The sequence below is a fragment of the Rudaea sp. genome (assembly GCF_036560865.1).
In the GTDB taxonomy this organism is placed as follows: Bacteria; Pseudomonadota; Gammaproteobacteria; order Xanthomonadales; family Rhodanobacteraceae; genus Rudaea.
Genome location: NZ_DATBQK010000031.1, coordinates 1 through 57,671, shown reverse-complemented (window position 1 = coordinate 57,671; position 57,671 = coordinate 1). Strand labels below are relative to the sequence as shown.

Genomic DNA, 57,671 nt, shown 5'->3' with positions numbered 1-57,671 from the left:
CACTTTCGCCATATTCGTCCTTGCCGATGAAATTCACGCAGGGCGCGCTGCAGCGCTTGATCTGGTATTGCAGACACGGCCGCGAGCGATTGCGGAAATAGCTGTCCTCGCACTGGCGCACGAGGAAGAGCTTCTGCATGTGGTTGAGACTCTCGCGCACCGCCCATGCGCTCGGAAACGGACCGAAATACGTGCCTTTGCCGCGTTTTGCACCGCGATGAAATGCCATGCGCGGAAAATCTTCGCCGGCCGAGAGATAGATGTACGGGTAGCTCTTGTCGTCGCGCAGCAGGATGTTATAGCGCGGCTTCAGCGACTTGATCAGCTGCGATTCCAGCAACAGCGCCTCGCCCTCGGTGCGCGTCAAGGTCGTTTCGATGCGCGCAATCTGCGCGACCATGGCCGCAATGCGTGGCTCCATGCGCGGCTTCAGGAAATAACTGCCGACACGTTTTTTCAGGTTGCCGGCCTTGCCGACATAGAGCAGCTCGCCCGCAGCATCGAACATGCGATAGACGCCCGGAGAATTCGCCAGCGTGCGCACGAATTCCTTGCCGTCGAATTGCGTTGTCGCCGTACTCATGTTTCAGGTCGTCTCGAACAGAGCTTACTGTAAAGCTAAAGATTCACCGCAAAGGACGCAAAGGAAAAGCCTTTTAATGTTAATTGTGTCCTTCGTGTCCTTCGTGTCCTTCGTGTCCTTCGTGTCCTTCGTGGTAAGTCTTTGAGCTCTGGACTATGGGTGCTTGAGCTTTGCGATCAAGCCATCGACACCGAGTTCGGCAAGCTCGATCACGCGTTCGAAATCGCGCGCGCTGCCGGAGTACGGATCGGGCACCTCGGCCGGCTTGCCGATATTCGCGAACGGCAGAAATAAATGTACGCGTTGTGTCTGTTCCGGCGAGAAATAATCGGCGAGCGCGCGGTGGTTGATCCGATCCATCGCCAGCAGGATATCGAAGTTGCGGAAGTCGGCGGCGACCACTTGGCGCCCGCGATGCGCGGAAGCGTCGTAGCCATGCGCCAGCGCACTCGCGAGCGCGCGCGAATCCGGACGCGCGCCGACGTGATAGGCCTCGGTGCCCGCCGAATCAACGGCGATATCAAGTCCGGCGCGCGCGAAACGCTGGCGCGCGACCGCCTCGACCACCGGCGAGCGGCAGATATTGCCCATACACACGAACAAAATCCGCATTTCTTCACTCGATCAAGCGTGGGAGAGAGCCGAATGGACCGCGGCTGCGCTGCGCTGGAGAAGGCTTTCGAAACGCCTAGCGCCTCGTCTTGCGCAAGCTGATCCAGGTGGCTTCCGCGTCGCGCAGTTTCGTGCCCGGACTTTGCAGGAAGTACACGAGCGATGTGCCGCTGACGAAGCAATACAACTTGCCGGTGTCCGGACTTACCCAATTCAGCGAGCAATCGGCGGGAATCATCGCACCGGCAGCGAGCCCCATCGGATCGAAATTGTCGAATTCGCCGTGCATCTTCCGCGCCGGCACGACGGCTTTCCAGATGCCGCCGGCGACCGGCGGCGGCGCGTGGTCCATCTGCGCCGCAGGATGGGCGTTTTGCGCCTGCGCCGTGAAAGCAATGCCGGCGACAAGAGCCAGAACCGTTACCATGTTGGTGAAACCGTGCATGCTATCGACGACCGACTGTGCTTGCCCTGATGCTGGATGCCGAACAGGTTAACGGAAACGCAGGTTCCGACACAATGTCCGATCCACATTCAGAGCCGGGGTCTTCGCTCATCGATTTGAATCTTATCGGCGGCTGGGCAGCATGCGCCGCAGCACGTTGTCCTTCAAGATGAAATGATGCGCCAGGCTCGCAGCGGCATGCAGCCCCGCGAGGATCAACAGAATGTTTGCGGAAAGACTGTGGAGGTCTTCCACCTGCGTGCGCAGGGCCTTGTTCCCCGGATCGAACTGCGGCAGCGTGAACAGGTTGAATAGCGTGTCGCCGCGCACCCATGCGTTGGCCACGCCGAGCAGCAGCGTCGCCGCGAGCACCGCATAAAGTGCGAAATGCACTAGGGTCGCCAAGGCTTGGATTGCACCAGTGCCCGTGGGCGGCAAATGACTGCCGCGGCCGATTCGCCACCAGATGCGGTAGCCAAGAATCAGGCCGAGGGTCACTCCGAAACAGATATGCAGGCTGCGCATAGCGACGCGCGGAGTGCCCTTGGGAAACCAGTCGATCGTTTGCCCCGCGCACCAAAGCGCGATCACCAGCACGGCGGTAATCCAGTGCAGCCAGATCGACCGGCGGTCATAGCTGAGTGGCATTGGTGCTGCGCTTGCGCCGGTCATGGCTTTCGCTTCCTGTTCGATTGCAAACGTATACTTTAAATAAAACTATACTTTTTTCGTCAGCAGACGCTCGGCTTGCGCCAGATCCGCGGCTGTATCGACGCCCGGCGGAAACGCCTCCGGGGCGATGCGCACGACAATGCGATAGCCGTGTTCGAGCGCGCGCAGTTGTTCCAGGGATTCCGTCCGTTCCAGCAGCGTCGGCGCCAGTTTCGCGAAGCGGCGCAGGAATCCCGCACGATAGGCGTAGATACCGATATGGCGCAGAAACGGCGTGTTCGTTGGCAGGGCATCGCGGCTTGCGGCAAATGCGTCGCGCGCCCACGGCAGCGGTGCGCGGCTGAAATACAGCGCCGATTCGTCGGCGGCGCGAACGACTTTCACACAGTTTGGATTGAACAATTCTTCCACCGTCTCGATCGGCGTCGCCAAGGTCGCCATCGGCGCATCGCTGCGCGCGAGCGCCTCGGCCACCGCGCGGATTCCACTGGCCGGCGCGAGCGGTTCATCGCCTTGCAGATTGACGACGATGGCGTCGTCGGACCAACCCAGCAATTCCGCACATTCGGCAAGGCGATCGCTGCCCGAAGCATGATCGGCGCGCGTCATCGCCATGGTCGCGCCGCTGCCTTCGAGCGCCGCCGCGATACGCGCATCGTCGGTGGCGACCACGACCTGCGCCGCGCCCGCTGCCTGTGCGCGGCGCACGACGTGGCGGATCATCGGCTCGCCCGCGAGCGGCAGCAGCGGCTTGCCGGGCAGGCGCGTCGAGGCATGGCGCGCGGGGATCGCAACGATAAAGCCGGTCATGGACATGGGTGCTGCTGGTCGTCGGCATCGAATGGCTCCATTGTAACCGCCGCAAGCGGCCAGTCGCCCGCCATATCGCTTCGACTAGAATTCGCGGATGCAGACCGTTCTCCCTGCGGATTCGAGCCCGGCTACGCCTTCGCCATCCTTGACAGCCGGCGCAACGCTGGTCCGATCGGCGTTCTACGCGCCCGCCCTGATGGCGACGAGCGCCGCGCTGTTCGCGCTTATGGCGATCACGCTGCGTCTAGCCACCGCGCACGTCAGCGCGTTCGAGGCCGGGTTTTTCCGCAGCCTGTTCGGCCTGGTTTTTTCCCTGCCGCTGCTGATCAAACCGGGCCTCGCGCTGCTGCACACCAGGCACTTCAGCCTGTATCTTCTGCGCAGCGTGTTCGGCACGCTGGCAATGCTCGGCAGTTTCTGGGCGCTCGCGCATCTGCCGCTGGCCCAGGCCGTGTCGATTTCCTATTCGACGCCGCTGTTCGTGACCATCGGCGCGGTGTTCCTGCTCGGCGAAGTCGTGCGCGCGCGGCGCTGGAGCGCGATCGCGATCGGCTTCATCGGCGTGATCATCATCATGCGTCCGGGTGCTACCACTGATTCAATCAAGCATGATTCGTTCGACATGCTCGTCGCGCTCGCCGCCGCGGCGATCGCCGCGGGTTCGTATATCAGCATCAAATTTCTCTCGCGCACCGAGCCTGCCGACGCGGTCGTGATCTACATGAGCCTGATCATGACGCCGCTGTCGCTGATTCCGGCCCTGTTTTTCTGGACCTGGCCCGGTGCGACCGGCTGGCTCTGGCTCGTGCTTACGGGCCTGCTCGCCACGGTCGCACAAACCTGCATGACGCGCGCCTATCAGGCGGGCGATGTGTCGGCGCTGATTCCGATCAATTTCATCCAGCTGCCGATCGTGGCGGTGTGCGCGTATTTCACGTTCGGCCAATCGCTGGATGCGGGCACGGTAATCGGCGCGGCGATCATCATTGCGGCGAACCTCTATATCGTGCACCGCGAGGCGCAGCTTGCGCGACGCACGGTTACCGATCCGGCGATTGCGCAGAGCGAATCGGGGCAAGCCTCCGCATGAAACGCGGCATGCTCAAGCGCGGGTGAACTTGCGCTCGATATAGTCCTCGACGACGCCGACGAATTCCTGCGCGATATTCTCGCCGCGCAGGGTCATCGCTTTCGCGCCATCGATAAATACCGGTGCAGCCGGCGCCTCGCCGGAGCCGGGCAGCGAAATGCCGATATTCGCGTGTTTGGACTCGCCGGGACCGTTGACGATGCAGCCCATGACCGCGAGGGTGAGGTTCTCGACGCCGTCGTACTTGATGCGCCACTCGGGCATCTTCGCGCGTACGTGTTCCTGCACGGTCTTGGCGAGTTCCTGGAAGAACACCGAGGTCGTGCGTCCGCAACCGGGGCACGCGGTCACCAGCGGCGTGAACGCGCGCAGGCCCATGGTCTGCAACAGTTCCTGCGCGACGATCACCTCGCGCGTGCGCGATTCGTTCGGCTCGGGCGTCAGCGAGATACGAATCGTGTCGCCGATGCCTTCCTGCAGGAGTACGGACAGCGCGGCGCTCGACGCGACGATGCCCTTGCTGCCCATGCCCGCTTCGGTCAGACCCAGGTGCAGCGCGTAGTCGCAGCGCGCGGCCAGATCGCGGTATACGGCGATCAGTTCCTGCACGCCGGAAACCTTGCACGACAGGACGATCCGGTCGCGCGTCATGCCCAGTTCCTCGGCGCGCGCGGCCGAGTCGAGCGCGGAACGGATCAGCGCCTCGCGCGCCACGTGCGCGGCATCCCAGGGTTCGGCGCGCGTGTGGTTCTCGTCCATCAGCGCGGTGACCATCGCCTGATCGAGCGAACCCCAGTTGGCGCCGATACGTACGGGCTTTGCATGCTTGAGCGCGAATTCTATAATTGTGGAAAATTGCGTATCACGTTTTTTGCCGAAGCCGACATTGCCCGGATTGATGCGGTATTTGGCCAAGGCTTCGGCGCAGGCCGGCTCGGCACTGAGCAATTGGTGACCGTTGTAGTGGAAATCGCCGATCAGCGGCACGCCGACGCCGATCATGTCGAGGCGCTCGCGAATCTTCGGCACCGCCGCCGCGGCCTCGGGCGTGTTCACCGTTATGCGCACGAGTTCGGATCCCGCACGCGCGAGCTCGGCCACCTGCTTCGCGGTCCCGGCGACATCGGCGGTATCGGTATTGGTCATCGACTGCACGACGACCGGCGCGCCGCCGCCAACGGCGACACTGCCCACGCGCACGCCTATCGATACGCGTCGCGGCCAGACACCCGGTTGGTCAAGCTTGCTCATGATCGCAGCCGCATCACTCGAATTGCATCGTTTGCTGGATGCGAAGTTTACCGGTTGTTGCTGCTAAACCTCGCATACCACCGATCAACCCGCTGCGAGCGCCGCAAGAACCATCCGCCGCGTCAGCCGCTCGCCCAAGTTGCGCGGCTGATGCAGATTCAGGCGTGCGAGTAAGGTCTCGGCATCGGCCGGCGGGGATTGGGGGAACAGGGATTTGAGCAGGAACGCCACCAGCCCCAGCTTGCTCGCGGAAACATTCTTCAGCTTGACCAACGCCGGCAGCAGGCGCAGCTCCTCCGCGCTGAAATCGCTGCCGAATGGAAAGGCCGGAAACAGCGGAGCAATTTGCGCGGAAGACAATGCCAGCGACAGTTTCTTGTTGGTATTTTCCCGCCACCTGGCCGGAGTCACGAAGTCGCGGCGCAGCTTGCCCGCGGCCTTCGCCTGCGCGGCGAGCTGATTCTGGAACCGCGCATCGGTGATCGCGAGCATCGCGATAATGCAGTCCTCATCGGACTTCCCGCGCAAATCGGCAATGCCGTATTCGGTCACGTAGATATCGCGCAGGTGACGCGGAATCGTGGTGTGGCCGTAGTTCCACAGGATATTGGATTCGAGCTTGCCCGCATGTGTACGCGTGCTGCGCAACATCAGCACCGAGCGGCCGCCTTCGAGCGCATGCGCCATCGCGACGAAGTTGTACTGGCCGCCGACGCCGCTGACCACCTGCCCGTTGTCGAGCGCATCGGACACCGCCGCGCCAAGCACGGTCGCCATCATGCAGGTGTTGAAGAAGCGCGCGCCGCGGCGCTGCAGCGCATCCAGCGCCTCGTGGCCGCCGTAAAGCTGATTGATATCGGAGACGCGCGTCATCGACAGGCCGTCGAAGTCGTCACCGGCGAGACCGCGCAACCAGGCGTAGAACTCGCTCGATCCAAGATAAAACGCGCCGCGCAGATAACGCCCGTCGCGCAATTTGCGTCCGGCCAGCGCGCGGTTCCATTGCTGACGCGCGTCGCTGCTGCTCAGGTCCGCGGTCAGGCTCGAACCGTCCGGCAGGCGCAGAGCCATTCCGTATAATTGTGTATTTTGCGGCAAAATCCCGAACTTCATCAGACGCGCAAGCTCGCGCTCGTCGACGCGATCGGGCAAGGCGCCGCTCGCGTGCAGCGCATCGGCCGCATGCTCGTGCAAGGTTTCCTCGATACGGCCGTCTTCGAGCGCCTGCTCGATGGCGAAATCGGCGTAGACGCGGCGCGCGAGAATGCCGGCCCGGGCCAGATGCATGAAACCGTCCATGACCATTTCGCTGGCGCCATACAGCCCGCGCGCAAACCCATCCACACCGCCGATGCGCGCACTCAGGCTGCCCTCGCCGGCGGCGTCTGCACCGAGCGCAGCCAAAGCATTGCGATAGTTCGCGTTGTCGCGCTGGCGCAGCAGCAACGCGTGCACCAGCGCATCGGACAGGGCGCCGATGCCGATCTGCAGGGTGCCGCCGTCGCGCACCAGAGTGCTCGCGTGCAGGCCGATCGCGTATTCGGCTGCATCGACCGGCTCGCGCGGCAACGCGAACAGCGTGTGACGGCAGGCTTGATCGAACAGCAGCGCGCTAAAGAATCCTGCATCGACCTCGGCTTCGTTGCCAACGAAGGGCAGGTCTGCGTGGACGACGCCGACCACGAATGGGCGCGCGATGCCGGCGGCCTGCATCTGCTCGAGCAGGTCGATGGTGACGTCAGGGTTGCAGGCGAGGCTGTAGCGCACTTGTCCCGCCTCCTGGCGCGCGGCTACCAATTGCACGATCACGTTGATCCTGCGCTCGACCAGATCGCGTGCGACGTGGGTGTAGTTCAGGCTCGCATAGTCGCGCTGCGCCGAGGCGATGCCGAGCATCGCACCGGATTGCAGATAGAACTCGCGGATGCGTACATTCGCCGGCAGCGTGCCGGCATGCTCGGCCGCGACATAGTCCAGATCGGGATAGTCCGCACCGAAATGCCTGACGAGGAACGGCTCCAGAAAACGCCGCTCCAGATCGGACTTGGGCTGCGGTCGCGCCAGCGACAGCGCGGTATACAAATCCAGGCGCAGCGACGCGTCGCCCGCCACGCGCCGATAGATCGCGTTGAGCAGCACGTTCGGCTTGCCCAGACCCAGCGGCGCGGCCACGCGCAATTCGGCGCCGGCCATGGCGAAAATGCGCTCGACGCACGCGTCGACGCTGGTAATCCATTCGGGGCTGGTGTTCACTGCGACAATCTCCTTACACAGCGTGCGCATCATCGCAGATCGGCGTGGCGCCGGTCACACCTGCACTGTGATCCTGAGCCGTCGCCGAGGTCGCAGGGCTTGCTATGATGTTGTTGTCCCGAAAGGCCAAAAGCTGGGGAGACGGCGAGTGGCGGAACGCTTCAAGATCGCGATAGTCGGGTCGGGCCCGGGCGGCATTTCCGCCGGTGCGCGCGCGGCCGAGCGCGGCGTGGCGCACGTGCTGCTCGAAGCCGAAGATCACCTGTCCAACACGATCTACCGCTATCAGAAGGGCAAGTTCGTCATGGACGAGCCCGGAATCCTGCCGCTGCGCTCGCCGGTGCCGTTCCAGGCCGGCTCGCGCGAAGGGATTCTCGACGGCTGGAACGACGCCGCGCAACGCCTCAAGATCAATGTGCGCTATAAGCACGAAGTAGCGTCGATCAAGAAGGACGGCGCGACCTTCAGTCTGAAGTGCGCCAATGGGCAGACCATCGAGGCCGACTGCGTCGTGCTCGGCATCGGCCTGCAGGGCAATATCCGCAAGCTCGGCTGTCCCGGCGAAGACCTTCCCTTCGTGCAGTACCAACTCGACGATCCGGACGAATACGAAGGCGAAACCATCGTCGTGGTCGGCGCCGGCGACGCGGCGATCGAAAACGCGATCGCGCTGGCCAGACAGAACAATGTCGTCATCATCAATCGCAAAGACGAATTCGGGCGCGCGAAGAAAGGCAACGAGACGGCGATCCTCAAGGCGATCGAAGACGGCCTGATCGAGTGCTACTACGACTCCGCGCCCGAGCGCGTCGATGCGCTGAGCGTGGGGCGCAAAAAGGGTCGCATGATCCTGGCGACCAAGAACGGCAAGGCGCAGATCCTGATCGACCGTGTCATCGCGCGCCTCGGCGCGACCGCGCCGCGCGCGTTCGTCGAGGGTTGCGGCGTGGTGTTTCCGAACAAGGATCCGGCGTCGGTCCCGGCGATCAGCCCGCAGTACGAATCGAACGTGCCGGGCCTGTACATCGTCGGCGCGCTCGGCGGCTATCCGCTGATCAAGCAGGCGATGAATCAGGGTTACGAGGTGATCGAATACATCCTCGGCAGCCAGGTCGAACCCGCCGACGCGCCGCTGCTCAAGGCCAAGTTCGCCGCCCTGCCCGGCTTTAGCAGCGTCGATGAAGCGCTCGCGCGCGTGCAGAAGAACGTGCACCTGCTGGCGCAGATCACGCCGCTGCAATTGCGCGAGTTCATGCTCGATTCCGAGCTGCGCACGCCGAAAGCCGGCGAAACGATCTTCGAGCGCAACGACTACACCAACAGCTTTTTCAGCATCGTCGAAGGCGAAGTACGCGTGATCGTCGACGAGGCGAGCGGCGGTGCCATCACCCTGCGCCGCGGCGAGTTCTTCGGCGAGATGGGCCTGATTTCCGGACGCCGCCGTTCGGCCAGCGTGGTCGCCAGCGTCAACTGTGTGCTGATCGAGACCCCGCGGCGCTCGATGAACCGGCTGATCAATTCAGTCGAGGCGATCAAGCGCGAGATCGATCAGGTGTTCGTGCTGCGTACGATCCAGTCGCGCTTTGCACCCGAGGCCGATGCCAGCCAGCTCGCCGATGTCGTCGCCGCGTCCAGGCTGCAACGGTTCAAGGCCGGCGACGTATTGTTCAGCGAGGGCGAACCCGGCGACAGTCTGCATCTCGTGCGCGTGGGCTCGCTGACGATCTCGCGCAATATCGGCGGCAAGGATGTGGTCCTGAGTTATGTTGCGGCGGGCAATTACGTCGGCGAAATGGCCCTGCTCGGCGAAGTAAAGCGCTCCGCCACGGCGCGCGCGGCAATCGCCAGCGAGACGATCCAGCTCGACGCTCCGAGCTTCCTCAAACTTATCTCGCGCATCCCGGTGCTCAAGCTGCGCCTGCAGGAGGAGCATCAAAAGCGCACCGCGGCCAATCTGGCGATGCAGGCGACGCCGGGCAGCGGCGACATCATTTCGTTCCTCATGACGCAAGGCGCGGGTGAGGCGACCGATATCCTGCTCATCGACGAGTCGCTGTGCGTACGCTGCGACAACTGCGAGAAGGCGTGCGCGGAAACCCATGGCGGCACTTCGCGTCTCGACCGCGAAGCCGGCCCAACTTTCGCCAGCGTGCACGTGCCGACGTCGTGCCGGCACTGCGAACATCCGCATTGCATGAAGGACTGCCCGCCGGATGCGATCCATCGCGCGCCGAATGGCGAAGTGTTCATCGCCGACAACTGCATCGGCTGCGGCAACTGCGAGCGCAATTGCCCGTATGGCGTGATCCACATGGCAGTAAAGCCGCCGCAAAAACCCGGACTGCTGCAATGGCTGCTGCTCGGCCGCGGCCCAGGGCCCGGCGAAGCGCCGATCGACAAGAAGGCGAAGAAGGCCGCAACCGGCAAGAAGGCGGTGAAATGCGACATGTGCAAAGGCATACAGGGCGGCCCTGCGTGCGTGCGCTCCTGTCCGACCGGCGCGGCGATCCGGATTTCGCCCGAGGAGTTTTCCATTTATGCGCAGTCGAGAAAATAGGGCTGAGGGCCGAGGGCTGAAGGCTGGGCACATCGTGCCTGGACGCACGCGTACGGCCCATGCTTTGACGGCTTCGCCAGAACAACAGCATCGCGACTTCCCGCGGCGTCGATGGCCCTCAGCCCTCAGCCCTCAGCCCTGCTCTTAAACCCAATGGCTGGCCACGACTCCATCCTCAACTACGCCAGATCGCGCTATCTGTGGATCAGCGTTGGGCTGAGCGCAATCTCGCTCATCGCGTATCTCTGGCACGATCCGGGCGGGCCGCCCAACGGTGGCACCTGGCTTGGCTACACATTGGGCACGATCGGTGCGCTGCTGATCGTCTGGCTCATGTTCTTCGGCATCCGCAAGCGGCGCTACCTCAACAGCGCCGGTACCCTGCGCGGCTGGCTATCCGCGCATATCTACCTCGGCACGGCGCTGATCCTGATCGTGCTGTTGCACGCGGGCTTTCAGGTCGGCTGGAACCTGCACACGTTCGCCTTCGTTCTGATGCTCGCGGTGATTTTTTCCGGCTTCTTCGGCGTCTACACCTATCTGCGCTACCCCGCCTTGATGACGCGCAACCGCGACAGCGCGACGCGCGACGCGATGCTCGAGGAGATCGTCGACATCGACCAGAACGCGCTCGCGCTCGCCGACGGCATCGACCCGAAAGTGCATGCCATCGTCCTGCGCTCGATCGAACGCACGCGCCTCGGCGGCGGAGTGTGGTCGCAGCTACGCGCGCGCGACGGCTCCGACAAGGCGCTGAACGCGCTCCAGCATGCGATGGAAGAACGCAAGAAACACAGCCCGGCGTCCAGCCGCAGCGCCATGTCCACGCGCAGCATGCCGACGCTCTTCTTCATGGTCGACTTTCTCGCGCGCGACGTCAGCGACAAGCAGGCCGAGGCGCTGCGCAAGCTGATCGACATGATCACGCGCAAGAAGGGCCTCGCCACCAAGGTCGCGCGCGACATGCAGTATCAGGCGATCATGGAAGTATGGCTATACATCCACGTGCCCTTGTCGTTCGCGCTGCTCGCGGCCCTGATCGGGCATATCGTCTCGTCGTTCTTTTATTGGTGAGGATGACGTGACTTCGCTCATTTTCTCTTGCTCGTCATACCGGCGTAAGCCTTTTGCTCGTCATTCCGGCGAAAGCCAGAATCCGGTTCTTCGCTCTTTCGAAAGCAGAGCTTTCACTCGCCTGCGGCGAGCGAGTTACTTTTGCCATCGCGCAAAAGTAACCAAAAGGCTAGGCGCCCGACGCGGAGTTCTGATTCGCATCGTGCGAATCAGAATCCCCTGTGCTTCTCGGCTGCGACGGGGTTCGCTTGACGCACATCCCTGTGCGTTCGCTCACGCGCGCGCATCGTGCGCGCGCCCCTGCGGGCTAGTTCCGCCACAGCCTGCGATGCTCGGCACCGCGAAGGCCGCCGGTTATTCCACGAATCCGTCCATCCATGGACTACGCTCATCTGCGATCTGTTGCACTGCTTTTGCTCTTGATCCGGGTCCCCCTTTGCTGCGGCGAGGGCACGGCGGAATCGTCCGTGAGGAGGGCGCGCACGATGCGCGCACGTTCGCGAATGGACACGGATGTCCATCAAGCGAACCCCGCCGTGACCGCGCGTACTCGCAGAGCTTCACCCTGCGAGCGCGGCATCGGGGGTGCATTTCTTTTGGTTACTTTTCTTTGGGCACACAAAGAAAAGTGACCCGCTCGCCGCAGGCGAGTGGAAGCCGTTGCTCTTCAAAGACCAGGAGCTGGATTCCGGCTTTCGCCGGAATGACGAGCAAACCAAAAACCAAGCGTCAGCGGTGCGCGCCATGAAATGGCTGATCCGCCGAGTCCTCAAGAAAGGCAAGGGTGCCGTCAGTTATGAGGAAGACACACACTATGGCGACGTGCTCACGATCGGGCGCGCGGCCGACCAGGCGATCTTCCTGCCCGACCTGCGCTGCGCGCTCAATCACGCGCGCGTCACCCTGCTCGCCGGCGGTCAGTACAAGATCGAATCGCTGATTCTCGCCGGCATCCGTGTCAACGGCGAGATCATCTATACGACGATGGCATCGGTGGACGCGGCGATCGAGATCGGCAATACGCGTCTTGTGCTGCTGCCGCCGCCAGCCGGTTACGACGGCGCGGTGGAAGTGGCCACGCTGGACAAGGGCGAGCAGAAGGTCGAGAAGGACAAGCGCGCCAAGCCGACGCGGCTTGCGCAGACCGGCCTGCGCAAGCGCTGGCCTTCCTGGGCCTTGTTCATAAGTATACTTGTCCTCGGTCTGGCGCTGCCGATGCTCGGCCACTTCAAGCCCGGTTTCGGCGAACTGCTGCGCCACACGCCACTGCCAAGCACGCTCGCCTGGAATCCGGGCACGCTCGACGCCGCGCATCATTTCTTCGCCGACGACTGCAGCAAGTGCCACCAGACCGCGTTTCGCACGGTGCGTGACAACGCCTGTCTCGCCTGCCATGCGAATACCGCCGCGCATGCCGATGCGGTGAAGTTCAACATGCCTGAACTCGGCAACGCGGAATGCCGCAGCTGCCATCAGGATCATCAGGGCCTGCGCGGCCTCGTGCGCCAGGATCAAAGTCTGTGCGTGAGTTGCCACGGCGACCTCAAGGCGCGCAGCAGGAACGCGAGCAATTTCGACAACGTGCGCGACTTCGGCAAAGTCCATCCGGAATTCAAGATCGATCTGCCGGCATGGGACGCGAACGGCAAGTTCGCTCCACAGCGCGTGACGCTGGCGCCGAACCTCAAGGAAAATTCCGGCCTCGCATTCAATCATGCGAAGCATCTGAAGCCCGACGGGCTCAATGCGCCGAAGGGACGCCGCACGCTCGGCTGCGCGGACTGTCACGTGCCCGAGCCGGGTGGCGCCAAGATGCGCCCGGTGAATTTCGAAGCGATGTGCCACGACTGCCATACGCTCGGCTTCGATACGCTCGCCCCCGCACGCGAGGTGCCGCACGGCAAAGTCGCCGAGGTGCTCTATATGCTCGGCGAGTACTACGCCAAATTTGCGCTCGAGGGCGGCTATCTCGACGCCAAGGCGCCGACCATCGTGCAGGAGCGCCGCCGCCCCGGATCGCCGCCGCTGTCGCAGCAGCAAAAGGCCGAGGCGCTGGCGTGGGCGCGCGAGCAGACCGCACGCGTCACCAACAATCTGTTCGCCTCGGGCAGCAGCGGTCAGTCCAGTTCCGCCAGCTCCGGCCAGTCCGCCTCCGACCGCAGCGGCTGTCCGCTGTGCCACAAGGTCAGCGCGCCGCGCGACGACGCCGATACCTGGCACGTCGCGCCGGTGCGCGTCTCCGGCGTGTGGTACGCGGACGCGAAATTCACCCACGCCAAACACGTCACCGTGAAGTGCGAAGACTGCCACGCGGCCCGCAACTCCAAGGAATCGGCCGACGTGCTCATCCCGGGCATCACCAACTGCCGCGCCTGCCACGGCGGCGCCCATGCCAGCGACAAGGTACCGACCTCGTGCATCGCCTGCCACGACTATCATCAATCGACGACGTTGAAACTCGGTAGGCCCTAGCCGTGTAGCGGATCGCTGGATTTCATGCCGCTGACTTTTCCACCAGACGCGCAAGCTCGGCGCTGCTGAATCCGGCGGCGCGGCGCGCCGCTTCGTTGAACGGGGGTTTGAGCGCGCCGCCTGCATGTTCGCCGATCAGTCGGGCGAATGTCGTTTCGGGATCGATGTCTTCGCGCGCACAGCACCAGGCGAACCAGCGTGAGCCCGCGGCGACATGGGCGACTTCCTCGCGCAAGATCACTTCGAGGATTTCCACGGTGCGCGTATCGCCCACGTTGCGCAGACGCGCGATCATCGGCGGGGTCACGTCGAGCCCGCGCGCTTCGAGTACGCGCGGCACCATGGCCATGCGCGCCAGACACGAGGCGGACGTCTTTACCGCCATTTCCCACAGACCGTTGTGCGCATCGAAATCGCCGTACACGTGCCCGAGTTCGGCCAGCCTTGCGGCGAGCAGACAGAAATGGCGCGTCTCGTCGGCGGCGACGGCGGCCCAGTCGCGATAGTACTCAGGTGGCATGTCGCGAAAGCGATAGACCGCATCCCAAGCCAGATCGATGGCGTTAAATTCGATATGTGCGACCGCGTGCACGAGCGCTGCGCGGCCTTCGACGCTGCCCAGCCCGCGCCGCGGCAAGGCGCGCGGTTCAACCAGATGCGGGCGCGGCGGCCGACCCGGCTGTGCGATCGGGCGCGGCGGCGGCGATGCGCGATTCAGCGCGACCGCGTCCGCAGCAACCAAAGCTGCGGCTTGCGCACTGCGCTCGAGTTTTTCGTCGATCTGCGTCGCCGCGAGACAGGCCTCGGCTAGGGCGAAGACATTGGGCGCCGTCGGCGTCACGGCAGCGCAAGGCTCAGGAAATATGCCGACGTTGCGCCAGCGTTTCGTCCGAGCGCGCGAATTCCAGCTCGCGCAGATAATTCGATTCGACCCCGGTCACGTATTCGCCTGAGAAACACGAGGTATCGAAATGCTTCAGCTCCTCGTTGCCGTCGGCGACCGCGGCGACGAGATCGTCGAGATCCTGATACACCAGCCAGTCTGCGCCGATGAATTGCTGCACTTCTTCCTCGGTGCGTCCGTGTGCGACCAATTCCGCCGCCGCAGGCATGTCGATGCCGTACACGTTCGGAAAACGCACCGGCGGCGCGGCCGAGGCGAAATAGACCTGACGCGCACCCGCATCGCGCGCCATCTGGATGATCTGCTTCGACGTGGTACCGCGCACAATCGAATCGTCGACCAGCAGCACGTTCTTCTTGCGGAATTCCAGATGCACCGGATTCAACTTGCGGCGTACGGATTTCACCCGCTCGCTCTGTCCGGGCATGATGAAGGTACGGCCGATATAGCGGTTCTTGACGAAGCCTTCGCGCATCGGAATGCCGAGCGCCTGCGCGAGCGAGCTGGCCGCGGTGCGTGCGGTGTCGGGAATCGGGATCACCGAGTCGATGTGGTGATCCGGACGCATGCGGCGGATCTTCTCGGCCAGGCGCTCGCCCATGCGCAGGCGCGCCTTGTACACCGAGACGTCCTCCATCATCGAGTCCGGCCGCGCCAGGTAGACGAATTCAAAAATGCACGGCGCATGCAAGGCGCCTTCGGCGCATTGGCGGCTGAACAAGCGGCCGTCGGTGCTCAGCAGCACGGCCTCGCCCGGCATCACGTCGCGCACCAGGCGAAAGCCGAGAATATCCAGCGCAACCGATTCGGATGCAACCATGTATTCGCGCCCCTGCGCCGTGTCGCGCTCGCCGAGCACGAGCGGACGGATGCCGTGCGGATCGCGAAATGCGACGACGCCGTAGCCGAGCACCAGCGCGACCACCGCATAGCCGCCCTGCACGCGCGCATGCACGCCGGCGACGGCCTTGAAGATGTGGTCCGGGGTCAGCGTGTGGCGTTCCTGAATCTGCAACTCGTGGGCGAAGATGTTGAGCAGGATCTCGGAGTCCGAATCGGTGTTGATGTGGCGCCGATCCTCTTCGTACATCTGCCGGCGCAGCGCGTCGGTGTTGATCAGATTGCCGTTGTGCCCGAGTGCGATGCCGTACGGCGAGTTCACGTAGAACGGCTGCGCTTCGGCCGTGCTTTCCGAACCGGCGGTCGGATACCGGCAGTGGCCGATGCCGATATTGCCGCGCAGCTTGAGCATATTGTCGCGCCCGAACACGTCGTTGACCAGTCCGGCGCCCTTGTGCAGACGCAGCTTGTCGTTGTCGACGGTGGCGATTCCTGCCGCGTCCTGTCCGCGATGCTGCAGAACGGTGAGCCCGTCGTAGAGCGCCGCGGCGACTTCGGACTTGCCGACGATTCCTATGATTCCGCACATGGCGTTTACTCGGTATAGAATTACACAATTATAGAATTACGAAAAGCTAAATTGCCGCCGATTTCTTCTGTGCATCCGGTGCAGGCGCCGCCGGCTGCGGCGCGTGCGGTATTTGTGGCAGCAGACCGCGCAAATCCAGATACTTCGTTACCTCCGGCGGCAGGTGCGCCGAAGCCCACTGCGCGCCCTGCTGGAAATTCGGCAACAGCTGCGACTGGTGCCACCATGGATCGCGCGGAAATGCCGTGAATCCGAGCATCAGCACGACCAGGGTGACCAGCACGAGGCCACGCGCGAGCCCGAACACCATGCCGAACAGGCGGTCGGTGCCCGACAATCCACTGCTGTTGATCAGCTTGCGCATCAGGAAACTCACGATCGCCCCGCCGATCAGCACGGCGATGAAGCACAGCACATAACCGAGCAGCAGGCGCGCCGATGGCAAGTCGATCGCGGTGAACTGCGCGGCGACCGGCGGCCCGAATTTCCACGCCACCCACACGGCCACCACCCACACCACCAGCGCCAGCACCTCGCCGATCAGACCGCGCCACAAACCCATCAGTACCGACAAACCCAAAGTGGCGAGGATGCAGTAGTCGGCCCAGTTCATCTATGCGCGCCTCGGCGGCAAATCAAGGCTGAGTCTTGATCATGCCGGTGATCTGGAATTTCTGCTTGATGCTGGTCAGCGCCGCATCCGCGCCGCCGCGATCCGCATACGGACCTGCGCGCACCTTCCACAGCGCCTGATCGCCGTCGCCGGTCTTGTCGATGAATGCCGCCACGCCGCCATTGCGCAGGCGGTCGCGCAGCTTGTTTGCCTCGTCCTCGGCCTTGAATGCGCCGACCTGCACCGCATAACCGCCGGCGCGATTCGCGGCCAATGTCGGCGCGGGCGCTGCTGCCTCTGTCGTTGCCGGTGCAGGCGCAGACTTGGAGGGCGCAGACTTGGACTGCGCTGTGGCCGGCGGCGTCGGCTGGGTCGGATCCGCAGCCTCGACCACGCTGCTCGGCACCTTGCTCTCGGCCTGCTTGATCTTCAGGCGCACGCTTTCGGCGGCAGCGCGATCCGCGTACGGCCCGACGCGCACGCGCTGCGCGTCCTTGCCCTGGTATTGCGTAGCTTCCGCAAACGCCGGATAGCCGAGCTTCTTGACCCTGGCAACGAGTGCATTCGCACCGCCGGCATCGGCATATACGCCCAGATTGACGAGGAATCGCCCGTCGGCCTGCACAGCGGGCGCGGGCGGCGGCGCAGGTGCTGCGGCAGGCGGTGCGACTGGTGTGGGTTTCGCGGTTGCCAAGGACGTCGCTGCCGGCTTCGGTGCCGCGGCGTTGTCCGGCGCTTCGAAGGTCGGCGGTGCGCTTGTGGTCACCGTAGTCACCTTGTCGCCAGTCGCTGCTGTTGATGGGGTACCGGTCGATGCGGCGGCCGATGGCGCAGGCGTCGCGCCACGCGGCGCATCCACGGCCAGATTGCGCGTCTCGAAATTGCGTTCCGGTGCCGCCGGAATGTTCAGCCCCACCGTGGTGTTCTCCTGCTTCGGTGGCGTAATGCTGAAAAACATCGGCAGGAAAATGACCGCGAGCGCGATCAGGACGGCGGCACCAACCAGGCGCTGTTTCAAGGCGGAATCCATAACTGACCTCCAGATGCGCCGATTATACCCGGCGCGACGCACAAACCGGGATTTGCGCGCGACATCATTCATGCGCGATTCGCGTAGCGTGCACGGCAGACGCGTGCGGCGCCTCCCCCTCTCCCGCCGCGCTGCGCGCGTCAACCTCTCCATCGAGGGGAGATGTGGATGGTGCTAGCCGATATCGACGGCTCGAAACCCGTTTTGCCGCGCCCATTCAAGTGCCGCGGCGGCGACGAAGAACGATCCAAACGCGAGGATGCGGTCGGATTCGCGCGCTGCGCGCGCGGCGGCGTCGAGCGCCCGCGCGATTGCCGGCTGCGTTTCGATGTCGACATGAGCAACCGCGTTCGTCATGCGTACCGCCAGATCGGCCGCCGGCAGTCCGCGCGGGGTATCGGCATCGAGTCCGCCGACGAACCAGCGAGCGATATGCGGCGCGAGTGGCGCAACGATACCGGCGATATCCTTGTCCGCCAGCGCGCCGAACACCGCCAGATTGCGGCCACGCGGTGCGTCCGCATCGACGCGATGTTCGTCCAGCCATTGCGCCAGCACGCGCGCGGCCTGGGGATTGTGCGCAACGTCGATAACCAGTTCGGCAACGCCGGGTTTGCCGAAGCGCTGCAGGCGCGCGGCGACGCGCGCATTGCGCACACCGCTGGCAAAGGCGTCGGCGCTGACATCGATGCGTTCGCGCAAGGTATACAGAGTGGCTATCGCCGCGGCCGCGTTCGCGCGTTGCACTGGCGCCGCCAGCAGCGGATTGGGCAAGACGAGCTGCAGATCCGCTGCCTGCCACGACCAGTCCAGCGCGTTCGCCGCGATGCGATAGTCACGCCCGGCGCAGAACAGGTTCGCGCCGGCCTGCTCGGCCGCTTGCAACAATACGACGGGCGCGTCGACATCGCCGACGATCGCCGGCCGGCCGCTGCGGAAAATTCCGGCCTTCTCGCGCGCGATGCTGTCGCGGTCGTTGCCGAGCCAGTCCTGATGATCCAGATCGATCGTGGTCACTATCGCCGCATCGGCATCGATGATGTTCACCGCGTCGAGACGCCCGCCGAGGCCAACTTCGAGAATCGCCGCATCGAGTCCGCTATGCGCAAAAATCCACAATGCAGCAAGTGTGCCGAACTCGAAATAGGTTAGGGAAATTTCTCCCCGACTAGTCTCGATGCGCTCGAACGCATCGATCAGTACGGCATCAGCGACTTCGCCTCCAGCCACACGCACGCGCTCGTTGTAACGCAGCAGATGCGGCGAGGTATAGCAGCCGACGCGCCGGCCAGCCGCAGTCAGCATCGCTTCGAGAAACGCAACCGTCGAACCCTTGCCGTTGGTGCCCCCAACCGTGATGACGATGGGTGCGATCTGCGGCGCGCCCATGCGCCGCCAGACTTCGTGCACGCGCGCCAGGCCCAGATCGACGCCGAGCGCATGCACGCGCTGCTGGTAGTCGAGCCATTCGTCGAGCGTGCGCCGGGTCATTTGGATTCCATCGTCATGGCGGCGCGCATGGTGACGGCAGAGCGGCCGCATGGCAATCCCGGCAGCACAAAAGATTGCATATTCGCGCCGGCTCTGGCGTGATGGCGGCATGCCGCACACATCGCTTCCAGACCTGTTGAACCGCGCGCTCTCCGTGCTGGCGCCCGGTGCAATCGTGGTCGCCTACAGCGGCGGTGCGGATTCGCATGCATTGCTGCACGCGCTTGCGCATGACGCACAGGCGCGCGTGCGCGGGCTGCGCGCGCTGCATGTCGATCACGGCCTGCACGCCGACAGTGCGCGTTGGGCCGCGCATTGCCGTGAGGTTGCCGCGGCGCTGGATGTCTCGTTCGCCAGCGTGCGCGTCGACGTCGAGCGCAACGGCGGCACCGGTATCGAAGACGCGGCGCGCAAGGCCCGCATGGCGGCATTCGCGGCACAGTTACTACCGGGCGATATTCTCGCGCTGGCGCAACATCGCGACGACCAGGCCGAAACCGTGCTGTTGAAGCTGCTGCGCGGCGCCGGTCCGCAGGGGCTGGGCGGCATGCGCGGTCTGCGCGAGCACGAGAAAGTATACTTGTGGCGACCGCTGCTCGAACTGCCGCGCGCGACCCTGCGCGACTACGCTCAGGCCAACGGTTTGCACTGGGTCGACGATTCGAGCAACGCGGACACGCACCTGCGGCGCAATTTCCTGCGCAGCGAAATCCTGCCGCGGCTGGGCGAGCGCTGGCCGGATGCGTCTGCGGCTCTCGCGCACAGCGCCAACTGGGCGCGCGCGGCGGCTGATTTCATCGACGACGAGGCGCGCAAGGCGCTGGCGCGGCTGCAGGGACTCGATCCGACAACCTTGGCCTGGCGCGGCTGGCTCGATCTGCCCGATGCGCTGCGCGATGCGGTGCTGCGTCTCTGGCTGCGCGATCTGGGGCTCGACGAGCCCGCGCATTTCCATGTCGAGGAATTGGAGCGGCAATTGCGCGACGCGGCCGGTGATCGCCTGCCCTGCGTGAGGTTTGCGCACACCGAGCTGCGCCGCTATCGCGATCTGCTCTATGCGATGCCACCGGCGCCAACGCTGCCGACAAACTGGCAAGCGCAGTGGGGCGGTACCCCATTGGCGCTACCGGCTGGCGGGCGACTCGAACTGTCGCCACAGCGGCAGATCGAGAACCCGCTGCAAGTGCGCTACCGTCGCGGCGGCGAACGGATCAAACCTGCGGGTGGCGCACATACGCGCGAACTGCGCCTGTTGCTGCAGGAAACCGGGGTTCCGCCGTGGCGACGTGCGCGAATTCCCCTGATTTGCCGCGGCGATGAACTGCTCGGGGTGGGCGATTTGTATTTGAGCGATGCCGGCGAATCGCTGTGCCGTGAGTTGAATGCGCGGATTGTGTGGTCGGCGGGCGTTGATTCCACCACGCGCTTGGGGTAGCTTGCGCGCATGCCGAAAACCGCCGTCCAACCCAATCAGATCGCCCAGTTCGAGCAGTCGCTGGACGAACTCGAAAAACTGGTCGCGCGCATGGAGGAAGGCGATCTGAGCCTGGACGATTCGCTCAAGTCCTTCGAGCGCGGCATTGCGCTGTACCGCGGCTGCCAGACTGCGCTCGAACAGGCTGAACTGCGCGTCAAGCTGCTCTACGATCCGGCCAATCCGGACGATGATCGATCCGGCGCCGGCGACTTCAAATTCGACGCACCTTGAACCTCGCCACACCGGAATTTCGTGCCGCGCTGGCGTTGTGGAACGAGCGCGCCGATGCAGCGCTCGCGCAAGCGCTGCCGCCCGAACAGCAACCGCCGCAGGAATTGCACCGCGCGATGCGCTATGCCGTGCTCGGCGGCGGCAAACGCCTGCGCCCGATCCTCGTTTACGCCACGGGTAGCGCGCTCGGCGCCGCGCCTGAGCGTCTCGATGCAGCGGCGGCCGCAGTGGAAATCATCCACGCCTATTCGCTCGTGCACGACGATCTGCCGGCGATGGATGATGATGAGCTGCGCCGTGGGCGGCCTACCTGTCATGTCGCGTTCGGCGAAGCCATGGCGATTCTCGCCGGCGACGCGCTGCAAGCGCTGGCGTTCGAGGTGCTCGCGGGCGATTCGCCGCTCGCCACCAATGCCGCTGCGCATGTCGAGATGCTGCGCACGCTCGCCGCGGCCTGCGGCGCACACGGCATGGCCGGCGGCCAGGCATTCGATCTCGGCGCGATCGGCAAGCGCCTGACCGCGGACGAACTCGAACGCATGCATGTGTACAAGACCGGGGCCTTGATCCGCGCCTCGGTGCGGCTCGGTGCGCTCGCGGCCGGCTGTCGCGACGACATCATACTCGCCGCGCTCGACCGCTACGGACACGCGATTGGCCTCGCCTTCCAGATTCGCGACGACGTTCTCGACGTCGAAGGCGAAAGCGCGACGATCGGCAAGACGGCGGGCAAGGATGCGGCCGACAACAAACCAACCTATCCGGCGATACTCGGCATGCAGGGCGCGCAAGCGCATCTGCGCGAACTCACCCAGACAGCGCTCGACGCCGTCGCGCCGCTCGGCGCCGATTTCACTTCACTGGTTGCACTTGCGCGTTTCGTCGCCGAACGCGAATCCTGACTCTCGCCGACCGTTCTTTCGCCCTTGCCTTCCCTGGCTCCTGGATCCCGGCAATCCATGCCTGGATGACGAGCCTGCGGCTCGTCACTTGATCAGACGAATGCTGACCGGATAGCGGTAGGCCACGCCTTCGCTCGCCTTGATTGCAGCGATGACGACGAGCACGAGCCAGGCGATGCCGATGACGATGCCGGCCGGAATCGCAATCAGCAGCCCGATTCCAAAGGTGATGATGCTCAGCACCAGCAGGGCGAAGCCAACGATCGCCAGCGTGATGTTGAAGTTCAGCGCCTCCTTGCCTTGATCGTTGACGAAGGGCATCGTGTCCTTCTTCACCAGCCAGATGATCAACGGGCCGACGAAACAACCCCAGCCGAACATGTGCCCGGTGAGAATGCCACCGAGGATTGCGGACAAGTGCGCGAACCGCGCCCACTGCTTTTCTTCGGCGCTCGGCGTACCGGTGGGAGCCGGCGGCGGGGTGGCGACATCATTCGGCGGAACGCTCATGACATTCTCCTGCACAGTTAGGACGTAGATAGTGTTGCGTGAATGACCATCGCAAACAAGCGTCGAAGGTCACCCTTGAACGCGGGCGCGCCGGCGCAATTTGTGGCCGGTGAGCAGCAATACGGTCACAACTACTCTCCCGCAACCGTCATGCGCTCGACCAGGATCGACCCGGTCAGGATATGTGAGCGTGGATCGACATCGGCGCCGATCGCGGCGATGCCGCGATACATGTCGCGCAGATTCGAGGCGATCGTGATTTCCTCCACCGGGTAGGCGATTTCGCCGCTTTCGACCCAGAAACCCGAAGCGCCACGCGAATAATCGCCGGTGATGATCGATACGCCATCCCCCATCACCTCGGTGACCAGCAGACCGGTGCCGAGCTTTTTCAGCATCGCGCTGAAGTCGTCGGTGCCGGTCTTGACGATCAGATTGTGGATGCCGCCCGCATTGCCGGTGCTTTCGAGACCCAGCTTGCGCGCGGAATAGCTGCCGAGCACGTAGCGTCGCAGGACGCCTGCATTGACCAGATCGCGCTCGCCGGTGGCGACGCCTTCGGAGTCGAAGTTGCCCGATGCATGCCCGCGTTTGAGATGCGGTTTCTCGACAATATCCACAAACTGCGGAAGTATACTTTTGCCGACATGGTCGAGCAGGAAACTCGACTTGCGATACAACGCGCCGCCGCTGACCGCGGAGACGAGATGCCCGATCAGACCGCGCGCAACTTCGGGCGCGAACAGCACCGGCGCGGTGCGCGTGCCGAGCTGGCGCGCGTTGCGCCGCGCCAGCGTACGCTCGGCGGCCTTGCGGCCAATGCTGGCTACTGCGGGAAAGTCGGCGGCCGAGCGTACCGACTCGTACCAGTAATCGCGCTGCATGCCCGCTTCGTCGTCGGCAATCAGTGCGCAGGACAGCATGTGCCGCGTGCCGCGCTCGGTGCCAACAAAACCCTGCGACGTCGCATACACCGACAGCGACTTGCCGGCCTGCACCGAAGCGCCTTCCGAGTTGTCGATGCCAACGAACGCGCGCCCGGCGTCTTCGATTTCCTGGCCGAGACGGATCGCGTCCTGTGCGTCGATATTCCACGGATGCCACAAGTCCAGATCGGAAAACTGCGTGGCAAGACGCGCCGGATCGGCCAGCCCGGTATACGGATCCTCCTCGGTATAGGTTGCGATCGCGCAGGCCTGCTCGATCGTCTTGGCGATCGAATCCGGTTGCAGGTCCGCCGTGCTCGCCGAGCCCTTGCGCCTGCCGAAATACACAGTCACACCGAACGCGCGATCGCGCGTGTGCTCGATCGTTTCCACCTCGCCCAGACGCACGTTCACGCTGAGCCCGGTGTCGACACTCGCGCCGACCTCGGCCTCGGTTGCGCCCGCGGCGCGGCAACGGCGGATCACGTCTTCGGCCAGATTTGCCAGACGATCAAGCTGGGCCAAGCTGTCATCGGACCCGGCGACAAGATTGTTCGATGCGGCTATGCTGTTCACTAGGCAGTTCCCTGATCAAAGAATCCGGCGTTCAGCCGCAGCGTAGCTGTCGGCTGGAACGGCGGAAGTTATTGTTGCGGCGAAGCTGTCAACAATAACAGTAGATATGCAGCCGCACGAACCCGAACTCAACCAGCCTGACGCCAGTAACGGCGACGAAGCGCCGAGCCGCAGCCAGCTGCGCCGCGAGGCGCTTGATGTGCTCAAACTCGCGCACGCGCTCGCCGATTTGTCCGACGCGCAACTGGTGCAGGTTTCCTTGTCCGACGACCTGCGCGAAGAAATCCAGCGCGCGGGCGCAGTAAAGCAGCAGATCGCGCGCAAGCGCCAGATCCAGTTTCTGGCCAAGCAACTGCGCAAGCTCGACGATGCGGAAATCGAGGCGCTTCGCGCCACGCTAGAACACGACAAGGACCACGCGCGCCGTGAGACGGCGACGCTGCACCAGATCGAAAGCCAGCGCGAGCGCCTGCTCGTCGAAGGCGACGATGCGCTCAACGCACTCGTCGCCGAGTACCCGCATGCCGACCGCCAACACCTGCGCCAGCTCACACGCCAGGCGCGCGTCGAGCGCGAACAGAACAGGCCGCTACACGCCTATCGCGAACTGTTTCGCGTACTGCGCGAAACGCTTGGGGGGTAGAAAGACTCCAGCAAGTATAACTCCGTCATTCCCGCGCAGGCGGGAATGACGATAAATCCAGCGGTTTTCCATTATCGGCTTCCGACAAACGGATTGCGATTCAAAGCTGCAAGTGCCGCCCACGCTGTCGCGCCAAGATGCGGGCGATGGTAGTAGTAAAAATCCGCTGATGTGCTGTCCGATCCGATCGCAAGCCCGGTGGTGATGCGCGGTTCGCGTGTCGCGTATACGAATCCGCCCGAGGAAAACTGCTGCGCGATTGTCGCGAACAGCTTTTGCGCATCGGCCTCGCGCCCGAGCTGGCGATAAACCAGTGCGGCTTGCGCCGTGCCTTCCAGCCACAGACCATCGCGGTCGCTATTGAAATCGAAACCACCGGCGACGCGGTGTTCGCGCTCCGCATACGCAATGGCGCGCTGCCACTCGCGCGGTGCATCCGGCAGCAGTTGCGCCCACATCTGCACGTCCAGGCCTGAGGTGCCGCGATTCGGCGTCACGCCGTCAGCCAAGGTGCCGACCAGAAAATGTCCGCTCGCCGCGTCCCATTGCGACTCGACAAAATGCCGCGCGGCACCCGCGTATTTTTTCCACTCGCCAGGCGCCTGCGATTTCGCGAGCCAATCGAATGCGGCAACAAGATCGACATTATGCTCCGTCGATTTCCAGATCACTTTCTTCGGATTGGCATCGAAGCCATCAATGCCTCCGGTGAATCCGCCGGCGCCGCGCGAATCGGACGCATTGGCGATCACCCAGTCGGCAAGCTTGACCGCCGCATCACGCCAGCGCGCATCGCCCGTCGCGTCGTGCAGGGCAAGCAACGCCAACGCAGCCCACGCCACATTGCCCGTCGCGCTGCCATCCTGGTACGCGTTTTCGACCCAATGATTCTGTTTCGCATCCCACCAGCCATTCGGCAGCACCTTGTCGCCGACCGCACCTGCGCGATAGGTATTGCGCAAGCGTGTGTCGTTTATCGCTGCAAGACGCAACGCTTCACCCACGCGCAAGGCCTGTGCACGTTTGTCGCAGGCCAGCAGGGCGATTACGGCAAGCGCATTGTCATAGGTAAACGCGGCAGTGCGCAGCGCCGGATCGTCGACTTCGCCTGCGCCGCGCCCGTCGTCGTAGCTGCGCAGAAAGACCGGCGCGCTGCCGGCTACCGCATCGACGCGCCCGGCTATGGCCGCGCACGCGCGTTGTGCGATTGCGTTTTCAGCAACGTCGCCGCCATGCGCGGCATTGCAGAGAAGAAACAGCGCCGAGGCAATCAGCGCAACGCACTTCACGCCGCCGTACCACCCACCGTCATCGCATCGATGCGCAGGGTCGGCTGGCCGACGCCGACCGGCACGCTCTGGCCTTCCTTGCCGCAGACGCCGACGCCTTCGTCGAGTTTCAGATCATTGCCGATCATCGACACACGCGTGAGCACTTCGGGACCGGCACCGATCAGGGTCGCGCCCTTGACCGGACGCGTGACCTTGCCGTTCTCGATCAGGTAAGCCTCGCTCGCCGAGAACACGAACTTGCCGTTGGTGATATCGACTTGGCCGCCGCCGAAATTCACCGCGTACAGGCCGCGTTCGACCGAAGCGATGATCTCGCCGGGATCGTGCTGGCCCGCGCGCATGTAGGTATTGGTCATGCGCGGCATCGGCAAGTGCGCGAACGATTCGCGCCGGCCATTGCCGGTCGAACGCGCGCCCATCAATTGCGCGTTGAACTTGTCCTGCATATAGCCCTTGAGGATGCCATCCTCGATCAGCACCGTGCATTCGCTGGCCACGCCTTCGTCGTCAACGCTGAGCGAGCCACGCCGGTTGGCGAGCGTGCCGTCGTCGACCACAGTGACGCCCGGCGCAGCAACGCGATCGCCGAGGCGCCCGGCGAACGCGGACGTGCCTTTGCGAATGAAATCGCCCTCGAAGCCATGGCCGATCGCCTCGTGCAACAGCACGCCGGGCCAGCCGGGACCGAGCACCACAGTCATGCTGCCCGCGGGCGCGGGCACCGATTCGAGATTGACCAAGGCCTGGCGCACCGCCTCGCGCGCGAACCCATGCGCGCGCGCGTTCGCCAGCAGTTCGCGATAGCCATAACGGCCGCCGCCGCCGGAACTGCCGGATTCGCGACGCCCGTTCTGCTCGGCGATCACGCTCACATTCAAACGCACCAGCGGACGCACATCCGCCGCGAGCGTGCCGTCCGCCGCCGCGACCAGCACGGTATCGAGCACCGCAGACAGGCTTACGACGACCTGCAACACGCGCGGATCGAGCGCGCGCGCGAATTTGTCCACTTCGCGCAAAAGTATAATTTTCTCATCGTTGCCGATGCTCTCGACCGGATCCAGCGGCGGATACAGCGCAGTCGCATTGCGCGCGGTCAGCGCATGCGTGTTGCGATCCGTGCCGGACTGCGCGATCGCGCGCGCGCTTTTCGCCGCATTGAGCAACTCCGGCAGCACGATTTCGTCGGAATAGGCGAAACCGGTCTTCTCCCCGCTCATCGCGCGCACGCCGACGCCCTGCTCGATCGAGTGATTGCCGTCCTTGACGATGCCGTCCTCGAGCACCCACGACTCGCTGCGCGAATGTTGGAAATACAGATCGGCGGCGTCGATCGACGGGCCGATCAACTGCGAAAACACGCGATCCAGGTCGCCGCTGGCAAGGCCGCCCGGACTGAGCAGGCGTTGTTCGGCGAGAGCAAGCAAGGTCATGAAAATCCTTCAAAACAACATTGTGTGCAAGACATAGGATCGATGATGCGCGGTTGCAAGTCCATCGACGCACATTGCACGCACTATCGCCGATATCGAACGTACAAGCGCTTGAGCAAATACAGAATCTGGCCGCCGAAACCGCGCTCCTGCGCCTGCAGCAGGTTGGTGTTTTCCGCGTACAGCTGCCGCAACTGGCGATCCCGGTGGCCAATCAATTCGCCGAGCATCTCGACATCCGCGAGTTTGAGCGTGTAACCGCCGACAAAATGGTCCGGCAGCTGCCGGTTGACGTAGTGCGTGGTGTGCTTCCCTGCCACTTCCTCCGGGGGCCGATCCTTTGTATAAAAGTACAAAGCGACGGACTTTCTCGACAGATCCGCATGCTCGGCCGGCAGCGAAATTCGATCAAACCCGTGCCAGCTGTTCTCGGTGGTCTCGAAGATAACGCAACGATTGAATCGGGGCACGACGCGAAGCGCGGGCTGCGCATCCTGGTACGGATCCCGAAACAGTTCGAGATTACCGCCCCAGGCTTCGTCCCACAGCGAATTCAGGTAGACGATCAGGTTTAGCCGGCGGTGCCAGCGCTCGCTCGGGTGATAGTTGAAATCGATATGCGCCTGCAGAAACTGGCCCTGCCGATTTTCGTGCGTGCCGCCGCCGAGGTAGAAAGGGTCGTACAGGAGTCCATCGATCCCGGTGATGTTGCCGACGAATTGCAGAAAATCCGGACTTTGAACAAGCTCATCGAGCGCGCGATAGCTCGGACCAAGCGCCTGCATCCGCTCCACGGTCGATTTGCCACCGGGACGGCCATCCTCGCCAATGCTGTTGCCGGATTCGAATGCGGGAAACGCGGCAAGCAGCTGGCTGGCGAAGCCAGCATCGAGAAAATCCTCGATCACGACATGGCGGAATGGTTTGGCCTGGCTGTATTGCCGGCGCAACGCCTCCACGCTGCGCAGCGCCGTCTGATTGATGATGTTTTCGAGTGGCGCCGACAACGTCGATTCCTGCGGGTCCAGTTCCGCCGCGAAGTTTGACACTCCTTCACAGCGGCGGCAAAAAGCTTGTGCTGGACGGCTTTCCAAGGCATCGTGCACGAATTCAAACAACCGTTCGATGCGCATGATCACAGCCGCCGCCACGAATCCGTCGGATCCAAATCGATATTATCCGCATCTATTGGCTCCGCTCGATCTGGGTTTCGTCACCCTGCCCAATCGCGTGTTGATGGGTTCGATGCATACGGGCTTGGAGGATCATGCACGCGACTACGCCAAGCTCGCTGCGTATTTCGCCGAGCGTGCGCGCGGCGGCGTCGGGCTGATGGTGACCGGCGGTCTTGCGCCGAACATCGCCGGCTGGCTCAAACCTTTTGCCGGGCGCTTGTCGATGCCATGGCATGTGGCGCGGCACCGCAAGGTCACGAGTGCGGTACACGCGGACGGCGGCCGCATCTGTCTGCAGATTCTGCATGCCGGCCGCTACGGCTACCAGCCGCTGTCGGTCGCGCCGTCGAAAATCAAATCGCCGATCACGCCGTTCACCCCGCGCGCGCTGTCGACGCGCGGCGTCGAAAAAACCATCGCGGATTTCGTCAACTGCGCCCGGCTCGCGCAGGACGCCGGCTACGACGGCGTCGAGATCATGGGCAGCGAAGGTTATCTTCTCAACCAGTTCATCGCCGCGCGCACCAACCAGCGCAGCGATGCCTGGGGCGGCAGCGCGGAGAAACGTCAGCGTTTTCCAATCGAAATCGTGCGGCGCACGCGCGAAGTCGTGGGGAAGAACTTCATCATCATCTATCGCCTGTCGATGCTCGATCTGGTCGACAACGCACAAAGCTGGGACGAGATCGTGCAACTGGCCAAGGCGATTGAGGTTGCTGGTGCGACACTGATCAACACCGGCATCGGCTGGCACGAAGCGCGCGTGCCGACCATCGTCACCAGCGTTCCGCGTGCGGCGTTTGCCTGGGTGACGAAGAAACTCAAGGGCGAAGTCGCGATCCCGCTAATCACGACCAACCGCATCAATATGCCCGAGGTCGCCGAGAAGATACTCGCCGATGGCGACGCGGATATGGTGTCGATGGCGCGCCCTCTGCTCGCCGATGCTGATTGGGTGAACAAAGCCGCCGCCGGACGCAGCTCGCGCATCAATACCTGCATCGCCTGCAATCAGGCCTGCCTGGATCATGTGTTCGAAAACGCGCGCGCGACCTGCATGCTCAATCCGCGCGCCTGCAACGAAACGGAACTGATCGTAGAAAAATCCACCCTATGTAAGAAATTCGCCGTCGTCGGCGCCGGCCCAGCCGGTCTTGCTTGCGCAACGACGCTGGCCGAGCGCGGTCATGCGGTTACGCTATTCGATGCCGCCGCGGAAATCGGTGGCCAGTTCAATATGGCCAAGCGCATTCCGGGCAAGGAGGAGTTTCACGAATCGCTGCGCTACTTCGGTCACCGCATCGAGGATACCGGCGTCGAGTTGCGCTTGAATACGCGCGCTACGGTCGACTCGCTGCGCGGATTCGATGGCGTGATTCTCGCTACCGGCGTCACTCCACGTGGGCTGAGCATTCCCGGCGCAGATCGCTCCAACGTGCTGAGCTACCTTGACGTGGTTCTGCTCGGCAAGCCGGTCGGCAAGCGCGTCGCGATCATCGGCGCGGGTGGCATTGGTTTCGACGTTGCCGAATTCCTCACCCAGGCCGAACCCTCGCCGACCACCGATATCGCGCGCTGGTCGCACGAATGGGGCGTCGATCAGAATTATGCGCATCGCGGCGGCCTCGCCAAACCCGCTCCCGAGCCTTCCGAACGCGAAGTCTGGCTGTTGCAACGCACGCCCGGCACGCCAGGCAAGCGCCTCAACAAGACCACCGGCTGGGTGCACCGTGCCGCGCTGAAGATGAAGAACGTGAAGATGCTCGGCGGCGTGAGCTACGAGCGTATCGACGATGACGGCTTGCACGTCACGATTGGCGACAGGCCGCAAGTTATACAAGTGGATAATGTGATTGTCTGCGCGGGCCAGGAACCGCGTCGGGAATTATTCGATGCCCTCAAGGCAGCGAGCATCGATGTACACCTCATCGGCGGAGCCGATATCGCCGCGGAACTCGATGCGAAGCGGGCGATTGCGCAGGGGACAACATTGGCGGCTATGCTTTGAGCGCCACAGCGCGTAGGTTGAGCTGCGCAACGCGAAGCCCAACCATGCCCCGCAGGTTCGCGTTGGGTTTCACTGCGTTCAACCCAACCTACCGTGCTGAAAAACGGAAGGCCAACACCTGGCTTGTATACGTTTCGACAACCGCACTGAAAGGTATCTGCGCCGATGTATACAAAACAGCTTGATGACGCAGCAGTGCATGCGGGATGTGCATGGGCTCGTGCTCGGCAGTCGGCGCGGACATTTCCCAGCCCTGCGGCAACGGCGACCACAACAACTCGGCCGACAAGGTGCGGCGCTGGAATCCGAGCGATTTGACCACCTTGCCGAACGGCTCGCCGGTGGTGTCGAGCTGTCGATTCATCTCGGCGCTGAGACGGCCCGGCACGTACCAGTTGTCGGCTTCGGACAGCACATGTTCGCCGCACATGAGTTGCACGTGCCGATAGCCGATCGGCTCAACGGTGTCGACCGCAAGCTTCGCGCGCAAGTCTTCAGGAATCGGCTTGGTCGCGTCGCGCACGCGCCGCGCAACGATGCGCGCTGGCTCGGCAAGACGATGATCCGCGCACCAGCGTTCCAGCGTCAACGTGGCGCTGTCGTGGCTGAGCAGATCGGCATTGAGCGTTTCGATCAAAGCGAGTAGTTCGACGCGCGCGGCGTAGTCGCTGCGTACCGGCGCTGCCGCGCAGCCGGCAATTGCGGTGGCGAGCAGGCAACACAGAACGACGCGGGTTCTCATGGCAGTATGGCGCGACATAGCCGAGAGAATTGCATGCGCACCCTACCGCTGTCGATCCTGCTTCTCGCCTTCGCCGCCTGTACGGCGACGACTCCACAGAAACCACCGGTCGCCGGAGCGCCGGCCGTCTTCCATATCGATCCGGTGCGGCCGGTGGCCGAGTTGCTGCCGATCGCGCTGGCGGCCACGCCGCCGGTCGAACAGGGTGATTTCCGCGCGTCCGATCTGGTCGAACTGACCACACTTGAGCCAACGATCAAACTCGATATCGGTTACGCCACGAAGAATAATTTTCTCGGCACGCCGTTGTACAGTCAGGCGCGCGCGTTCATGCAGCGTCCCGCGGCCGAAGCGCTGGTGCGTGTGCAGCGTGCGCTGTCCAGGGAAGGCTATGGCCTGCTCGTGCACGATGCCTATCGGCCGTGGTACGTGACGAAAATCTTCTGGAACGCGACACCCGCGGACAAGCATCAGTTCGTCGCCAATCCGGCCACCGGTTCGCGCCACAATCGCGGCTGTGCAGTCGACCTGACCTTGTACGATCTGAAAACCGGCCGCGCGGTCGAGATGCCGAGTCTGTACGACGAAATGTCCGAGCGCGCGTATCCGAACTACAGCGGCGGCGGCGCGCAGGCGCGCGCACGGCGCGACTTGCTACGCCGCTACATGGAAGCCGAGAGCTTCAGCGTCTATGAATACGAGTGGTGGCATTTCGACTACCGCGACTGGAAGTCGTACGCGGTGCAGAACAAGCGCTTCGAAGAGATCGCACCGGCGCATTAGGATCGAATCCAGGAAATTTCTGCATTTCGTCATTTCCGGCGAAAGCTGGAAGCGCTTTACAACAGCGAAGCTGGTCATCCAGCTTGATCGGCTGTCAAAAGGAAATGGATTCCAGCTTTCGCTGGAATGACGAGCACTGGTCTGCGTCGCCTCGCTGTCAACCCCGCTTGTCGATCGGCACGAACGCGCGATCGTCCGGCCCGATGTAGTTGGCGCTGGGGCGAATGATCTTGTTGTCGATGCGCTGCTCGATGATGTGCGCGCTCCAGCCCGAGGTGCGCGAAATGACGAACAGCGGGGTGAACATCGCCGTCGGCACGCCCATCATGTGATAGCTCGACGCACTGAACCAGTCGAGATTCGGGAACATTTTTTTTGTGTTCCACATCAAGGTTTCGATGCGTTCGGAGATGTCGAACAGGCGCCGGTTGCCGCCCTCCGCGCACAGCGTGCGCGAGATTTCCTTGATGATCGGATTGCGCGGATCGCCGATCGTGTAGACCGGATGGCCGAAACCGATGATGATTTCCTTGCGCTCCATGCGCGCACGGATGTCGGCCTCTGCCTCGTCGGCGCTGCGATAGCGCGAGATGATTTCCATCGCGGCCTCGTTGGCGCCGCCGTGCTTGGGGCCGCGCAACGCGCCGATCGCGCCGGTGATCGCGGAATAGAAATCGCTGTTGGTGCCGGCAATCACGCGTGCGGTGAAAGTCGACGCGTTGAACTCGTGCTCGGCATACAGGATCAGCGATTGGTCGAGCGCGCGCGTGTGCAGTTCGCTCGCCTTGCGCCCATGCAATAGATACAGGAAGTGTCCGGCGATCGACTCGTCGTCGGTCTGCGTATCGACACGCTTGCCGTTGTGCGACCAGTGGTACCAGTACAGCAGGATCGAGCCGAAACTTGCCATCAGACGATCGGCGATATCGCGCGCGCCGGTGATGGCGTGATCGTCCTTCTCCGGGAGTACCGTGCCGAGCACCGACGCACCGGTGCGCATCACGTCCATCGGATGCGTCGCCGCAGGCAGCACTTCGAGCGCGGCCTTGACCGGCGCGGGCAGACCGCGCAGCGCCTTCAGTTTGGCGCGATAGGCAGCAAGTTCGGCCTTGTTCGGCAACGCCTCGTGCACCAGCAGATAGGCGACTTCCTCGAACGTCGCATGCTGCGCGAGGTCGGCGATGTCATAGCCGCGATAGTGCAGGTCGTTGCCGGTGCGGCCGACCGTGCAAATGGTGGAATTGCCCGCCACGACGCCCGATAGCGCGACAGATTTTTTGACTTTCGGAACCGCGCTTTGAATTTCTGCGCTCATACCTGCCTCCCGTGAACAATATATGCAGCTTGTGTGCTTGTGTAGGTTGGGCTGAGCATAGCGAAGCCCAACGCGGATTGCGTGGAACGTTGGGCTTCCTTCGTCAGCCCAACTTACACATTATTTTTCCGTCGCGCCTGCGAAGAGATTGTCGAGTTTCTGCTCGAACTCGTAATAGCCGATGCGGTCGTAAAGCTCCTCGCGCGTCTGCATCGTGTCGAGCACGTTCTTCTGATGGCCGTCCTTGCGGATGGCGGTATAAACGGCTTCGGCGGCCTTGTTCATCGCGCGGAACGCCGACAGCGGATACAACACGATGTCGACACCGACGCTGCGCAGCTCATCCACGCTGAACAGCGGCGTCTTGCCGAACTCGGTGATGTTCGCCAGCACCGGCACCTTCAGCGCATCGACGAAGCGCTTGTAGGTTGGCAGATCGTAGGCAGCTTCGGCGAAGATGCCGTCGGCGCCGGCTTCGACGCAGGCGATCGCACGCTCGATCGCCGCGTCGACGCCTTCCATCTGGATCGCGTCGGTGCGTGCGATAAGGAAAAAATCCGCATCGGTCTTCGCATCCGCTGCCGCCTTGACGCGATCGGCCATTTCCTGGCGGCCGACGATTTCCTTGCCGGGCCGATGGCCGCAGCGCTTCGCGCCGACCTGATCCTCGATATGGCAGGCGGCCGCGCCGAACTTGATCAGCGACTTGACCGTGCGCGCGATATTGAATGCGCTCGGCCCGAACCCGGTGTCGATATCGACCAGCAGCGGCAGATCGCAGACGTCGGTGATGCGGCGCACGTCGGTCAGCACATCGTCGAGCGTGTTGATGCCCAGATCCGGCAAGCCCAGCGAGCCGGCCGCGACGCCGCCGCCGGAAAGATAGATCGCGCGGTAGCCGGCTCGCTTGGCGAGCAGCGCGTGATTGGCATTGACCGCACCGATCACCTGCAGCGGTTTTTCGGCGGCAAGCGCTGCGCGGAAACGTGCGCCGGCGGATGATGGACTCGACGATGGGCTCATGAAACCTCCGCAAGGGACCGCTATTTTAGCATCTTGGCGTTACCCGACGTTCTCGAATCCGGTCGATGCATCCCGGTGCGTTGCGCGAAAGGCGGACTTGGTGCAGGCTTGCCAGCCGACGCTGTAACCGATACCAATCCACGGAATTGCGCATGACCAACCCCCACGAGCTGGCGGCCGCGACAGGCGGCTGGCCGGAACGCCGGAAAGAACACGCTCCCGATGCAGGCGAAGTGAGCGCGCTGCGCGAAGCGATCCTGCGCCGCCTGACCTACTCGGTCGGCAAGAACCCGATCAGCGCGAGCGAATACGATTGGTATCAGGCCGTGGTCTACGCCACGCGCGACCGCATCGTCGACCAGTGGATGGAGTCGGCCGCTGCCGCCTACGTGCACGGCCCCAAGCGCGTGTACTACCTGTCGCTGGAATTCCTGATCGGTCGCCTGCTGTTCGATGCCTTGAACAATCTCGGTCTGACCGATGCGATGCGCGCGGCGACCAAGGGCTTGGGTGTCGATCTGGATCGCCTGCGCACGCTCGAACCCGATGCGGCGCTCGGCAATGGCGGCCTCGGCCGTCTCGCCGCGTGCTTCATGGAAAGCATGGCGACCCTGTCGATCGCCGCGCACGGCTACGGCATCCGCTACGACCACGGTCTGTTCCGTCAGGCGATCAAGGACGGCTGGCAGCAGGAATATCCCGAGGATTGGCTCGCGTTCGGCAATCCGTGGGAGTTCAAGCGGCCGGAAGTCAATTATCCGATTGGCTTCGGCGGCACGGTCGAGGAAAACACCTCACTTGACGGCGCCGTGCGCCACACCTGGAAACCGATCGAATTCGTCGAAGCGGTCGCCTACGACACGCCTGTGGTCGGCTGGCGCGCGACGCATGTGAACACGCTGCGCTTGTGGTCGGCGCGCGCGTCCGAGCCGTTGCTGCTCGATGCGTTCAACGCCGGCGACTATGTCGGCGCGATGTCCGGCAAGGCGCGTGCGGAAGCGATTTCGAAAGTGCTGTATCCGAGCGACGAAACGCCCGCCGGTCAGGAACTGCGCCTGCGCCAGGAATACTTTTTTGCCTCGGCCTCGCTGCAGGACCTGGTGCGCCGGCATCTGAAGCAGTACCAGGATTTGCGCACCCTGCCCGACCACGTCGCGATCCAGCTCAACGATACGCACCCGGCGATTGCGGTCGCCGAGCTGATGCGCATCCTGTTCGATCAGCATGGCATCGAATGGGAAGAAGCCTGGCGCATCACCAACGCGACGATTTCGTATACCAACCACACCCTGCTGCCCGAAGCGCTGGAAAGCTGGCCAGTACCGCTGCTCGAACGCCTGCTGCCGCGGCATATGCAGATCATCTACCTGATCAATGCGCTGCATCTGGACAGCGTGCGCAAGGCCGGGCATACCGATGCGCAATTCGTGTCGTCGGTATCCGTGATCGAGGAGCACTCCGGCCGGCGCGTGCGCATGGGCCATCTCGCCTTCATCGGTTCGCACAAGGTCAACGGCGTGTCGGCACTGCACACTGAACTGCTCAAGCAGACCGTGTTCCGCGATTTCGACACGCTGTATCCGGAACGCATCGTCAACAAGACCAATGGCATCACGTTCCGGCGCTGGCTGTTCGAGGCGAACCCGGGCCTGACGCGATTGCTCGCCGATGTCGCGGGCGATGCGATCTACGACGATCCCTCCGCGTTGACCCGGATCGAGCCCTACGCCGACGATAAAGCCTTCCAGGACAGCCTCGCCGCGATCAAGCGCCAGAACAAGGTCGCGTTGGCGAAAATCATCCTGGAGCGATGCAAGGTCAAAGTCGATCCGGACGCGCTGTTCGATGTGCAGATCAAGCGCGTGCACGAATACAAACGCCAGCTGCTCAATATCCTCGAAACGATCGCGCTGTACGACGCGATGCGCGCGCACCCGCACGCCGAGTGGGTACCGTGCGTGAAGATTTTCGCCGGCAAGGCGGCGGCGAGCTATCACACCGCGAAATTGATCATCAAACTCGCCAACGATGTCGCGCGCGTAGTCAATGGCGATCCCACCCTGCGCGGCCTGCTCAAGGTCGTCTATCTGCCGAACTACAACGTTAGTCTGGCCGAGTCGATCATTCCGGCGGCGGATTTGTCCGAGCAGATTTCCACCGCCGGCATGGAGGCCTCGGGCACCGGCAACATGAAGCTCGCGCTCAACGGCGCGCTGACGATCGGCACGCTCGATGGCGCCAATGTCGAGATCAAGGAAAGGGTCGGCGACGAAAACATCTTCATCTTCGGCCTGACCACCGAACAGGTTGCGGAGCGGCGCAGCCGTGGTGTCGACATGAGCGCGGAGATCGCCGCCTCGCCGGTGTTGGGCGAAGTGCTCGATGCGATCGGTTCCGGAGTATTCTCGCCCGACGACCCGGCGCGTTATCGCGGACTGGTCGATATCCTCACCCATCACGATCACTTTATGGTCTGCGCAGATTTCGACGCCTACCTGAAGCGCCAGCGCGAGGTCGCCACCCACTGGCGCAATCGTTCGGCATGGTGGCGTTCGAGCGCGCTCAACACGGCACGCATGGGCTGGTTTTCGTCGGATCGCGCGATCGGCGAATATGCCGAGGACATCTGGCAGGTTCCGGTTGAGACCAAGGCCTGAGCCATGAGCGACACGGGATGGCAGGCAAGGCAGGAGGATATCGATGCGATCCTCGCCGCCCGCCATGCCGATCCGTTTGCCGTGCTTGGTCAGCATGTGTCGTCCGCAGGCGTCGTTATCCGCGCCTTTGTTGCCGGCGCTGAATCGGTTGCGGCGATCGATTCCGCGGGCATGCCGATCGCCACACTCGGCGCGCGCGCCGATGGCTTTTTTGAAGCGTTGATTGCGGCGCGCGCAGCGCCTTTGCGCTATCGCCTGCGCGCGGCGAATGCCGGCGGTACCTGGGAATTCGACGATCCGTACACGTTTGTACCGGTGCTCGGCGCGACCGACGATCATCTGCTCGTCGAAGGCACGCATCACAAACTGTACGAGCGTCTCGGCGCGCAGCTGATGACGCACGCAGGGATTGCCGGCGTGCACTTCGCGGTGTGGGCGCCGAATGCACGGCGCGTGTCGGTCGTCGGCGATTTCAATCGCTGGGACGGGCGCACGCATCAAATGCGCAAGCGTGTCGATTCGGGCCTGTGGGAAATCTTCGCGCCGGGCCTTGGCGCAGGCGCGGTATACAAATTCGAGATCGCCGGCGCCGATGGCGGCTTGTTGCCGCTCAAAGCCGACCCGTTCGGCTTCGGCGCCGAGCTGCGGCCGTCGACCGCCTCCGTGGTTACGCGCGCCGTGGATATTGTCTGGAACGATGGCGAATTCCTGCGCCGCCGCGCCAGCGTTGACGCACGCCGGCAACCGCAATCGACCTACGAGGTTCATCTGGGCTCGTGGCGGCGCAGCGGCGACGGTGGTTTCCTGAGCTACGACGAACTCGCCGCGCAATTGCTGCCGTATGTCGCCGACCTGGGCTTCACCCATATCGAATTGCTGCCGATTTCCGAACACCCGCTGGATGCATCCTGGGGCTATCAACCGATCGGCCTGTTTGCGCCGACCGCGCGCTTCGCCGATTCAAATGGTGCCGCTGCGGCCGGCTTCGCGCGTTTCGTCGACGCGGCGCACGCGCTCGGCATCGGCGTGATTCTCGACTGGGTACCGGCGCACTTCCCGACCGATATCCACGGCCTCGCCCAATTCGATGGCGGCGCGCTGTACGAACATGCCGACCCGCGCCGCGGTTTCCATCCGGACTGGAACACGGCGATCTACGATTTCGGCCGGCGCGAAGTCGCCAGCGTACTTTGCGCCAATGCCTTGTACTGGCTCGATCGCTTTCATGTCGATGCGTTGCGCGTCGATGCGGTCGCCTCGATGCTCTATCTCGACTACTCGCGCAAGGCCGGCGAATGGCTGCCGAATCCCGATGGCAGCAACGACAACCGCGACGCGGTCGCGTTCCTGCAGCAGGTCAACACGCTCGTCTATGCCGAACACCCCGGTGCGCTGACCATCGCCGAGGAATCGACCGCATGGCCGGGCGTGTCGCAGCCGGTGCACGCCGGCGGACTCGGTTTCGGCTTCAAATGGAATATGGGCTGGATGCACGACACGCTCGACTACATGTCGCTCGAACCGGTGCATCGCAAGTGGCACCACAACAAGCTGACGTTTGGCCTTCTATACGCCTTTACCGAGAACTTCGTGCTGCCGCTGTCGCACGATGAAGTCGTGCACGGCAAGGGTTCGATCCTCGGCAAGATGCCCGGCGACGAGTGGCAACGTTTCGCCAACGCGCGCGCCTATTACGCATTCATGTGGGCGCATCCGGGCAAGAAGCTGCTGTTCATGGGCCAGGAATTCGGCCAGACGCGCGAATGGAATTTCGAGGCAGGTCTGGAATGGCAGCTACTGCAATATCCGCTGCACCAAGGCTTGCAGGCGCTGGTGCGCGACCTCAACCGCGTCCATCGCAACGTCCCCGCCCTGCATGCGCGCGATTGCGAAGGCGAGGGTTTCCAGTGGATCGTGGCTGACGATGCCGAGCAATCGGTGTATGCGTGGCTGCGCCGCGGCGCGCCAGGCGACGCGCTGGTCGCGGTCGTGTGCAACTTCACCCCGGTACCGCGTCACGGCTATCGCATCGGCTTGCCGCAGGCCGGCCGCTGGCGTGAAATCCTCAATTCCGACGCGCAGATTTACGGCGGCTCGGGCATGGGAAATCTCGGCGGCGTCGATGCGCATCCGCATCCGTCGCATGGATTTGCGGCCTCGGCCGAAGTCACGATTCCGCCGCTGGGCGCAGTGTATTTTCAGTTTGATGGTGGGTGAAGAGCGGAAGATTGAACCACGGAGAACACGGAGAACACGAAGAGAAGCGAGGAAGATGAAAGGAAACCTGAGCGCGGACAAGGCAGATTGAATTTCTCAGCTTGATTCGCGTTTATTCGCGTCTTTTTTACTCTTATATCTTTCTCCGTGTTCTCCGTGTCCTCCGTGGTTCAAGCTCTGCTTCTCCTTAGATAGAAATACAAGTAACCCGGGAGAAAGAGATGAACGGCAAACTCACCACCAGCGCACCGCTTGCGCGTTCGGCGATGGCGTATGTGCTCGCCGGCGGGCGCGGCAGCCGCCTGATGGAACTGACCGATATCCGCGCCAAGCCCGCGGTCTATTTCGGCGGCAAATCGCGGATCATCGATTTCGCGCTGTCGAATGCGGTGAACTCGGGCATCCGCCGGATCGCGGTGGCGACGCAGTACAAGGCGCACAGCCTGATCCGCCATCTGCAGCGCGGCTGGAACTTCTTCCGTCCCGAGCGCAACGAGAGTTTCGATATCCTGCCTGCGAGCCAGCGCGTTTCCGAGGAGATGTGGTATCTCGGCACGGCCGACGCGGTGTTTCAGAACATCGACATCATCGAGGGCTACGCGCCGCAATACATGGTTCTGCTTGCCGGCGATCACATCTACAAGATGGACTACGAGCAGATGCTGCAGCAGCACGTCGACCAGGGCGCCGACGTGACCGTGGGTTGTCTGGAAGTCCCACGCGTGGAAGCCAGCGGCTTCGGCGTGATGCACGTGGACGAAAACGACCGCATCATTTCGTTTCTGGAAAAGCCCAAGGATCCGCCGCCAATGCCGGGCAAGCCGGATATGGCGCTTGCGAGCATGGGCATCTATGTATTCGAGACCAAATTCCTGATCGAGCAATTGAAGCGTGATGCGGCCGATGCGAAGTCCTCGCGCGATTTCGGCAAGGACATCATTCCGTATCTGGTCAAGCACGGCAAAGCGGTCGCCCATCATTTCTCGCAATCCTGCGTGCGCTCGAGCGAGGAAACGAGCGCCTACTGGCGCGATGTCGGCACGGTCGATGCGTACTGGGCCGCGAATATCGATCTCACGGACATCGTGCCCGATCTGGATCTCTACGACCGCAACTGGCCGATCTGGACCTACGGCGAGATCACGCCGCCGGCGAAATTCGTGCACGACACGGAAGGGCGCCGCGGCGAGGCGATTTCCTCGCTGGTTTCCGGCGGCTGCATCATTTCCGGCGCTGCGCTCAGGCACACCCTGCTGTTCACCGGCGTGCGCGTGCACTCGTATACGACGGTGACCAACGCGGTCGTGCTGCCATATGCGCGCATCCATCGCGACGTGCATCTGGACAAGGTTGTGATCGACCGTGGCGTGGAGATTCCGCCGGGCCTGGTTGTCGGCGAAGATGCCGAACTCGATTCCAAGCGCTTCCGGCGCACCGATCAGGGCATCTGCTTGATCACGCAACCGATGATCGACCGGCTGAAAGCCTGATCGGATGCGCGTTCTCAGCGTCGCCTCGGAAATTTTTCCGCTGATCAAGACCGGTGGCCTTGCCGACGTGGTCGGCGCGCTGCCAGGCGCGCTCGCACCCTTGGGCGTCGAAGTGCGCAGTCTGCTGCCCGGTTATCCGGCACTGCTCGCGGCGCTGAAAAATGTACAGCTTGTGGCAAAGTATACGAATTACTTCGGCGGTCCGGCGCGCATTCTGAGCGCGACCGCATCCGGGCTGGATCTGTTCGTGCTCGAGGCCAAACATCTGTTCGGCCGTCCCGGCAATCCGTATACCGGCGCCGACGGCAAGGATTGGCCGGACAATGCGCTGCGCTTCGCGGCACTCGCGCGCGCGGGCGCGAATCTCGGCCAGGGAGCGGCGCCGGATTTCGTGCCGGACATCGTGCAAGCGCACGACTGGCAGGCCGGATTGGTGCCTGCGTATCTGCGTTACGACAACAAACGGCGCCCGGCAACGGTCGCGACCGTGCACAACCTCGCTTTCCAGGGTCAGTTCGACAAAGCGCTGCTGTCAGCGCTCGGCCTGCCGCCCATGGCGTTCGCGATCGACGGTGTCGAATACTACGGCACGATCGGTTACCTCAAAGCCGCGCTGCAATTGTCCGATCGCATCACCACGGTATCGCCTACATACGCATTGGAAATTCGCCAGTCCGAAGCCGGCATGGGCCTGGATGGCTTGCTGCGCGCGCGCGGCGCGGCGGTAAGCGGCATCCTCAACGGCGTCGATACCGATGTGTGGAATCCAGCCAGCGACGAGTACCTCGCCGCACGCTACGACGCGCGGCGCATCGCCGTGCGCGCGAAAAACAAGGCAGCCTTGCAGGCGCGTATGGACTTGAGCGTCGATCCCGACCTGCCGCTGTTCGGCGTGGTCAGCCGCTTGTCGTGGCAGAAGGGGCTGGATCTGCTGCACGAGGCGCTACCTGCCCTGCTCGACGTCGGCCAACTCGCCCTGCTCGGCGCCGGCGAGAAATTGCTCGAGCAGAAATATACCGCCGCGGCGCGTGCCAATACGGGCCGGGTCGGCTGCGTGCTCGGCTACGACGAGGAGCTCGCGCATCTGATCCAGGCTGGTGCCGATGTGCTGCTCGTGCCGTCGCGTTTCGAACCCTGCGGCCTGACCCAGTTGTGTGCGCTGCGTTACGGCGCCGTGCCGCTGGTCGCGCGCGTCGGCGGCTTGAACGACACGATCATCGACGCCAGCGAAATGGCGCTCGCTGCAGAAGTCGCAACCGGTATCCAGTTCGCGCCGGTAAATGCCGTGATGCTCGATGCGGCCATTCGCCGCACCGCGCTGCTGTACCGCGACAAGCCGACCTGGAAACGCCTGCAGCTCAACGGCATGCGTACCGATGTGTCGTGGGCGCATCCGGCGCAGCGTTACGCGGCGTTGTATCGCGAGCTGCTCGCATCGCTGGCCGCGTAGCGCTCGTCATTCCGGCTTTCGCTGGAACGACGGTATCTGATACGTTCCTCCCATGGCCTACCGCATTACTCCAGGTTCACCAGAACCCCTTGGTGTCACTCCCGTAGACAAGGGCGTCAACGTCGCCGTTTTCTCGGCGCACGCCAGCGCAATCGAATTCTGTCTGTTCGACGACACCGGCAAACGCGAACGCGAACGGCTGCGATTGCCCGGCCGCAGCGGCGATGTTTTTCACGCGCACATCGCCGATGTGCCGCTTGGCGCGCGTTACGGTTTGCGCGTGCACGGGCCGTACGCGCCGCGTGCGGGACATCGCTTCAATCCGGCGAAGTTGCTGGTCGATCCGTATGCGCTGCAACTCGACCGCCCGTTCGCTCTGCATGCGTCGATGTTCGGCTTCGGCCGCGGCGATCCCGATTCCGATAACCAGATCGATACGGCGGACAGCGCGGCTGTCGTGCCCAAAGCCATCGTCGTCGACCGCAACGCCTTGCGTGCGACACCGACGTCGGTGCGCGTGCCGTGGTCCGATACGGTGATCTACGAGTTGCATGTGCGCGGGTATACAAAACAGCATCCGGCCATTCCCAAAACCATGCGCGGCACGTTTGCCGCATTGGCGCAGCCGGCGGCCATCGCACACCTGGCTGAGCTCGGCATCACCACGGTCGAGATCATGCCGGCTGCGGCGTGGATCGACGAGCGCCATCTGCCGCCGCTCGGCCTGCACAACTACTGGGGCTACAACCCGATCGCGATGATGGCGCCCGATCCACGCCTCGCGCCAGGCGGCTGGGCGGAGATCCGCCAGGCGACCGACGCGCTGCATGCGGCCGGCATCGAAGTGCTGCTCGATGTGGTGTTCAATCATTCGGGCGAGAGCGACGAGCTCGGGCCTACGCTGTCGTTCCGCGGTCTCGACAACGCGAGCTACTACCGCCTCGTGCCCGACGCGCCGCAGCGCTATATCAACGATACCGGTTGCGGCAATTGCCTCGCGCTTGATCGCGCGCCACTCGTGCGCCTGGCGCTGGACAGCATGCGCACCTGGATCCAGCTGGGCGGGATCGATGGCTTTCGCTTCGATCTGGCCACGACGCTCGGCCGGCGCGAAACGGGATTCGATGCCGGCGCACCGCTGCTCGCCGCGATCGACCAGGATCCCTTGCTGCGCGAAGCCAAGTTGATCGCCGAGCCGTGGGATCCGGGCCCCGGCGGCTATCAGGCCGGCAACTTCCCCGACGGCTACGGCGAATGGAACGATCGTTTCCGCGACGACGTGCGTCGCTACTGGCGCGGCGACGCCGGGCTGCGCGGCGCATTGGCGACGCGCCTCGCCGGCTCGGCGGATCTGTTCGCCGCCAAGGGCCGGCCTTCGCACAGCGTGAATTTCATCAGCGCGCACGACGGATTTACGCTGGCCGACCTCGTCGCCTACGAGCGCAAGCACAACGATGCGAACGGTGAACAGAATCGCGACGGCACCGACGCAAACTATTCCTGGAACCACGGCGTCGAGGGCGCCAGCAGCGACGCGCGCATCATCGCCGCGCGGCGACGCGACCAGCGCAATCTGCTCGCGACTCTGCTGCTTGCGCGCGGTACGCCGATGCTCGCGATGGGCGCTGAGCTGGGCCTCACCCATGCCGGCAACAACAATGCATATGCGCAGGACAACGCCGGTTCGTGGATCGACTGGTTGCACGCCGACCACGACTTGATCGACTTCACCCGGCGCCTGATCGCGCAACGTCACGCGCATCGCGCGCTGCGCGACGACCGCTTTCTTGCCGGCGCGGTCATCGATGGCCGCGGTATCGCCGATATCGAATGGCGCGGCGCCGAAGGCGCGTTGATCGACGCGGCGGATTGGGAGAAGTCCAATTCGGACACCCTGGTCGCCGCGTTCTATGCCAGCACCGACGAGGCCGTGAGCGACCGTGTGGCGATCGCGATTCATCGTGGCCGCAACGACATCCGCGTCGCCTTGCCCAGCGCGCGCGCGGGTTTCGTCTGGCGACGCTGCCTGGATACCGCGAAAGCCGCCATTGCGGTGATGACTGCGGAAAGCGGAAGCGCAAATATTTCCGCGCGCTCGGTCGTCACCTTTGTCGAAACCCAGGACGACAGGAAATCCAGAAACAGCCACACCGACAACGAGATCCTGAATCGGCTCGCACAAACTGCCGGCATCGCAGCGGATTGGTGGGATGTCGCCGGCACGCAGCACGCCGTCAGTCCGGAAACCAAACGCACGCTGCTGGCCGCGATGAGCCTGCGCGCCGAAACCGAGGCGCAAGCGCGCGAAAGCCTTGAGCGGATCATGCAGACCCGGCAGCACCGCCTGCTGCCGATGACGCGGGTCGTTCGCGCGGACGCGTCGGCATCGGTAGACCTTCGTGTGACGGTGCCCGCGGCGCAGAGTCCACCGCGCGGTGGCGCGACCGTACGCAACGACGCCGGTGAGGTGATTGCGCAGATCGCCACGGCCGACCTCGCCACGCAAATTCTGTCCGACCCGCTCGGCCTGCGCTTGCGCGTCAGCGCGCTGAGCCTGCCGCAACTCGAAATGGGCCGCTATCAGGTGAGTTTCGATGCGCTACCGGACACGGTTTGTCAGCTTACGATCGCGCCACGCCACTGCTTTCGTCCGCCCCTGCTCGATGCGGATCAGCGCGGCGGGGTGCGCAGCTTCGGCCTTTCCGTACAGGCGTATTCGCTGCGTCGGGCAAACGCCAACGATTCCGGCATCGGCGATTTCAGCGCGATCGGCGAATTCGCACAGCACGCTGCGCGCGCCGGTGCGGCCACGATCGGCATCAATCCGTTGCATATGCTGTTTCCAGCGGACCGCGAACGCGTGAGTCCGTATCATCCTTCGGATCGCCGCTTCATCGATCCGATCTATCTGGATCCCGGTGCCCTGTACGATCTGCCCGGTTTTACCGAAGCCGGCCTGCAATGGCAGCAGAATCGGTTTCGCATGCACCTTGCGACGCGCGACGACATCGAATATTCCGCGGTATGGGCGCTGAAAAATACCGCTTTGCAAGCGCTGTTCACATCGATGCAGCGCGCCATGCGCGATCAAGCGGACAGCTCGATCGTGCGCGAATTCCTGGACTTCGTGCGTGCGCGCGGCGAATCGCTGCGCCTGTTCGCCACCTTTCAGGTGATCGCAGAGATGCACGCGAACAGCGCCTGGACAACCTGGCCGAACGCGCTGCGCAGCGCGCACCGGATCGAGGTCGAAGCCTTCGCGGCGCAGCATGCAGGACGCGTGCGCTACCACGAGTTTCTGCAATGGCTGTGCGAACGCCAGCTCGCCGCAACCGCAGCGCACGCGCGCGATAACGGCCTGACGCTCGGGCTGTATCGCGATCTCGCGGTCGGCGCCGCGCCCGACGGCGCCGAAACCTGGGCCAACGCCGCGCAGCTGGCGCGCGACGTGTCGATCGGCGCGCCGCCCGATCCGCTCGCGCCCGCCGGCCAGGTATGGAATCTGCCGCCACCAAATCCCCTCGCCTGGCAGGAGCACGATTACGCATCGTTCCGCCAGGCGCTCGCGGCGAACATGCGCCACGCCGGCATTCTGCGCATCGATCACGTGTTGGGCCTCGCACGCCTGTTCTGGGTGCCCGCCGGCGGCAAGGCGATCGACGGCGCGTATGTCGCCTACCCGACCGAGGATTTGCTCGGACATCTCGCGCTGGAAAGTCAGCGCCAGCAATGCGCCGTGATCGGCGAGGATCTCGGCACCGTGCCCGACGGCCTGCGCGAAAAGCTTGCCGACAACGGCATGCTGCGCTATCAGGTGATGCTGCTCGAACGTGACGGCACCGCGTTCAAGTCGCCGGCAGGCTATTCGGCAAACGCGGCGGCCTGCGCGTCCACACACGACCTGCCGCCGCTTGCGGGTTGGTGGCAAGCCGCGGATATCCGCGAACGCGAATCGCTCGGACTGACTGCCGGTGCTGAAATCACCCAGCTGCTTTCAGTGCGGCACGAGGAAAAGCGCTTGCTCGTTGAAGCCATCAACGCAGCTGGAGTTTCCCTGCACATCGATCTGGACGCACCTCTTGCTGCCAACGCGATGGCTGCCCTGCATGCCTGGCTGGCGCGCGCGCCGTCGACGTTGCTGCTGGCGCAGGCAGAAGACCTCGCCTTCGAAACCGTCGCTCAGAATCTGCCCGGCACCGATCGCGAGCGCCCGAATTGGCGGCGGCGATTGGCCGCTACTTCTGAAGAGCTATTAACTTCCGAATCGGTACAGCGGGTGCTGCAAGCATTGCGGCGATAGGAGCGAAAGAGCTCCCACGGCGAAAGACGCAGAGAGTTTTCTCCTCCCCCTTCAAGGGGGAGGCCGGGAGGGGGATGGTGTGGGGACAGCCTGTCATCGCTCCGACACCGTCCCCACCCAACCTCCCCTTGAAGGAGAGGGCTCAGGTTGCTACCCGAAATCCGGTCCGCGTAGCAAAGCGCTGCGAATTTCCTCCAGCGCATTCGGATCGTCCAGGGTTGACAGATCGCCCGCATCGCGCGACTCAGCCAGCGCCTGCAGCGAACGGCGCAGCAGCTTCCCGGAACGGGTCTTCGGCAAGGCATTCACGATATAAACGCGCGCGGGTTTAGCGACGCTGCCGAGCCGTTCGACCACACGCTGCTGCATGCCGCTAGCGGCGTCGTGCTTTGCCGCTGCATCGGCCGTGCTCGACTTCAACGTGGCGAAAACGATCGGCACCTGGCCTTTGAGTTCGTCGTGGACACCGATCACCGCGACTTCGGCGACGCTGGCATGCGTGGCGACCGACTCTTCAATCTCGCGCGTGCCAAGACGATGCCCGGCGACATTGATGACATCGTCGGTGCGACCGAGGATGAAGGTGTAGCCGTCGTCGTCGCGGATCGCCCAGTCGAGCGAGCTGTACAGCAGTTCCTTGAAGTGGGAAAAGTAGCTTTGTATAAAACGCGCGTCGTCGTCCCAGATCGTGGTAAGGCAGCCCGGCGGCAGCGGCGGTTCGGCGACGAGCACGCCTTTTTCGTTCGCGGCGGCATCCAGACCGGTCGTTTCGTTGATCACGCGGTATTTGTAGCCGAAATTCGGCAGGCCCGGCGAGCCGAATTTGATCGGTTTGAGATCGAGCCCGGCATGCAGGCAGATCGCGGGCCAGCCGGTTTCGGTCTGCCAGTAGTTGTCGATAACCGGCTTGCCGAGGCCCTGCGAAATCCATTGCGCCGTCGGCTCATCGAGCGGCTCGCCGGCAAGGAACAGGTATTGCAACGCCGACAGGTCGTATTTTTTTAGCCATGCCGCATCGTGTTTCTTCAGCACGCGGATCGCGGTCGGCGACGAGAACATCGAACGCACGCCGTATTTCTCGCACAGCTGCCACCAGATTCCCGCATCGGGATTGACCGGCAGGCCTTCGTAGAGCAGCGCGGTCGCGCCGGCGATCAGCGGGCCGTAGATGTTGTAGCTGTGACCAACCGCCCAGCCGACATCGGAGGTCGAGAACATCACCTGCCCCGGCCCGACGTCGAAGATCGTGCGCATCGACAGCGCCATCGCGACCGCGTGGCCGCCGACGTCGCGCTGCACGCCCTTGGGTTTGCCGGTCGTGCCGGAGGTATACAAGATGTAGCTTGGCTCGTTCGATTCGAGCCACGCGCATGGAACTTCCGACTCGGCGTGACGCGCACGCAGATCCGCATAGTCGAGATCGCGGCCCCGGACGCGTTGCAAATTGGGATCGAGGCCGCGCGACACGATCAACACATGCGGCGGCGGAAACTTCGCCTCGGCCAGCGCGGCGTCGATAAGCGGCTTGTACGCAATCACCTTGCCGCCACGCATGCCGGCATCGGCGCAAATGAGCAGCTTCGGCTTCGCATCGTCGATGCGCACGGCCAGATTGTGCGCAGCGAAACCGCCGAACACGACCGAGTGGATCGCGCCGAGTCGCGCGCAGGCGAGCACGGCAAACACCGCCTCGGCCATATTCGGCATGTAGATGACGACGCGTTCGCCGCGCGCGACGCCGAGCCCAGAGAGCACCGCGGCAAACGTATTCACTTCTCGATACAGCTCGCGATAGGTTACCTCGCGCGTGACATTCGTCTCGGTCGAGATCGCGATGATCGCCGCCTGATCGCCGCGTTCGGCGAGGTGCCGATCGACCGCGTTGTGGCACAGATTCGTCTCGCCACCGGCGAACCAGCGGCGGAAAGGCGGATTTGTATACTCGAGTATCGTCTGCGGTGGCTTGTGCCAGTCAATCAGTTTCGCCTGCTCGGCCCAGAACGCCTCGGGTTGCTCGATCGAACGGCGATATTCGGATTCGTAACTCATCGATCCCTCCTCGATCGCCGACTGCGGCGGCCCCGGTCGAATGTACCTCGCCGAGGCCTCGCTCGCCATTGGCTCTTCGTCCTTGGCCGTAATCGGAACGACACCGCAAGAAATATGCGTTGAATCTTGTACTTGACATATTCAACTGTTTGGTTGAATATGTGTCGCATGTCCAGCCTTGATCTCGCCTTTGCCGCCCTTGGCGACCCGACCCGCCGCCGTATCGTCGCGCGCCTCGCACGCGGTCGCATGCGGGTGACGGATCTGGCGCACCCGTTCGACATGTCGCTCAACGCCGTGTCCAAGCACCTGAAGGTACTCGAACGTTCCGGCTTGCTGAAACGCGAGCGCCTGGGTCGCGAGCACTGGCTGCAGCTGCGCGGCGCGCCACTGCGCGAGATCGTGCGCTGGACATCGCAGTACGAACGCTTCTGGAACGAGCGCCTCGATGCGCTGGGCGAATTTCTGTCAATTCAACAGGAGAATGATGATGGCCAAGAGAAATGAAAAATCGATGGGTAAGTTTTCGACCGTGGTGTCACGCAGCTACGATGCGGCGCCGGAGCAGGTATTCAGCGCGTGGACGGATCCCGCGAGCGTGCGCGCATGGCTCGGGATGGGCGGATTGACCGTGGTGGACCCGCGCGAGGACGGCCTGTTCTACATCGGCATGCCGGTCAACGACAAGGTCGTCCCGCATTACGGCCGCTACCTGCGTGTCGAATCGCCGCGTGTGTTGGAGTTCACCTGGGTGAGCGAGCATACCGGCGGATTGGAATCGGTCGTGCTGCTCGAATTCATGCGCAACGGCAAGCAGACCGACCTCAAGCTTACGCACGATGGCCTGCCCAACGAAGACAAGGCAAACGCGCATCGTGGCGGCTGGACGAAGTTTCTCGAAGACCTCGCACCGCGCCTGGCCAAGCACGCCGCGTAAGGCAAACAAAAGGGCGCAGTCGAAACTGCGCCCTTTGTGTCCCTTTGAGAAGCGGCAAAGCCTCAGTGCTTGCGCGCGGACGGCGACACCGGATCAGCGCTTGGCAAACAGATGCTCGACGCCGGCGCGCTCTTCGCGCAATTCCTTGTCGGTCGCGTCCATGCGCGCGCGCGAAAACTCGTTGATCACCAGGCCCTGCACGATGCTGAACTTGCCGTCCTTGACCGTCACCGGGTAACCGTAGATCACGCCGGGCGCGATGCCGTAACTGCCATCGGATGGAACGCCCATCGAGGCCCAATCGCCGTCAGCGCTGCCGAGCGCCCAGGTGCGCATATGATCGATCGCGGCCGACGCGGCCGATGCCGCGCTCGAGGCACCGCGCGCTTTGATGATCGCCGCACCGCGCTGCTGCACGGTCGGAATAAACGTGTCCTTGTACCAACCCTGATCGACCAGCGTCAGCGCCGCCGCACCTTTCACGGTGGCGTGGTGCAGGTCCGGATACTGGGTCGAGGAATGATTGCCCCAGATCGTCACCTTCCTGATGTCGGTTGTGTGTGCGCCGGTTTTTTCGGCGAGTTGCGACAAGGCGCGGTTGTGATCCAGGCGCACCATCGCGGTGAAACAATTCGGATCGAGGTCCGGAGCGTTCTGCTGGGCGATCAGCGAATTGGTATTCGCCGGATTGCCGACCACGAGTACCTTGACCGTACGTTTCGCGTGATCGTTGAGCGCCTTACCCTGCGGCGAGAAGATTGCGCCGTTGGCTTCGAGCAGATCCTTGCGCTCCATGCCGGGTCCACGCGGACGCGCGCCGACCAGCAGCGCATAGTCGACGTCCTTGAATGCGACGTTCAAATCATCGGTGGCGACCACGCCGGCGAGCAGCGGAAACGCGCAGTCGTTCAATTCCATCACCACGCCGTTCAACGCCGGCAACGCGGGCGTGATTTCGAGCAGGTGCAGGATGACCGGCTGATCCTTGCCGAGCATGTCGCCTGCGGCGATGCGGAACAGCAAGGCGTAACCGATCTGGCCGGCGGCGCCGGTGACGACAATTCGGACGGGGGATTTCATGGACGGGCTCCTTCATGTTCTTGCCCCCTCTCCCGCTGGCGGGAGAGGGTCGGGGTGAGGGTGGCGTTGGGAAGCACGATGCCGCTGATGCGCCACCCTCATCCGCCCTTTGGGCACCTTCTCCCGCCGGCGGGAGAAGGGATTGCAACGGATGTTCAATTCAACTCGGCAAAAAATTCCTGGATGCGCTTCATGCCATCGGTCAACTCGGCCGATTTGCACGTATACGAAATGCGCAGCGCACGCGGCTCGCCAAACGCCGAGCCGGGTACGCAGGCGACGCCTTTCACCTCAAGCAGCAAGTCGCAAAAATCCACATCGCTGCTTATTACACTCGTGCCGTGCTTCTTGCCAAATGCCACGGAAATGTCGGGGAACGCATAGAACGCGCCCTGCGGACGCGGGCAATGTACGCCGGGAATCGCGTTGAGCACAGCCAGCACCTGGTCGCGCTTCTGCGCGAACTCGGCGCATTTCTGCACGGTGATATCCTGCGGACCGGTCAGCGCGGCGGTCGCCGCGGCGCTGACCACTTCCGGAATATTGGTGATGTGATTGGAGTTGAGCGTGACCACAGCCTGCGCCACACCCACCGGCGCGGCGATCAAACCCACTCTCCAGCCGGGCATGCCGTAAGTCTTCGACAGCGAATCGACGACGATCGTGCGCTCGCGCAATTGCGGCTGCGTGTGCAGGAAATTGTGGTAGCCGATGCCGTCGAAGATCAGACGATTGTAGATGTCGTCGAGAATGATCCACGTGTCCGGATGTTTCACCACCACCTCGGCCAGCGCGGCGATTTCCTCGCGCGTGTAGACCATGCCGGTCGGATTCGACGGATTGTTGAACAGGAAGACTTTGGGTTTGGTCGCCAACGCCTTGTCGAGTTGCGCCGGCAAGAGTTTGTAGTTCTGCGTGGACGGACACGGCAGCGTGGTCACCTTCGCTTCGAGGATATCGGCGATATCGACGTAGGTCGTCCAGTACGGCGTCGGGAACACGATCTCGTCGCCCGGATCGAGCAATGCTTCGGCCAGGTTGTACAAGGTCTGCTTGGCGCCGATGCCGACGGCCAGATTCGTGCGCGCGTAACCGGGCAGACCGCTGCCTTCGAGATGTTTCAGAAACGCATCCAGCAGCGCGTCGCTGCCGCGATTGGATCCGTACTGACCGCTATCGTGCGCCAGCGCGTCGCGCGCGGCAGCGTAGACATGCTCGCCGGGCAGGAAATTGGGCACGCCGATCGAGAAACTGATGATGTCGCGCCCGGCCGCCTTGAGCTTTTTCGCCTTGTCGGCGACGGCCATGATCGCGCTGGGTTTGGCACGGCTCATACGCTCGGCAAGCTGGAGCATTGCAGTTCCTCGGGAGTCGAAGTAGGGCCCATAACTTTAGCACAGGCGCGTGCGCAGACCCCGTTCCCGAGCTGCGCCTGCGCCTGTTCAGGCATCGTCCTGCGGCGCGCCGCACTGACTTAACGCGGTAGCGTTGGAATTTGCTAAGCTGGCGTCGCGTCGACTGGGGGGAGTCGCCGGGGTAGACGCAACTGGCAATCAAAAAAACCAACGGAGGTGAATATGTTGCATCTGATCTGGTCCGTTATCGTCGGCTTTGTTGTCGGCCTGATCGCACGTGCAGTGATGCCCGGCGTCGATCACATGGGTTTCTGGATGACCGCGGGCGTCGGCATCGTGGGCTCGCTGATCGGTGGTTTCATCGGTGGCATGATCAAGAAGCCGGCCGACGGCGCGATGTTCCATCCGGCGGGTATCATCATGTCGATCATCGGCGCCGTGATCCTGTTGTTCCTGCTGCGCATGGCCGGTATCTGACGATCGATTCGCAGACCCGTTCCACATCGACAAAAAGGCCGCCGGGAAGGCGGCCTTTTTATTTGTCGGCCCGCGCGTATGGATCGTGCCGGCATCGCGGTCGCGCATGGCACCTGGCTGCGTCCGCACGATTGTCCGCACGCGACAACGAGTTCATTGCGCCTGTGCATGTGCGACGTTGGGGGAAACCGGACTCAATGCGGCGCGAGTCGCTTCCAGGAACTTGTGGCCATTGGAAATATCCGGCTCCAGATAGGCGCCCTCGCCCCATTCGTTCCAGGCGTTGATGAAGACCAGTTGCTCATCGCCTCGCCGGTGACGGCTGCTCCATTCCACCAGCTCGCTGAGCCAGCGCTGGTATTCAGCCGACTGGTTGCCGGCAAAAATGCGCGCGCGCGGACCGACGCGCGGGGTGTTGTCCCAACCTGGGAATACGCCACGAAGCCATACGTATCCCGGATCCGGTCTTTTCAGCGCGCCCTCCACCATCAACGGATAGTTGTTCAGCACGCCACGAAATGCCGGATCGAGCAATTGCAAATGCTTGTTGTCGAACATCCACACCTTCTGGTTCGTCGGCGGGAACTCGACCGCAGCGTCGTAACCGATGGCGCGCGGATCAGTCAAATCGAATGAATGCACATTGGCCAGATATATCTCGCCGATGCCTTCGGCGCGGCACACGTCCCGCCATATCCTCGCCGCAGCTGCCGGATCCGGCAGCGAAGCGGGGCGATACACGAGAATGAGCGGGCGGCCGTCGATGCGGATATAGCGTCGATCATTCAGCGTGGTCAGCAGATCGCGGATGAAACGCACTTCCCAATCGCCGGCGTATTCCTGCGCGATCAGGACTTCGCTGTCGCGCCCGTCCCAACGGCGCGTCCAGTTTTCGTTGGCCCAGCACACGCAAAACGGGAAATCCGGTTCGCCGGATGCCAGCACTTCGTTCAATGGCCGCTCGAGCAAGCGTCTACCATTGAACCAGTAGTGGTAGTAGCAGAATCCGTGCAGCCCGTAGGTGCGTGCCATGTCCGCCTGCGCGAGGCGCGTCTCCGGCACGCGCAGATCGTAAAACCCCAGATCCGCGGGAATGCGCGGCTGATAGTGACCGACGAAGCCGGGTTTGGCGGCGGCTACGCCACGCCATTCGGTGAAGCCCTTGCCCCACCATGCGTCGTTTTCGGGAATCGGGTGAAACTGCGGCAGGTAAAAGGCAATGGCACGAACTGTCATTTGAATCTTCCTTGTCTTTCCGGGCCACCCCCTTGGGCCAGGTACGTTAGCGAACGAAAAACTCTCGAACCGCTCCGCTCCGCAGTCAGCGCGCGCTCAAAGCCCGGTTCCACTCATCGATCTGCGGCTGTACTTTTGCAAGAAGTGCGGAAGTATCGCCGACGATCGTGATCGACTCGATCTTGTCGCCTTGGTGAATGCTGTTGACGACTTTCTGGTCGTCGGCGCTGATGACTTCGCCGAACACCGTGTGCTTGCCGTCGAGCCACGGCGTGACTATGTGAGTAATGAAAAACTGCGAACCGTTGGTGCCAGGCCCCGCATTCGCCATCGACAGCACACCCGGCTTGTTGTGCTTGAGCGTCGGGACAAATTCGTCGCCGAAGCGATAGCCCGGACCGCCGCGGCCGGAACCTTCCGGGCAGCCGCCCTGAACCATGAAATCCGGAATCACGCGGTGAAAACTCAAGCCGTCGTAGAATTTGCGCTGGACGAGATTGGCGAAATTCGCCACCGTCAGCGGCGTGTGTTCAGGGAACAAACGGATATGGATTGTGCCGCGCTCGGTCTTGATATGGGCTTGCAGGTCTTGACTCATCGGAACTCCATGAAGTGAAAGGCGCGATCGAGGATAGCCGCGGAAATTTGCGCCGGAATGATAGCCGATGCGGTGTAAGGATCGGCTAATGCTGCGCCGCAGTATTTGGCTAAAAATCCGGGTATAATTCGCGGCCTTCCACCTTTGTCGCGCCTGCCAACAGTGCGGGTCTATCGCCATGTCCATCGAAAATCTGCGCAATATTGCCATCGTCGCCCATGTCGACCACGGCAAGACCACCCTCGTCGACTGTCTGTTGCGGCAGTCCGGCACGTTCAGCGAGCGCACCGTGCTGGCCGAGCGCGTGATGGACTCCAACGACCAGGAAAAGGAACGCGGCATCACCATCCTGGCCAAAAATACGGCGATCACCTGGCGCGAAAACCGCATCAATATCGTCGATACGCCGGGGCATGCGGATTTCGGTGGCGAGGTCGAACGCGTACTGTCGATGGTCGATTCGGTGCTGCTGCTGGTCGACGCGATGGACGGCCCGATGCCGCAGACGCGCTTCGTCACCCAGAAAGCGTTCCAGATGGGCTTCAAGCCGATCGTCGTGATCAACAAGGTCGATCGCCCCGGCGCACGTCCGGGCTGGGTGCTCGATCAGACTTTCGACCTGTTCGATCGCCTCGGCGCGACCAACGAGCAGCTCGACTTCCCGGTCGTATACGCCTCGGCCCTGCACGGCTACGCCAGCCTCGATCCGGACGTGCGCGAAGGCGACATGACGCCGTTGTACGAGTCGATCATGAAGAACGTCCCCGCGCCCCATGTCGATCCGGACGGCCCGTTCCAGATGCGCCTGTCCCAGCTCGACTACAACAGCTATGTCGGCCTGATCGGCATCGGCCGCATACAGCGCGGCAAGGTGCGCACCAACATGCCGGTAGCAATCGTCGATCGCGATGGCAAGAAGCGTCAAGGCCGCGTGTTGCAGGTGCTGGGCTTCATGGGTCTGGAGCGCCGCGAAGTACCCGAGGCAGAAGCCGGCGACATCGTCGCGATTTCCGGCATCGAGGCCTTGAGCATTTCCGACACGCTCTGCGCCGTCGATGCGCCCGAGGCGCTGCCGGCAATGACCGTGGACGAGCCCACGATCAGCATGACCTTCCAGGTCAACAACTCTCCGTTCTGCGGCAAGGAAGGCAGGTTCATGACCAGCCGCCAGATCCGCGAGCGCCTGATGCGCGAAGTGCTGCACAACGTCGCGCTGCGCGTCGAGGAAACCGAAGACCCGGACAAGTTCAAGGTCTCCGGCCGCGGCGAACTGCACCTGTCCGTGCTGATCGAGACGATGCGTCGCGAAGGCTACGAATTGGCGGTGTCGCGTCCGGAAGTTATCCTCAAGGAAGTCGACGGCGAAATCCACGAGCCCTATGAGCAACTCGTCGTCGATATGGAAGAACAATTCCAGGGCGGCGTGATGGAGCGCCTCGGCACGCGCAAGGGTCAACTCAAGAACATGGAACCGGACGGACGCGGTCGCGTGCGTTTGGAATACATTATTCCCGCGCGCGGACTGATCGGCTTCCAGACCGAATTCCGCACGGTCACTGCCGGCACCGGTCTGCTGTTCCACGTTTTCGATCACTACGGCCCGCGCGCGGAAGGCGCGATCGCCAAGCGCCAGAACGGCGTGATGATCTCCAACGGCACCGGCATGGCGCCGGCGTATTCGCTGGTGTCCTTGCAGGAGCGCGGCCGTCTGCTCATCGACGAAGGTGCGCAGATTTACGAAGGCCAGCTCGTCGGCATCCACGCTAAGGACAACGACCTCACCGTCAACGCACTACGTGCGAAACAGCTCACCAATATCCGCGCCGCGGGCAAGGACGAAAACGTCCAGCTCACACCCGCAATCAAGATGTCGCTCGAGCAGGCGCTCGAGTTCATCGACGACGACGAACTGGTCGAGGTCACACCCAAGGCCGTGCGCCTGCGCAAGAAGCATCTGACCGAGAACGACCGCAAGAAGGCGTCGCGGCAGGCGGCTTGAGCAATCCGGGCTCTCGATAGACGCATCGCGCATTCACTTGCTGCCATCCCCTACTATTGATGCGGCCAGCTGAAGTTTGAAATGCCCAACACTTTGGCTGGTGCGGAGATCGTTTTTCCTTCCCCTGCGAAGCGGGGGAAGGTGCCGAAGGCGGAAGGGGGCTCTCGCTCTTGATCGGGCATGGCAAAGGCGCCCCCATCAGCCCTACGGGCAGCTTCCCCCGCTACGCAGGGGAAGCGACCACATGGAAATGGCCAGCTTGAGTTCAAACATCACCGAGCCGCATCAATAGCATCCCGGCCAACGCGCGCGTCGCGGCGAGCACGTCCGTCAACAAGCGGTCATCCGGTTCCAGATAGCCTTCGTATTCGGCCAGATTGCGCTTCTCGTGCGCCTTGGCGAGCACACGCCAATAACCAGCCGCGAGATCGGTCGTCTCGGGCAGCACCTGGAACACGAGATAGCGATGCTCCGCGCGATAGCCCATGCGTCGCAGTGCATACAACGCCAATGCGTGCGCTGCGTTGTAAACGAGATCAAAACGGCTGTCGTAGGCCAGCTTGGCGTTCTGCGCATCCGCGAGCCGCGACAAGCCTGAACGTTTCAATCCGGCTAGTTCGTCCTCGCGCGGCGGCTCGCGCTTGAGCGCGCCCGTGCGTACGAGGTTATCGAGCCGGGTCGAGGTCATCGGCCGATCCGATCACGAACAGACGCGATCGACCTTTGATCCGCGCCACGAAACTATCCGGCTGGCCGCGCTTGCGCCGCCACTCCTTCGCGCTCATCAGATTCGGGCTGACGGCGCGGCCGAGCTGCCGCTCTGCGGCCTGCACGGCCTCGAACAACGCCGGATAGTCGAGATCGTCCGCAATCACCATCAGGTCGATATCGCTCTGCGCGCGATCCATGCCGCTCGCTATCGAGCCGTAGACGAAGGCGGCGCGGATGCCCTTCGCCAGCGGCGACAGCGCCTCGCGCAGCGGCCCGACGATGCCGACCGTCTTGCGCACCAGCCCGGCCAACTCCTTGAACACCGGCGATTTGGAATTGGCCTGATAATAAAGCTGGCGCCCTTCCACGCTCGCGCGCACGAGGCCGCTTTCGGCGAGGCGCTTAAGCACGCGATGCGTCGCGCCCGTGCCGGAGCCGGCCAACCGGATCAACTCCACGCTCTGGAAGCGTCGCTGCGGTTGTCCAAACAGCAGGCCGAGTACGCGCTGTTGCACCGGCGTGAACAGCGCGCCCGCGAGACCGGTGGTCGTCGTTGCATGATCGGGCGCTGGCTTGTGAGTTCCCATTTCGGGAATGATCGTACCCGATTTGGGAACGATCGCCAAGCCCGCCGTGCCGCAGGCAGCACTTGACCAAAAACGACCGGAAGAAGGCGATTTGAGTACATTGCGGTAAGCGCGCAATTCCTGATCTGCTAAAGTAGCTGCTCGCCACCAGTCGCAGCCCTGCGAGTTCCGGCCAGAGCGCAATTCCTGATCTGCTAAAGTCA

At 63.3% G+C, this 57,671-nt stretch carries 46 protein-coding genes (1 of these 46 running past the window's edge); 19 read left to right on the top strand and 27 right to left on the bottom strand.

Going from position 1 to position 57,671, the window contains the following annotated elements:
• The 5 genes from uvrC to kdsB form a co-directional block, all read right to left on the bottom strand.
• A protein-coding gene (uvrC, locus tag VIE67_RS03820; protein ID WP_332023439.1) for an excinuclease ABC subunit UvrC crosses the window boundary here: on the bottom strand, positions 1–583 show its 5' end (the start). The gene continues 1,241 nt to the left of window position 1, outside the view; 583 of the gene's 1,824 nt are visible here — the first part of the coding sequence; it begins with the start codon at positions 581–583; the stop codon falls past the left edge of the window.
• 153 nt (positions 584–736) lie between these two features.
• Entirely contained in the window at positions 737–1,195 is a 459-nt protein-coding gene (locus tag VIE67_RS03815; protein ID WP_332023438.1) for a low molecular weight protein-tyrosine-phosphatase, read from the bottom strand.
• A gap of 76 nt (positions 1,196–1,271) precedes the next feature.
• Positions 1,272–1,622: a hypothetical protein gene (locus VIE67_RS03810; protein WP_332023436.1), complete on the bottom strand. Its 351-nt coding sequence runs from the start codon at positions 1,620–1,622 to the stop codon at positions 1,272–1,274.
• Positions 1,623–1,763: 141 nt separating this feature from the next.
• Entirely contained in the window at positions 1,764–2,288 is a 525-nt protein-coding gene (locus VIE67_RS03805; protein ID WP_332023434.1) for a cytochrome b, read from the bottom strand.
• A gap of 69 nt (positions 2,289–2,357) precedes the next feature.
• Positions 2,358–3,128, bottom strand: a complete 771-nt coding sequence (gene kdsB, locus VIE67_RS03800; RefSeq protein WP_414707272.1) for a 3-deoxy-manno-octulosonate cytidylyltransferase — start codon at positions 3,126–3,128, stop codon at positions 2,358–2,360.
• 193 nt (positions 3,129–3,321) lie between these two features.
• On the opposite strand from kdsB, the gene VIE67_RS03795 reads away from it, so the two are divergent.
• Entirely contained in the window at positions 3,322–4,215 is an 894-nt protein-coding gene (locus VIE67_RS03795) for a DMT family transporter (protein WP_332023494.1), read from the top strand.
• Between the two features lie 12 nt (positions 4,216–4,227).
• On the opposite strand, the gene ispG is transcribed toward VIE67_RS03795, so the two are convergent.
• Both ispG and VIE67_RS03785 read right to left on the bottom strand, forming a co-directional pair.
• Complete coding sequence (ispG, locus tag VIE67_RS03790) at positions 4,228–5,466, bottom strand: flavodoxin-dependent (E)-4-hydroxy-3-methylbut-2-enyl-diphosphate synthase (protein ID WP_332023432.1); 1,239 nt, start codon at positions 5,464–5,466, stop codon at positions 4,228–4,230.
• Between the two features lie 84 nt (positions 5,467–5,550).
• Complete coding sequence (locus tag VIE67_RS03785; protein WP_332023431.1) at positions 5,551–7,719, bottom strand: acetyl-CoA hydrolase/transferase C-terminal domain-containing protein; 2,169 nt, start codon at positions 7,717–7,719, stop codon at positions 5,551–5,553.
• A 148-nt stretch (positions 7,720–7,867) separates the two neighbouring features.
• Here VIE67_RS03785 and VIE67_RS03780 point away from each other — a divergent pair, with 148 nt between their 5' ends.
• The 3 genes from VIE67_RS03780 (at position 7,868) to VIE67_RS03770 (ending at position 13,822) form a co-directional block, all read left to right on the top strand.
• Positions 7,868–10,276 carry a cyclic nucleotide-binding domain-containing protein gene (locus tag VIE67_RS03780; RefSeq protein ID WP_332023429.1) on the top strand — a complete coding sequence of 803 codons (2,409 nt, stop codon included), beginning with the start codon at positions 7,868–7,870 and terminating at the stop codon, positions 10,274–10,276.
• A gap of 153 nt (positions 10,277–10,429) precedes the next feature.
• Positions 10,430–11,350, top strand: a complete 921-nt coding sequence (locus tag VIE67_RS03775) for a hypothetical protein (protein WP_332023427.1) — start codon at positions 10,430–10,432, stop codon at positions 11,348–11,350.
• Between the two features lie 744 nt (positions 11,351–12,094).
• A complete protein-coding gene (locus tag VIE67_RS03770; protein WP_332023425.1) occupies positions 12,095–13,822 on the top strand; it encodes a cytochrome c3 family protein in 1,728 nt (575 codons plus the stop codon).
• A 22-nt stretch (positions 13,823–13,844) separates the two neighbouring features.
• On the opposite strand, the gene VIE67_RS03765 is transcribed toward VIE67_RS03770, so the two are convergent.
• From VIE67_RS03765 to folC, 5 genes are all read right to left on the bottom strand, one after another.
• Positions 13,845–14,663, bottom strand: coding sequence for a ferritin-like domain-containing protein (locus tag VIE67_RS03765; protein ID WP_332023423.1), 819 nt, complete (start codon positions 14,661–14,663; stop codon positions 13,845–13,847).
• A 13-nt stretch (positions 14,664–14,676) separates the two neighbouring features.
• Positions 14,677–16,155: an amidophosphoribosyltransferase gene (purF, locus tag VIE67_RS03760; protein WP_332023421.1), complete on the bottom strand. Its 1,479-nt coding sequence runs from the start codon at positions 16,153–16,155 to the stop codon at positions 14,677–14,679.
• Between the two features lie 46 nt (positions 16,156–16,201).
• Positions 16,202–16,768 (bottom strand): CvpA family protein, encoded by a 567-nt coding sequence (locus tag VIE67_RS03755; RefSeq protein ID WP_332023419.1) that lies wholly within the window; start codon positions 16,766–16,768, stop codon positions 16,202–16,204.
• A 22-nt stretch (positions 16,769–16,790) separates the two neighbouring features.
• On the bottom strand, positions 16,791–17,798 hold the full coding sequence (locus VIE67_RS03750; RefSeq protein WP_332023417.1) for an SPOR domain-containing protein: 1,008 nt from the start codon (positions 17,796–17,798) through the stop codon (positions 16,791–16,793).
• A 174-nt stretch (positions 17,799–17,972) separates the two neighbouring features.
• The gene (gene folC / locus VIE67_RS03745; protein WP_332023415.1) at positions 17,973–19,289 is read right to left on the bottom strand and encodes a bifunctional tetrahydrofolate synthase/dihydrofolate synthase; all 1,317 of its coding nucleotides are present in this window, start codon (positions 19,287–19,289) and stop codon (positions 17,973–17,975) included.
• A 109-nt stretch (positions 19,290–19,398) separates the two neighbouring features.
• On the opposite strand from folC, the gene tilS reads away from it, so the two are divergent.
• The 3 genes from tilS to ispA are packed head-to-tail and all read left to right on the top strand — an operon-like array spanning position 19,399 to position 21,899.
• The gene (tilS, locus tag VIE67_RS03740) at positions 19,399–20,724 is read left to right on the top strand and encodes a tRNA lysidine(34) synthetase TilS (protein WP_332023413.1); all 1,326 of its coding nucleotides are present in this window, start codon (positions 19,399–19,401) and stop codon (positions 20,722–20,724) included.
• A 9-nt stretch (positions 20,725–20,733) separates the two neighbouring features.
• Entirely contained in the window at positions 20,734–20,997 is a 264-nt protein-coding gene (locus tag VIE67_RS03735; protein ID WP_332023411.1) for an exodeoxyribonuclease VII small subunit, read from the top strand.
• Positions 20,994–21,899 (top strand): (2E,6E)-farnesyl diphosphate synthase, encoded by a 906-nt coding sequence (gene ispA, locus VIE67_RS03730; protein WP_332023409.1) that lies wholly within the window; start codon positions 20,994–20,996, stop codon positions 21,897–21,899. Before VIE67_RS03735 ends, ispA begins: the two co-directional genes overlap by 4 nt.
• An 84-nt stretch (positions 21,900–21,983) precedes the next feature.
• Here the strand turns inward: ispA and VIE67_RS03725 are convergent, their stop codons facing one another.
• Together VIE67_RS03725 and pmbA are read right to left on the bottom strand one after the other, a co-directional pair.
• Entirely contained in the window at positions 21,984–22,409 is a 426-nt protein-coding gene (locus VIE67_RS03725) for a DUF4870 domain-containing protein (protein ID WP_332023407.1), read from the bottom strand.
• Positions 22,410–22,540: 131 nt separating this feature from the next.
• The gene (gene pmbA, locus VIE67_RS03720) at positions 22,541–23,911 is read right to left on the bottom strand and encodes a metalloprotease PmbA (RefSeq protein WP_332023405.1); all 1,371 of its coding nucleotides are present in this window, start codon (positions 23,909–23,911) and stop codon (positions 22,541–22,543) included.
• Positions 23,912–24,017: 106 nt separating this feature from the next.
• Between pmbA and yjgA the strand changes: the two genes are divergently transcribed.
• Complete coding sequence (gene yjgA, locus VIE67_RS03715) at positions 24,018–24,554, top strand: ribosome biogenesis factor YjgA (protein ID WP_332023403.1); 537 nt, start codon at positions 24,018–24,020, stop codon at positions 24,552–24,554.
• Positions 24,555–24,625: 71 nt separating this feature from the next.
• Here yjgA and VIE67_RS03710 read toward each other — a convergent pair whose 3' ends face one another.
• The 3 genes from VIE67_RS03710 to VIE67_RS03700 all read right to left on the bottom strand — a co-directional run bounded on the left by VIE67_RS03710 (position 24,626) and on the right by VIE67_RS03700 (position 28,286).
• Positions 24,626–25,843, bottom strand: a complete 1,218-nt coding sequence (locus tag VIE67_RS03710) for a hypothetical protein (protein WP_332023401.1) — start codon at positions 25,841–25,843, stop codon at positions 24,626–24,628.
• Positions 25,840–27,279, bottom strand: coding sequence for a metalloprotease TldD (tldD, locus tag VIE67_RS03705; protein WP_332023399.1), 1,440 nt, complete (start codon positions 27,277–27,279; stop codon positions 25,840–25,842). Before tldD ends, VIE67_RS03710 begins: the two co-directional genes overlap by 4 nt.
• An 83-nt stretch (positions 27,280–27,362) precedes the next feature.
• The gene (locus VIE67_RS03700) at positions 27,363–28,286 is read right to left on the bottom strand and encodes a 2OG-Fe(II) oxygenase (protein ID WP_332023397.1); all 924 of its coding nucleotides are present in this window, start codon (positions 28,284–28,286) and stop codon (positions 27,363–27,365) included.
• Positions 28,287–28,410: 124 nt separating this feature from the next.
• On the opposite strand from VIE67_RS03700, the gene VIE67_RS03695 reads away from it, so the two are divergent.
• Complete coding sequence (locus tag VIE67_RS03695; RefSeq protein WP_332023395.1) at positions 28,411–30,462, top strand: oxidoreductase; 2,052 nt, start codon at positions 28,411–28,413, stop codon at positions 30,460–30,462.
• Between the two features lie 88 nt (positions 30,463–30,550).
• Here the strand turns inward: VIE67_RS03695 and VIE67_RS03690 are convergent, their stop codons facing one another.
• A complete protein-coding gene (locus VIE67_RS03690) occupies positions 30,551–31,204 on the bottom strand; it encodes a hypothetical protein (RefSeq protein WP_332023393.1) in 654 nt (217 codons plus the stop codon).
• Positions 31,205–31,237: 33 nt separating this feature from the next.
• Here VIE67_RS03690 and VIE67_RS03685 point away from each other — a divergent pair, with 33 nt between their 5' ends.
• Positions 31,238–31,987, top strand: coding sequence for a M15 family metallopeptidase (locus VIE67_RS03685; protein ID WP_332023391.1), 750 nt, complete (start codon positions 31,238–31,240; stop codon positions 31,985–31,987).
• Between the two features lie 157 nt (positions 31,988–32,144).
• Here VIE67_RS03685 and prpC read toward each other — a convergent pair whose 3' ends face one another.
• Positions 32,145–33,302 (bottom strand): bifunctional 2-methylcitrate synthase/citrate synthase, encoded by a 1,158-nt coding sequence (gene prpC, locus VIE67_RS03680; protein ID WP_332023389.1) that lies wholly within the window; start codon positions 33,300–33,302, stop codon positions 32,145–32,147.
• Positions 33,303–33,422: 120 nt separating this feature from the next.
• Positions 33,423–34,325, bottom strand: coding sequence for a methylisocitrate lyase (gene prpB, locus VIE67_RS03675; RefSeq protein WP_332023387.1), 903 nt, complete (start codon positions 34,323–34,325; stop codon positions 33,423–33,425).
• A 152-nt stretch (positions 34,326–34,477) separates the two neighbouring features.
• Here prpB and VIE67_RS03670 point away from each other — a divergent pair, with 152 nt between their 5' ends.
• The 5 genes from VIE67_RS03670 (at position 34,478) to glgX (ending at position 46,439) form a co-directional block, all read left to right on the top strand.
• Positions 34,478–36,982 carry a glycogen/starch/alpha-glucan phosphorylase gene (locus VIE67_RS03670; RefSeq protein WP_332023385.1) on the top strand — a complete coding sequence of 835 codons (2,505 nt, stop codon included), beginning with the start codon at positions 34,478–34,480 and terminating at the stop codon, positions 36,980–36,982.
• Between the two features lie 3 nt (positions 36,983–36,985).
• On the top strand, positions 36,986–39,199 hold the full coding sequence (gene glgB, locus VIE67_RS03665; RefSeq protein ID WP_332023384.1) for a 1,4-alpha-glucan branching protein GlgB: 2,214 nt from the start codon (positions 36,986–36,988) through the stop codon (positions 39,197–39,199).
• Positions 39,200–39,420: 221 nt separating this feature from the next.
• Entirely contained in the window at positions 39,421–40,689 is a 1,269-nt protein-coding gene (glgC, locus tag VIE67_RS03660; RefSeq protein WP_332023381.1) for a glucose-1-phosphate adenylyltransferase, read from the top strand.
• 4 nt (positions 40,690–40,693) lie between these two features.
• Complete coding sequence (glgA, locus tag VIE67_RS03655; protein WP_332023379.1) at positions 40,694–42,139, top strand: glycogen synthase GlgA; 1,446 nt, start codon at positions 40,694–40,696, stop codon at positions 42,137–42,139.
• 52 nt (positions 42,140–42,191) lie between these two features.
• Positions 42,192–46,439 (top strand): glycogen debranching protein GlgX, encoded by a 4,248-nt coding sequence (glgX, locus tag VIE67_RS03650; RefSeq protein WP_332023378.1) that lies wholly within the window; start codon positions 42,192–42,194, stop codon positions 46,437–46,439.
• A 150-nt stretch (positions 46,440–46,589) separates the two neighbouring features.
• On the opposite strand, the gene prpE is transcribed toward glgX, so the two are convergent.
• On the bottom strand, positions 46,590–48,488 hold the full coding sequence (gene prpE / locus VIE67_RS03645; protein ID WP_332023376.1) for a propionate--CoA ligase: 1,899 nt from the start codon (positions 48,486–48,488) through the stop codon (positions 46,590–46,592).
• Positions 48,489–48,656: 168 nt separating this feature from the next.
• Here prpE and VIE67_RS03640 point away from each other — a divergent pair, with 168 nt between their 5' ends.
• Positions 48,657–48,995, top strand: a complete 339-nt coding sequence (locus tag VIE67_RS03640) for an ArsR/SmtB family transcription factor (protein ID WP_332023374.1) — start codon at positions 48,657–48,659, stop codon at positions 48,993–48,995.
• Positions 48,979–49,425, top strand: coding sequence for an SRPBCC family protein (locus VIE67_RS03635; RefSeq protein ID WP_332023372.1), 447 nt, complete (start codon positions 48,979–48,981; stop codon positions 49,423–49,425). The genes VIE67_RS03640 and VIE67_RS03635 overlap by 17 nt, the downstream gene beginning before the upstream one ends.
• 93 nt (positions 49,426–49,518) lie before the next feature.
• Here the strand turns inward: VIE67_RS03635 and VIE67_RS03630 are convergent, their stop codons facing one another.
• Positions 49,519–50,505, bottom strand: coding sequence for a malate dehydrogenase (locus VIE67_RS03630; RefSeq protein WP_332023370.1), 987 nt, complete (start codon positions 50,503–50,505; stop codon positions 49,519–49,521).
• A gap of 155 nt (positions 50,506–50,660) precedes the next feature.
• Complete coding sequence (locus VIE67_RS03625) at positions 50,661–51,860, bottom strand: aminotransferase class I/II-fold pyridoxal phosphate-dependent enzyme (RefSeq protein WP_332023368.1); 1,200 nt, start codon at positions 51,858–51,860, stop codon at positions 50,661–50,663.
• A 222-nt stretch (positions 51,861–52,082) separates the two neighbouring features.
• On the opposite strand from VIE67_RS03625, the gene VIE67_RS03620 reads away from it, so the two are divergent.
• Positions 52,083–52,337, top strand: a complete 255-nt coding sequence (locus tag VIE67_RS03620) for a GlsB/YeaQ/YmgE family stress response membrane protein (protein WP_332023366.1) — start codon at positions 52,083–52,085, stop codon at positions 52,335–52,337.
• A gap of 153 nt (positions 52,338–52,490) precedes the next feature.
• Here the strand turns inward: VIE67_RS03620 and VIE67_RS03615 are convergent, their stop codons facing one another.
• Both VIE67_RS03615 and VIE67_RS03610 read right to left on the bottom strand, forming a co-directional pair.
• Entirely contained in the window at positions 52,491–53,573 is a 1,083-nt protein-coding gene (locus VIE67_RS03615; RefSeq protein WP_332023364.1) for a glycoside hydrolase family 99-like domain-containing protein, read from the bottom strand.
• Between the two features lie 85 nt (positions 53,574–53,658).
• Positions 53,659–54,171: a peptidylprolyl isomerase gene (locus VIE67_RS03610; protein ID WP_332023362.1), complete on the bottom strand. Its 513-nt coding sequence runs from the start codon at positions 54,169–54,171 to the stop codon at positions 53,659–53,661.
• 178 nt (positions 54,172–54,349) lie between these two features.
• Here VIE67_RS03610 and typA point away from each other — a divergent pair, with 178 nt between their 5' ends.
• Positions 54,350–56,170 (top strand): translational GTPase TypA, encoded by a 1,821-nt coding sequence (typA, locus tag VIE67_RS03605; protein ID WP_332023360.1) that lies wholly within the window; start codon positions 54,350–54,352, stop codon positions 56,168–56,170.
• Positions 56,171–56,435: 265 nt separating this feature from the next.
• Here the strand turns inward: typA and VIE67_RS03600 are convergent, their stop codons facing one another.
• Both VIE67_RS03600 and VIE67_RS03595 read right to left on the bottom strand, forming a co-directional pair.
• Positions 56,436–56,858: a hypothetical protein gene (locus VIE67_RS03600; protein WP_332023358.1), complete on the bottom strand. Its 423-nt coding sequence runs from the start codon at positions 56,856–56,858 to the stop codon at positions 56,436–56,438.
• On the bottom strand, positions 56,836–57,507 hold the full coding sequence (locus tag VIE67_RS03595) for a transcriptional regulator (protein ID WP_332023357.1): 672 nt from the start codon (positions 57,505–57,507) through the stop codon (positions 56,836–56,838). Before VIE67_RS03595 ends, VIE67_RS03600 begins: the two co-directional genes overlap by 23 nt.
• Positions 57,508–57,671: the final 164 nt, after the last annotated feature.

Bases quoted from the DNA above. Each gene is read 5' to 3' on its own strand.
- VIE67_RS03815 (WP_332023438.1), bottom strand. From the start codon at position 1,195: ATGCGGATTTTGTTCGTGTGTATGGGCAATATCTGCCGCTCGCCGGTG.
- VIE67_RS03810 (WP_332023436.1), bottom strand. From the start codon at position 1,622: ATGGTAACGGTTCTGGCTCTTGTCGCCGGCATTGCTTTCACGGCGCAG.
- VIE67_RS03805 (WP_332023434.1), bottom strand. From the start codon at position 2,288: ATGCCACTCAGCTATGACCGCCGGTCGATCTGGCTGCACTGGATTACC.
- kdsB (WP_414707272.1), bottom strand. From the start codon at position 3,128: ATGTCCATGACCGGCTTTATCGTTGCGATCCCCGCGCGCCATGCCTCG.
- VIE67_RS03795 (WP_332023494.1), top strand. From the start codon at position 3,322: ATGGCGACGAGCGCCGCGCTGTTCGCGCTTATGGCGATCACGCTGCGT.
- ispG (WP_332023432.1), bottom strand. From the start codon at position 5,466: ATGAGCAAGCTTGACCAACCGGGTGTCTGGCCGCGACGCGTATCGATA.
- VIE67_RS03775 (WP_332023427.1), top strand. From the start codon at position 10,430: ATGGCTGGCCACGACTCCATCCTCAACTACGCCAGATCGCGCTATCTG.
- VIE67_RS03770 (WP_332023425.1), top strand. From the start codon at position 12,095: ATGAAATGGCTGATCCGCCGAGTCCTCAAGAAAGGCAAGGGTGCCGTC.
- purF (WP_332023421.1), bottom strand. From the start codon at position 16,155: ATGTGCGGAATCATAGGAATCGTCGGCAAGTCCGAAGTCGCCGCGGCG.
- VIE67_RS03755 (WP_332023419.1), bottom strand. From the start codon at position 16,768: ATGAACTGGGCCGACTACTGCATCCTCGCCACTTTGGGTTTGTCGGTA.
- VIE67_RS03750 (WP_332023417.1), bottom strand. From the start codon at position 17,798: ATGGATTCCGCCTTGAAACAGCGCCTGGTTGGTGCCGCCGTCCTGATC.
- folC (WP_332023415.1), bottom strand. From the start codon at position 19,289: ATGACCCGGCGCACGCTCGACGAATGGCTCGACTACCAGCAGCGCGTG.
- tilS (WP_332023413.1), top strand. From the start codon at position 19,399: ATGCCGCACACATCGCTTCCAGACCTGTTGAACCGCGCGCTCTCCGTG.
- VIE67_RS03735 (WP_332023411.1), top strand. From the start codon at position 20,734: ATGCCGAAAACCGCCGTCCAACCCAATCAGATCGCCCAGTTCGAGCAG.
- VIE67_RS03725 (WP_332023407.1), bottom strand. From the start codon at position 22,409: ATGAGCGTTCCGCCGAATGATGTCGCCACCCCGCCGCCGGCTCCCACC.
- yjgA (WP_332023403.1), top strand. From the start codon at position 24,018: ATGCAGCCGCACGAACCCGAACTCAACCAGCCTGACGCCAGTAACGGC.
- tldD (WP_332023399.1), bottom strand. From the start codon at position 27,279: ATGACCTTGCTTGCTCTCGCCGAACAACGCCTGCTCAGTCCGGGCGGC.
- VIE67_RS03695 (WP_332023395.1), top strand. From the start codon at position 28,411: ATGATCACAGCCGCCGCCACGAATCCGTCGGATCCAAATCGATATTAT.
- VIE67_RS03690 (WP_332023393.1), bottom strand. From the start codon at position 31,204: ATGAGAACCCGCGTCGTTCTGTGTTGCCTGCTCGCCACCGCAATTGCC.
- VIE67_RS03685 (WP_332023391.1), top strand. From the start codon at position 31,238: ATGCGCACCCTACCGCTGTCGATCCTGCTTCTCGCCTTCGCCGCCTGT.
- prpC (WP_332023389.1), bottom strand. From the start codon at position 33,302: ATGAGCGCAGAAATTCAAAGCGCGGTTCCGAAAGTCAAAAAATCTGTC.
- prpB (WP_332023387.1), bottom strand. From the start codon at position 34,325: ATGAGCCCATCGTCGAGTCCATCATCCGCCGGCGCACGTTTCCGCGCA.
- VIE67_RS03670 (WP_332023385.1), top strand. From the start codon at position 34,478: ATGACCAACCCCCACGAGCTGGCGGCCGCGACAGGCGGCTGGCCGGAA.
- glgB (WP_332023384.1), top strand. From the start codon at position 36,986: ATGAGCGACACGGGATGGCAGGCAAGGCAGGAGGATATCGATGCGATC.
- glgC (WP_332023381.1), top strand. From the start codon at position 39,421: ATGAACGGCAAACTCACCACCAGCGCACCGCTTGCGCGTTCGGCGATG.
- glgA (WP_332023379.1), top strand. From the start codon at position 40,694: ATGCGCGTTCTCAGCGTCGCCTCGGAAATTTTTCCGCTGATCAAGACC.
- glgX (WP_332023378.1), top strand. From the start codon at position 42,192: ATGGCCTACCGCATTACTCCAGGTTCACCAGAACCCCTTGGTGTCACT.
- prpE (WP_332023376.1), bottom strand. From the start codon at position 48,488: ATGAGTTACGAATCCGAATATCGCCGTTCGATCGAGCAACCCGAGGCG.
- VIE67_RS03640 (WP_332023374.1), top strand. From the start codon at position 48,657: ATGTCCAGCCTTGATCTCGCCTTTGCCGCCCTTGGCGACCCGACCCGC.
- VIE67_RS03635 (WP_332023372.1), top strand. From the start codon at position 48,979: ATGGCCAAGAGAAATGAAAAATCGATGGGTAAGTTTTCGACCGTGGTG.
- VIE67_RS03630 (WP_332023370.1), bottom strand. From the start codon at position 50,505: ATGAAATCCCCCGTCCGAATTGTCGTCACCGGCGCCGCCGGCCAGATC.
- VIE67_RS03625 (WP_332023368.1), bottom strand. From the start codon at position 51,860: ATGCTCCAGCTTGCCGAGCGTATGAGCCGTGCCAAACCCAGCGCGATC.
- VIE67_RS03620 (WP_332023366.1), top strand. From the start codon at position 52,083: ATGTTGCATCTGATCTGGTCCGTTATCGTCGGCTTTGTTGTCGGCCTG.
- VIE67_RS03615 (WP_332023364.1), bottom strand. From the start codon at position 53,573: ATGACAGTTCGTGCCATTGCCTTTTACCTGCCGCAGTTTCACCCGATT.
- VIE67_RS03610 (WP_332023362.1), bottom strand. From the start codon at position 54,171: ATGAGTCAAGACCTGCAAGCCCATATCAAGACCGAGCGCGGCACAATC.
- typA (WP_332023360.1), top strand. From the start codon at position 54,350: ATGTCCATCGAAAATCTGCGCAATATTGCCATCGTCGCCCATGTCGAC.
- VIE67_RS03600 (WP_332023358.1), bottom strand. From the start codon at position 56,858: ATGACCTCGACCCGGCTCGATAACCTCGTACGCACGGGCGCGCTCAAG.